We start from the raw sequence: 55,107 nt of genomic DNA on the forward strand, positions 1-55,107 counted from the left end.
ATCCATCACCGTGCGCGACAACGGGCGCGGCATCCCCACAGGCAACCACCCCACCGAACATCTGCCCGTGGTAGAACTCGTGTTCACCCAACTGCACGCAGGCGGCAAATTCAACAAAACCGAAGCAGGCGGCGCATACGCCTTTTCAGGCGGCTTGCACGGCGTAGGCGTATCCGTAACTAACGCCCTTTCCAAACGGTTAGACGTAACCGTGAAACGCGACGGCAAAATCCAACACATCGCCTTCGCCGGCGGCAGCGTGGTTGAACCCCTGCACCAAATCGCCACCTGCGCCCAAAAAGACACCGGCACCGAAGTGCGCGTGTACCCCGATGCCCGCTATTTTGAAAACCCCAGCTACAACCTAGCCGAGCTAGAACGCCTGCTGCGCGCCAAAGCCGTGTTGCTCAAAGGCGTAGAAGTCAGCCTCACCCGCCCCAGCAAAGGGCTGCCTGAAAACGCCACCACCACCCAAACATGGCACTACCCGCAAGGCTTGCCCAGCTATTTGGAAGACCTGCTTGCCAACGCCCAAGAAGCCGTGCCCATTTTCGCCAGCGAAAACTATCTAGCCCAAAGCAACGACGACTTCCACGCAGGCGAAGGCGCAGCGTTTGCCCTCACATGGCTGGAAGAAGGCACTTGCGCCAACGAAAGCTATGTCAACCTCATCCCCACTCCGCTAGGCGGCACGCACGAAGCAGGGCTCAAACAAGCCATGTTCACCGCCGTAAACAACTTTATCAACCACCACAACCTGCTGCCGCGCGGCGTAAAACTCAACAGCGATGATGTATTTAGCCGCGCCGCCTTTGTGTTGTCCGCCCGCATCCTAGACCCGCAATTTCAAGGGCAAACCAAAGACAAGCTCACCAACCGCGACGCGCTCAAACTCGTTGCCAGCGTGTGCAGCGACCCCTTGGAACTCTGGCTCAACCAAAACATTGAACACGGCAAAAAAATTGCCGAACTCGCCATCAAACAAGCCCAAGCCCGCCTACGCAGCACCAAAAAAATTGAAAAGAAAAAAGGCAGCGGCGTTGCCGTGCTCCCTGGCAAACTTACCGACTGCGAAAGCGAAGACATCCGCGAAAACGAGCTGTTTCTCGTGGAAGGCGACAGCGCAGGCGGCTCCGCCAAGCTCGCGCGCGACAAAAACACCCAAGCCATCCTGCCCCTGCGCGGCAAAGTGCTCAACAGCTTTGAAATCCACCGCGACCAACTGTTCGGCAACGCCGAAATCCACGACATCTCCGTCGCCATCGGCATAGACCCCCACAGCGCACACGACCAGCCCGATTTAAGCACCCTGCGCTACGGCAAAATCGCCATCCTTTCCGATGCCGACGTGGACGGCTCGCACATCCAAGTGCTGCTGCTCACCCTGTTTTACAAACACTTCCCCAAGCTCATAGAACACGGGCATATCTACGTTGCCCAGCCGCCGCTGTTTCGTGTGGACATCAACGCCCAAGGCAAAAACAAACCCGCTCGCAAACTCTACGCCCTAGACCAAACCGAGCTAGACAGCATCTTGGAGCGGCTGCACAAAGAAAACATCAAACCCAGCGCCTATTCCATCAGCCGCTTCAAAGGCTTGGGCGAAATGAACCCCGACCAACTCAAAGACACCACCCTCCACCCCGACACCCGCCGCCTGCTGCAAGTAACCATCCCCGATTTAGAACGCCACGACACCGAAAACATCTTTATCAAACTGATGGGCAAAGGCGAAGCCGCCAGCCGCCGCGCATGGATGGAACGCGAAGGCGACCAAGCCGAGCTGGATATTTAGGCAGCCTGAAACAGCCTACGCCCATTTTCAGGCTGCCTCATCCAGCACAATAGGCAGCCTGAAAAAACAAAACCATTTGGATTGAGCCAAACGGGTTTTTACTGGATAGATTGGCTTTCAGGCTGCCTAACGCTTCACAACTGTTTACTACTGCCACCCTCTCCCCTACGTTCAGCCGAACGGAGCATCCTTTTTTCGGGAAAAAGCGTGCGCTTGTCCGACGGCGCACGAAGTGCGACTAGTTCGCACGCGCCGAAAAAAGGATGCGCAGTGAGGGTAGTTCGCGCAGCGAACCTGCACGTCGGGGTCGCCTTTCTTTTGCTTACTTTTCTTTGGCGAAGCAAAGAAAAGTAAGTGCCCCGTCGGCACGAGACGCATGGTTAAAACTACACCCCAAACCAACCACAAAGCACCAATCCATTTTCAAGCTGCCCCCATTTACCAACCACCCACAAGGAAACCCCCATGCACCACAAACTCCTCCCCCTCGCCCTGATACTCGCCGCCCTAACCGCCTGCGACAGCGCATCCAAAACCGCCGACCAAGCCAGCAGCCAAGCCGCCAGCCAAGTATTAGACATGAACAACAAAAGCAAACAAGCCGCCCAAGACATCCAAAAGCAGCTTAACCAAGAAGCCGACAAAATCAACCAAGCCACGCAATAAACGTTTTCAGGCTGCCTCAATACCCAGAGGCAGCCTGAAAATCATGTAGGAAACAAATAAAGAAACGTCCCGCATTCAATCGGCGGTGCCGTCCCCAAAAGCATGCTGACTTGATTATTGTTACAGACAAGTAGCGTTGATTAAAAATTCCGCAATCTGTTCCTTCCCCCGCCAGCGGGAGAGGGAATAGCAGTACAGCATACTTTTCAGGACACCACCGATAAATAAAAAGGCAGCCTGAAAACGCATCATCCCGTTTTCAGGCTGCCTCACTCAAAAGCATTCCCAATCTCACTCCCCCGCAATCGCAAACACCTTCCCTTTCCCTTCCGCCCACATCGCGTTGCCCGCATCAATCCTGTGGCGAATCTGCGCCAATTTCGCCGCCATCTCGGGGCGGTAAAACAAATTGTAGCTTTCAAACGGGATAAGCCTGCCATCGGGCGTGGCAAAGTGGATGCAAGATTTTTTCAGGCTGCGTAAATCCAAATTTTCGGCATCCATAAATTGCACCACCAAAATGCGGAACACGTTTTCATAGCCCAAGTTGGCGGGCGCGGAAATTTCGGGCAGGCAGCACATCAGTTCGCTCAAACAGTTGGCTTGCGATTCGGGGCTGTGATTGGTGGAAAACAGCTTGAACACGTGTTCTTTTAGGCTGGCATCGTGTTCAAACACAATAGTGTTGCCCGCGCTTTCCACCAAGGTTTGCGGGTCCAAATAGCGGGTGAGCGGGGTGATACTTGCGCCGTCTTTAAAGGCGTAGCCCATCGCCAGCGTGTCGGGATTGCAGGGGACGGGCATGATGTCGGCTTCGCTAAACAAGCCGCTTTGTTCCACGATTTTGCGGCGGATTTCGCTCACGGTGAGGCGGTTTTTGCCGCCCACGTTGTCGGTGCGCCCGGCGAACTGAACGGGCTGCAAGGTTACGCCGCGCACGCAGGGTTGGCTGGCGGCAAAGCGGATGATGTCGCCGATTTCGTGGTCATTTACGCCTTTGGCAACGGTTACCACCAGCGTGGTGGATAGACCTGCGCGGTTCAGGTTGGCAAGGGCTTGCTGGCGGATGCGGCTTAAATCGGCACCGCGCAGGGTTTGGGTTACGGCGTTGTTGAGCGAATCAAATTGCAAGTAGATTTCCAAGCCGTGTTTGCCTGTGGCGGCAAGTTGCTGGGCAAATTCGGGTTCTTGCGCAAGGCGGATGCCGTTGGTGTTTATCATCAGATGCTTGATGGGGCGGCGGCGGGCGGCGGCAAGGATGTCAAAAAATTGGGGGTGGATGGTGGGCTCGCCGCCTGAAATTTGCACCACATCGGGCTCGCCTTCGTTGGCAACAATGGCATCCAGCATGGTTTCCACGGTTGCCAGCGGGTAGTGTTCGCTGCGGTGCGTGCCGCTGTCGGCAAAGCACACGGGGCAGTTGAGGTTGCAGGCGCGGTTGATTTCTACGATAGACAGGCAGGAATGCTGCATGTGGTCGGGGCAAAGCCCGCAGTCGTAGGGGCAGCCGTAGTGCATTTCGCTGTTGAAGCGTTGCGGCATTTCGGGTTTTTTCACGAACACTTCGCGCCCGAGGCGGTAATATTCGGCATCGTCGCTGATGAGCACGCGCTGCATGCCATGGTTGGGACACCATTTGTCCATATAAACGTGGTTGTTTTTAAACACGATTTTGGCTTCTATTTGCTTGAAGCAGGTGCTGCACACGGAGGCGGTGGTGTTGTAGAAATGGTAGGGGCGGTTTTTGCGCGACATGGGATGTTCCTTTTGGTAGGGGTTGGGTTTGTTTTTGTACTGCGATATGGTTTTCAGGCTGCCTCTGCGGGCGAGTGGGCTGTTTGGGGTTTCAGGCTGCAATCTTTGCAAAACCTGCAATCTGTGGCGCGTCGGCGGCTCGCCGACATTTTGCTAACCAATATAGCTCTGTTGAATAAACCATTTTAGCTTTCAGGCTGCCTCGGGTTAAGGCGTAAAAGGCAGCCTGAAAATGAATACAGGTTGTTACTCTTGGTTTTCGTTGTTGTTGGATTTACGTTGTTGGGCACGGTTGCGGTAGTAATGCGGTGGCACGGGTGGCTTGCCCTGCTCGCCGTTTGAGTGCGAGGATTTATCTAATGATTTGAATACGCTCACAAACACCCAGACGCTAAACACCAATGCGCCGATAATACCCACAACCACGCCTTTTTTAATATCTGAGCCACCGCCCCCAACACATACACCGACCGCCGCTACCAACAGCACGCCCGAGCCAAGAGAAATAGCCACCAGCAAAGCGATGATGGCGCTGATAAATGTTCTCATGATTGGTTCCTTGTTATGCCGTTTATATTTGGTTTCTTGTTTTCAGGCTGCCTATTGTATTCGCGCAAAGGCAGCCTGCGAAGCGTCGTGGCGTGGCGCAGCTAAAATCAATTTGCGTTGTCGTGGTTTTCTTGTTCACGTTGTTTACGCCGCTGGGCGCGGTCGCGGTAGTAATGCGGCGGCACGGGCGTGGGGCTGTTCTCTTCGCTGTTTGGCTGAGGCTTATCGCCCAATGCGTTGAACACGCTAATAAACACCCGAATGCCAAATGCTAACGTGGCAATAATGCCCACCACCACGCCCGCTTCAAACACACCCATGCTGACCGTGGTCGCCGCCAATGCGCATACGCCAACCCCCACCAGCAGCAGCGCGCCCAAGCCGAGAAAAATAGCCGCTATCAAAGCAATGATGGCGCGAAAGAATGTTCCCATAGTTGTTCCTTGTTATGCAGTTTATATTTTTTGCTTTTCAGGCTGCCTTATGCCCGCGCAGAGACAGCCTGAAACTATTTCACGCGCCGATAGGTTGCCGCCATCACCAGCAGCGCAAACAGGCACACCCATTGGATGCCGCTCATCCCCAGCCACCAGCCCGCGGGCACGGGTTTGATGCTGTCGATGATTAACCGCCAAAGCAAGTAGCCAAACATCAACACGCGAAACGACAAGCCTTGCTCGTGGGCAAAATACTGCCGCCATTTGGGCAGCGTAATAAGCGCAATCAGCGCGGCAAGCCATTCGTAGAGCTGGGTGGGGTGGCGCGCGCCGTCGCCAAAATCCACGCCCCAAGGCAGCGCGGTGTGCACGCCATAAGTGCCGTCATACAGCCCCGCCACAAAGCAGCCAGTGCGCCCAATCACCAGCCCAAGCAAAATCGGCGCAACAAAATCATCGCCCGTGCGCGAAGTGATGCCGCCGATTTTCTTGCCGATTTCCACCCCCAGCCAGCCGCCTAGCAAACCGCCCACCACGCTTTGCCCCGACACCGCCGCCAGCCAAAACCGCTTGGGGTCGCTGTGCGCCCAAGCCCAGTATTCGGGGAACTGCAAAATAGACACCAGCTTGTTGCCGATGCCCGCGCCCAGCAGGCAAAAAGCCAGCACCCAAATGCCGCCCTTGCTGGCGAGCGCGGAGGGATGCCCGCGGCGTTTGCGGATGTGGTTATACAGCATAAAGCCGCCGCTTAACGCCAGCCATTCGGTGGTGGCGTGGAACAGCAGCGCGGTTTGTTGGTTATGGAGGATAAGGGATTCAAGCATGGCAATGAGTGGATAAGGTTTTCAGGCTGCCGATGGCTTCACCCGTCGGCAATGCGTTATATAGATTTCAGGCTGCCTACGTTACCCATAGGCAGCCTGAAAATCATGATTACGCTTTATCCAAGCCAAACTCTTTGTGCAGCACGCGCGTTGCCAGCTCCAAATATTTCTCGTCAATCAGCACCGAAACTTTGATTTCAGAAGTGGAAATCATCTGGATGTTGATGTTTTCCGATGCCAGCGCATGGAACATTCGCGCCGCGATGCCCACGTGCGAACGCATGCCCAAGCCCACGATGGAGACTTTGCACACCGCATCATCGCCGCTCACTTCCGCCGCGCCGATGCTGTCTTTCAGGCTGCCGAGCAGTTCCAAAGTGGGCTTGTAGTCGCCGCGCGGCACGGTGAACGAGAAATCGGTCGTACCCTCGTTGCCCATGTTTTGGATAATCATGTCCACGTCCACATTAGCATCGGCAACCGCGCCCAAGATTTGGTAGGCGATGCCGGGTTTGTCGGGAACGCCGCGCACGTTGATGCGGGCTTGGTTTTTGTCGAAGGCGATGCCTGAAACGACTGCTTTTTCCATGTTTTCATCTTCCTCAAAAGTAATCAATGTGCCGTTGCCGCCGTCTTTCAGGCTGCTTAATACGCGCAGGCGCACTTGGTATTTGCCGGCAAATTCCACCGAGCGGATTTGCAAAACCTTGCTGCCCAAGCTCGCCAGCTCCAGCATTTCTTCAAACGTGATGGTATCCATGCGGCGCGCTTCGGGCACCACGCGCGGGTCGGTGGTGTAAACGCCGTCCACATCGGTGTAGATTTGGCATTCGTCGGCTTTGAGCGCGGCGGCAAGCGCCACCGCCGATGTGTCCGAGCCGCCGCGCCCCAGCGTGGAAATATCGCCCGCGCTGCTGATGCCCTGAAAGCCCGCCACAATCACCACCGTGCCTTGCGCCAAATCGGCGCGCATTCTGTCGCTGTCAATGTCTTCAATGCGGGCTTTGGTGTGGGCGGTGTCGGTTTTCACGGCAACCTGCCAGCCCGTGTAGCTTTTGGCTTCCACGCCGATGTTTTTCAACGCCATCGCCAATAAGCCGATGGTAACTTGCTCGCCCGTTGCCAACACCACGTCTAATTCGCGCGGGTCGGGAAATTCCTGCATTTCGTGGGCAAGGGCGACAAGGCGGTTGGTTTCGCCGCTCATGGCGGACACCACCACCACCACGTCATGCCCTTCTTGGCGCGCGGCGGCAACGCGCTTGGCAACGTTTTTGATGCGCTCGGGCGAGCCGACTGAGGTGCCGCCGTATTTTTGTACGATAAGTGCCATTGGGTGTGTTCCTATGGGGTAAAGGGTGGGATTATAAACTTTGTGGGGATGCTGTAAAGGTTTGTAAACCGGAATTTAGTCGGCAGTCTGAAAACGGCGGGGCGGGTTTCAGGCTGCCTTTGCCGTTCCAAATCAGCCGCGATTTATCTTTCAGGCTGAAACCTTGGCAAAAGCCAAAGGCAGCCTGAAAGATAAAATGGAGCGGCGACGGCTCGTCGCCAAATAGCGCATTCAACGGGGCTTACGGGTTGGCAAGGTGTCGGCGAGCCGCCAACGCGGCATGGGTTGCAGGTTGTGCAAAAGTTTCAGGCTGCCTATCCGCAAAATAGGCAGCCTGAAATTCAATCCAAGCGCGTTTTGCCGCCCTGCCATTTTTGCCATGCCCACATCACATAGCCCGACAGGCTGTATGCAAAAAAGGCGAGAAACAGAATCAGCGCGGGCTGCAACACCAGCAGCACAATCAGCATCAGCATGCCAATCATGCGGGGGAACGAAATGCGGTGGCGCAGCTTGATTTCTTTGAAGCTCCAAAACGGAATTTGCACCACCATAGAAAAGCCTGCAAACAAGGTAAGCAGCAGCACCCAAATGCTGGATTGGTCAAAGATGCCGTCGTAGCTGCGGTCCAGCCATATCATGCCCACCATCAGCGCGGCGGCGGTGGGGCTGGGGATGCCGATAAACCATTTTTTGCTCACTTTGCCGATGAGCGTGTTAAACAGGGCAAGGCGCAGGGCGGCGCAGGCGCAATAGATAAACGCCACGCAATAGCCCAGCTTGCCGAATTCGTAAAGCTGCCAGTTATACACAATCAGCGCGGGGGCAACGCCAAAGCTCACCATGTCGGCAAGGCTGTCCAGCTGTTCGCCAAACGCGCTTTGGCTGTTGGTGAAGCGGGCGATGCGCCCGTCCATGCCGTCCAGCAGCATGGCAATGAACACGCTGATTGCCGCGCTTTCGTAACGCCCGTGCATGGATTGGGTGATGGCGAAAAAGGCGGCGAACAGCGCGGCAAGGGTGAACGAATTGGGCAGCGCGTAGATGCTGCGTTGGCGGATGAGTTCGCGCTTGCTGGTTTTTTTGTGCTTGGCGCTGTGCGCGTGGTTTTCAGGCTGCATTTGTTGCGGAGTTTCGGTTTCGGGATGATTCATGACGGGGTTTCCTTTTTTGTTGTAACGGCAGGCGCGTTTTGATTTTCAGGCTGCCTATTTGGCAAACGTGCGCCTGATATGACCAAAGGCAGCCTGAAAACGGTTCAACATACTGTTCAGGCTGCCTTATGGCATGGCAATCAGTTTTTCAAGCCCAACACATCCTGCATGTCAAACAAGCCGGTCGGATGGTTTTGCAGCCACACGGCGGCGCGCACTGCGCCCGAGGCAAACGTCATACGGCTGCTGGCTTTGTGGGTGATTTCCACGCGCTCGCCATCGGTGGCAAACAGCGCCGTATGCTCGCCCACAATATCGCCCGCGCGAATGGTAGAAAAGCCGATGGTTTTCGGGTCGCGCGCGCCCGTGTGCCCTTCGCGCCCATACACCGCGCACGATTTCAAATCGCGCCCCACCGCGTTGGCGATGACTTCGCCCATGCGCAACGCCGTACCGCTGGGCGCGTCCACCTTGTGGTGATGGTGCGCTTCAATGATTTCAATGTCGTAGCCTTCGTTTAGCACGCGCGACACGGTGTCTAAAATGTGAAAAGTCAGGTTCACGCCCACGCTAAAATTGGCGGCGAACACAATGGCGTTTTTCTGCGCGGCGGCAGCGATGGCGGCTTTGCCCGCATCGTCAAAACCCGTGGTGCCGATGACCATTTTGATGCCTTTGGCGGCGCATTTTTCAATCAGCGGCAAAGACGCGCTGGGGCGAGTGAAATCAATCAACACATCCGCGTCGTCCAAGGCGATGTCTGCATTGTCGGTTACTTTCACGCCGGTTTTGATGCCCAGCGCAAAGCCCGCATCCAAGCCCAATACGCCCGAGCCTGCGCGGTCCAGCGCGCCCACCAAGATGGTGTTGGGATTGGCTTCCACGGCTTGAACCAGCGTTCTGCCCATGCGCCCGTTTGCGCCCGCAATGGCGATTTTCAGTTGTGCCATGATTACTCCTTATTTTGCAGTTTGTTGAGACGCAGCGATTTGCTCACGCGCGTAGTCCAAAGCGTTGCCTTCAATGCGGCTGACTGCGCCGTTGGCATCAAAGTAAACGCTTAAATTGCGATGTTCTTTAACTTTGTTGCCGCGCACCACTTCGTAAACATAATCCCAGCGGTCGGTGCGAAAAGCGTTGTTAAGCAGGGGCGTGCCGATTTCCATGGCGACTTGCTGGCGCGTCATGCCCGCGCGCAGGGCGAGCACGGCGTTGGCATCCAGCGGGATGCCTTGCACCACGGAAAGTTTGTAATAAGGCAGTTTTTCAACCAGTTTGGGCGTGCACGCGCTGAGCGCGGCGATGGCGGCGATGGCGAGAAGATGGGTTTTCAAGGGCTTTGCCTTTCGTAAACAAAATGAAAATGGGAAAGATACCACAGCCGCCCCATGCGAAAAAGTTTATTGAAAACTTTTATTATTTAGGCTGGGGCTTGTGGGCGAAAAATGCTATTATACGGCATCTGTTTTTATCGCATTATAAGGAATTTGCATGGATAACATCGCGCAGTTAAAGGGAAATGGTTTGAAGGTTACCGGGCCGCGTTTGAAAATTTTGGATTTGTTTGAATCGCACGCGGACGAGCATTTGAGCGCGGAAGATGTGTACCGCATTTTGTTGGATGACGGCACTGAAGTGGGCGTGGCGACGATTTACCGCGTGCTCACGCAGTTTGAACAGGCAGGCATTTTGCTGCGCCATCATTTTGAAACGGGCAAAGCGGTTTACGAGCTGAACAAGGGCGAGCACCACGACCATTTGGTGTGCGTGAAATGCGGCGATGTTACCGAGTTTCATAACGAAGAGATTGAACGCTTGCAGGATAAAATCGCGCAGGACAACGGCTACCGCATTGTGGACCATGCGTTGTATATGTATGGCGTGTGCGGCAAGTGCCAGAAAAAAGAGAAGCGGTAATTTTGAACGATTGAGGCAGCCTGAAAACGGGAAACGGTTTTCAGGCTGCCTTTTTTGTTTTGCGTGATGCGCCTGCGCAGGATGGGCGGGCGGATGATTGCATTCAATCCGCTCCGTGCGCGGCAGGCGATTGCGCCCATTCCGCCAACGCAAAGGCAGCCTGAAAACGGGCGCGGCGCGTTTCAGCGGAGCTAAAACGGCATAAAATGTTTTCAGGCTGCCTTTGGCTGTGGCGATGGGGGATTACGCGCGTTTGCGGAATTCGCCGGTGCGGGTGTCGATTTCCACTTTGTCGCCGTTTTCAATGTAGGACATCACTTGGATTTCTGTGCCGCCAACCAAGCGTGCGGTTTTCATCACTTTGCCTGATGTATCGCCTTTAACAGCGGGCTCAGTGTATTCTACTTCGCGCACGATGATGGTGGGCAGTTCCACGGAGATGGGATTGCCTTCGTAGAAGGTTACTTCGCAGTCGTCGTCCATGCCGTCCACGATAAATTTGAGCGCGTCACCGATGTTGTCGGCTTCGATTTCGTATTGGTTGAATTCGTCGTCCATAAACACATACATGGGGTCGGCGAAATAGCTGTATTTGCAGTTTTTGCGGCTCAATACCACCACGTCAAATTTGTCGTCTGCTTTCACGATGGTTTCGCTGTTTGCGCCTGTGAGCAGGTTTTTCAGCTTCATGGATACTTTGGCTGACGAGCGTCCGCCTTTGATGTATTCGGTTTTTTGCACGACCATGGGGTCGTTGCCAATCATGAATACGTTGCCTGCGCGGAGTTCTTGTGCTGTTTTCATTGGTTTTTTTCCTAGTTCGGTTGTAAACAAAGGGCGCGATTCTAGCTTATTTTGGCTTGTTAATAAAGGGGTTTGGCTGTGTTTGGGTGGCGTTAATGGGGTAGAATCGCGCTTTTGTCGATTGGATTTCAGGCTGCCGTTATGAGATTGTTTTGGGTTGTTTTGTTGCTGGTCGGGCTTTCGGGCTGCGCGGGGACTTATGCGCGGGGCTATGGCAATGAGCATGGTGCGGCGGGGATGGTGGGGCGTTCGTTTAGCTGGTGAGCATGATGCGGATTTTGAGTTACAACATTCAGGCGGCGATTGCGTCCACCAGCTATTTGAGCTACGCGCTGCGGCTGCATCGGCAGGTGTTGCCCAGCCCTGCGAAGCGGCAGGTGTTGGCGGATATTGCGCGGTTTATCAGCGATTTTGATGTGGTGTGTTTGCAGGAGATTGATTTTGGCGGGCTGCGCAATGGTTTTTTGAGCCAAGCGCAGCAGTTGTTGGCGCAAACGCCGTTTTCGCATTCGGTGTGGCAGGTGAATCGCGTGGTGGGCAAGCTGTCGCGGCATGGCAATTTGATTTTGAGCAAATCGCCGATGCGCGAGGTAGTGAACGAGCCGTTGCCGAGCAAGATTAAGGGGCGCGGGATGCTGGCGGCGGAAGTGGAAACGGCGCGGGGGCGGCTGGTGGTGGCGAATGTGCATTTGAGCTTGGGGGCGGTGGATCAGTTTCGCCAGATTCGCTTTGTGCGGCAGAAGTTGGCGGCGTTTGAGAATGTTTGCCTGATGGGGGATTTTAATTGCCCGCCCGATGCGGAGCAGCTTTGTTTGCTTACCGACCATGATTATGCGCGGCTGGCTTTGGATTCGCCTACATACCCAAGCTGGAAGCCGAAGCAGTCGCTGGACCATATTTTTGTGAAAGGCAGCCTGAAAGGGGCGTGCCATGTGAGCCAGTTTGCGGCATCCGACCATTTGCCTGTGGTGTTGGAGGTGGATGGGTAGGCGGGGATGGGATAATTAAAGGCAGCCTGAAAACAGGGGTAGGGTTTTCAGGCTGCCTTTGGCATGGGGTAATTAGCTCGATTACAACGTTACTCTGTTTTCAGGCTGCCTTTGTTCACAACAACAGAGGCAGCCTGAAACGCATCAAACAGCTTATTTCACCAACGCAATCAAATCATTCGCCAACACATCGGCGGCTTGTTGATAGCCCAGTTTGGAAAAATGCACGCCATCCTTAGCCGCCAAGCCTTGTTCCGACCACGCTTTCATGCTGCACGCGCCGCCCATTGCGTCTTGCCACGACCAATACAGCGTTTGCTCTTCTTGGGCAACGCGCATCTGCATGGATTGCACGGCATCCAGATACTCGGGGCGGGTGCCGCAGTCGCCTACTTTGGTTTTCAGCGATTCGGGTGCGCCGATGACCAAAATGCCTGCGTTGGGCAGCGTTTGTTTGATGAGCTGGATGTAGTTGCGCCATGTTTGCTCGGTTTCGCGCACATCCAGTTTTTCGTTAAAGGCTTCGTTGGTGCCGTAGGCAAGGATAACCAAATCGGCTTGGGTTTGCGCTAAATCGCCCAGCCAGTTTTGCCGCCATTTGGATAATTGGCTCATTTGCGCGCCGTTGATGCCCATGGCGGAAAGCGTGATGCCTGCGCGTTGATTTTCAATGTTTACTAAGCCAACTGTCCACGGCATTGCGTCGTTGCTGATGGATAGCGGCAGCGTGGCTTGGGTGTAGAGCACTTGCCAGCCTGCGTTTTCAATCGGGATGTGCTGCCCGTTGATGTTGAGCGTTTGGTTGGGCGCGGCGGGTTTGATAAACAGGGCAACGTCTTGCGTGCCTTCGCTGCCTTGCGCGGTGGAGTTGATGGTGAGGTCGCCGCCTGTGGTGGATTGGGCAATCACGCCGCCGAGCGGGAAGTCGGCTTGCGCGCCGCGGCTGGTGAGCGTTGCCCAGCCGTTGCTGTTGTAGCGCGGCAGCGCTTGGCGTTGCCCTTTGACTGCGCTGGGGTAAATCCAGCCGATGCCGCCGTTGCCCCAGCGGCTTTGCAGGCGTTGGCGCAGTTGGTCGGTGAAATAATCACCTGCGGTGTGGGAATCGCCAATTTGCACGATGCGGAATTTGCGGTTGTCTTTTGCGCCTGAAATGCTGCGCAATTTTTTTACCCATTGCGGTTTGGCGTTGCCGTAGTTTTGCAGCAAGCCTGCGCTGCTTACGGCGGTGATGTTGTCGGCTTGGGCAGCTTGGGGGATGGCGCTGTTGAGGCTTAGCCCGCCAAACACGAGAATTACTTTTGCTATATCCATGTTGTTTAATCCTTATGGTTGCGCAAACTCAATTTTTTGCATGATGGCTTGCGCGAGTAGTTTTTGTCCTTCTATGGAGAAATGGATGCCGTCTTTGCTGCGATAGCGGACGATTTTGCCGCCCACTTCTACCGAGTCGCTGTATTCTGCGCCGCCGTTGCTCAATAGCCCTGCGGTTGGTATCCAAAATACTTTGTCTTTGAGATGCGCGGCAAATAGTTTGTCTAAATAGCGCATTTGGTCATCTAGCTTTTTCTTTTTCATATAGGGCATACCGAGCCAAATGACTTGGGCGTTGTGTTGCTTGGCGGCATCCAAAATGCGATTGACGCGGTTTAGGTATTCGGCTTCCCATTCGGGCGTTTGGAATTTTAAATACGCGCCGCCTTTGGGGTTGGGGAAATCCCACGGGTCGTTCGCGCCGAGAAACATCACCATCAGCCGTATATTGGGGTTTTCTTTGAAGGTTTGCTCTATGGTGAGCGGCCAGTCAAAAAAGTTGGGGTAAGACAAGCCTGTGCTTTGTTTGCTGAGGTTGATGGAGGCGATGCCGTATTGTTGTTTGAGGCTTTGTTGCACAAAGGGGGCAACGCCTTGCATCAGCGAATCGCCTGTAAAGAATACCACATCTCCTTGTCGTAAAACAGCTTTTTGTGGCGCGATGGGCTTTTCAGGCTGCCTCTGCTTGGCTTGGGCTGCGGCAGCGCGGGCTTGCTCGGCTTGACGTTGGGCGGCTAAACGGGCGGCTTCGCGTTGCGCGGCGGCTTGGGCTTCCGCTTCTAGGCGGGCGGCTTCTTGGGCGGCGGCGATGTTGACGGGCAGTTGCTCGTTTTGGGTGGCAATCCAGTTTTTCAGGCTGCCCAATTGCTCGTTGGCAACCTGTTGCCATTTTGCACCGGCCGTCCACTCAGCATAGGGGGCAAGGGCTTCAAGCGGGCTGGTTTGGTGGTAGGTTTGTTGCCAATAGGCGTTGATGGAATCTTGGCTGAACCAGGTTGCGCCCGCGGCGGCAAGCGTGAACGAGAAAATGAGTGAGAGCTGGGTTTTCATGCTACTGCCTTAGAAATTGGCGTAAATAAAGTTGGGCAGCCCTGATGGGGCGAAGGTGATGATGAGCATCAGGGCAAGGGTGATGGGGATAAACCAAAGCCAGAGCGGGATTTTTTCTAAGGCGGATACGGCGTATTGGAATAGCTTACTAAGCAGCGGGTAGGCGGCAAGCATCAGGGCAAATGCGGCGATAAGCCCGATGTTGTACCAATTGGAGATTGCCCAGCCTTTGCCGTTATACAGCAGGGCTTGGAACATCAGGCGCGCGCTGTCTAAATCGCGGGCGTTGAAAACCACAAACGTGAAGCACACAAAGTGAAACGTAATCAAAATGGCGAGCGCTTTGCCGATGGGGATTTTGCCGATTTTGAGGTTGCTGAGTTTTCTATTTTTAAACAGCTTTTTGCCAATATTGAGCCACACGAGGGCGATGCCGTGCAACGTGCCCCAAATCAGGAAGTTCCAGCCATATCCATGCCAAATGCCTGAAAACATCATGGCGAGCAGCAGATTGATTTGGGTGCGGGTGAAATTTCGGCGGCTGCCGCCCAGCGGGATGTAGACATAATCGCGTATCCATGTGGACAGGCTGATGTGCCAGCGGTTCCAAAAATCCACCAGATTAAACGCGCGCAGCGGGGCGGCAAAGTTTTCAGGCAGCCTGAAACCAAGCAGCATGGCGATGCCGATTACAAGGTCGCTGTATCCCGCGAAATCAAAAAAAAGCTGAAAGGTGTAGCCATAGATGGCGGCGAGAACGCTGATGCCGTCAAATTGCGCGGGGTTTTCAAACACGGGCGATACCCAGCCTTCGTCCAAGCTGCCTGCAAACCACCACTTTTGCGCGATACCCGCCACAATCAGGCACACCGCCAGCGCGGGGCGCAGAATGCTGCGCGGGGCGGTGGTTTGGATTTGGGCTTGCGCGCCTTGGGCGATGCCGACGACTTTGTTTTGATACGGCACGGCACGGATAATCGGACCTGATGTGATGGTGGGGAAAAAGCTGAGGTGCAGCAGCAGATTTGCCCATGTGAACGGCTTAACCAGCGGGGCGCGGTGGGTTTCCACCAAATAGGCGATGGATTGGAAGGTGTAATACGACACGCCGATGGGCATCAGGATGTCGATGATTTCGCTTTGCCCAAGAGCGTTTTGCAGATAGGGGCGGAAGAAGTCGTAGTATTTGAACACGCCGAGAAACAAGAGGCAGCTTGAAACGCCGAGCGCGAGCCAGCCCTTGCCGTGTTTTTGCTGCGGGCGCACCAGTTGGCAGGCGATAAGGTGCACCCAAACGGACAGCACGGCAACGGCGGCAAGAAAGGCGGGGTTGGCGTGATACAGCCAGCCTGCGCCGGCGGCGAGCAACAGCGCGTTTTGCCATTTGGGGCGGCGGGCAAACGCCCAATAAAGCGGGAGAAACAGCAGCAAGAAAACGGCAAATTCAATGGAAAGAAGGGGCATGGGGTGAAGCTTTGCGGGACGGGTTTAATGGCAGGATTTTTTTGAAAAAAGAGCCGAATTATAGCGGAAAACAGCCGATGATGGCGGGGGATTGAACGGGATTGGATGCGCCAAAGGCAGCCTGAAAACGGGGAAAACTGCTTTCAGGCTGCCTTTATTCATAATCCGGGCGGCTAGGGCTTTAATCCGCCCTACTCTGCGGAGTGGTTGCCTTCTTTGGCGCAATCGGGCAGCGGCACTTTGTGCTGTATGGCAAACACGGCAGCCTGAACGCGGCTGTCCAGTTTCAGCTTGCGCAGGATGTTTTGCACGTGCACTTTGATGGTGGATTCGGCAAGGTTCAGGTTTTTGGCGATGGCTTTGTTGCTGTATCCCGCCGCCAGATGCCCCAGTGTTTCCAATTCGCGCGGGGTGAGCTGGCTTAACGCGCTTTCGGCTTGGGCGGGGCGAATCAGCGATTGCACCAGCCGCGCGGTCATTTCGGGCGAATAGGCGTTGTCGCCGTTTACCACTTTTTTGATGGATTCAATCAGATAGTTGGCGTTGATGTTTTTCAGCAAAAAGCCGCTGGCGCCCAAGCGGATGCATTCGGTTAAGTCTTCGCTGTCTTCGGACACGGTGAGCATGATGACTTTTTGCTCGGGGCGGCTGGACAGGATTTGGGCGAGCGCGTCGCGCCCGTTCATTTGCGGCATGTTCAAATCCAGCAAAACGACATCGGGTCGGATTTGCTCCACCAGTTTCACGCCGCTGAATCCGTCTGACGCTTCGCCTACGATGCTGAATTCGGTTTGGCGGCTTAATAGGGCTTTGATGCCGCTGCGAAACAGGGTGTGGTCGTCGATAAGGGCTATGTTGATGGTCATGTTTGGTTTCTCTCTTTTTTGGGCAGTGTGAGTTGGATTCGGGTGTGGTTTTGTTGGGATTGGATGCTGAGCCTGGCTCTGATGCGTTGGGCACGCTCTTGCATGATGTTTAGCCCGATGTGGTCGTCGGTGCGTTCGGTGTGCGGGTTAAAGCCGATACCGTCGTCGGTGATGGTGAGGGTGTAGTCTTGTTGGTTGTCTATGCGGATGGTTACGTTTTGCGCTTGGGCGTGTTTGCGGATGTTGGACAGGATTTCTTGCAAAATAAAGATGAATTGCAGCTGCTGGCTGGGGGTGAGCGGCGCGCCGTTGCCGTGCCATTCGGTGTGCACTCGGATGTGGCTTTGCTCGGCAAGGCGTTGGGCAAGGGTTTCTATGGCTTCGTTGATGTTTTTCTGCGTGATTTTGGTGCGGAAATTTTGCAGCAGCTCGCGCACGTCGTCGTAGCATTCTTGGATGCCGGTTTTGATGGATTGCAGGTTTTCTTGCGCGGCTTGGGTTTCTTGGTTTGCCCATGCGTTTTCCAGCATTTGGGTTTGCAGGTTCAGATAGCTGAGCGATTGGGCGATGCTGTCGTGCAGGCCTTGGGCGATGGTGTTGCGCTCTTGCAATACGGCGTATTGGCGGCTTTCTTCGGCAAGCTGGTTGTTGTGGATGGCTAGGGCAAGCTGGTGCACAAGGGTTTGCACCAATCCGCCATCGGGGTTTTCAGGCTGCCTTTGGTTGTAGTATAGAACAAGTGTGCCCAGTGTGGTTTCATTGGCGCGAATTTTAAAGCTTTGTGTGAACGGCGGCAGGCTGGGCGGGGTTTCAGGCTGCCTTTTGCTTTGGCGGGCGATAAGGTTGTTGTGGACGGACACATCGGCGGCTTCGGCGGGGGTGAGCGCGAGGATGTGCGGCAGGAAGGTTTGCGCGGCCTGCCGGATGGTTTGGGTTTGGTTGAGCTCTTGGGCGACGGTGTATAGGGTGTTGAGGGTGTGGTTTTTGCGCACGAGGTCTTGGGTTTTTTCGGCAACCTGCTGTTCCAGCTTGCCGTAGAGACGGGCGAGATGGCTGCTCATGCGGTTGAAGCCGTTGTCCACGATGGCGAATTCAGTGGAATTGTCTTCGGGGATGTGTTCGCCGAATTGGCTGTTTTGGATGGCGGCCACGCCGGTTTCCAAATTTTTGAGCGGGCGGATAATCCAGATTTTGAGCAGGACGATGGTGATGCCCGACACCACGAAAATCAGCACCATCAGCGCGGTTTGGAACACGCGCAGCCATTGGACGTAATAGGCGTTGTTGTGTTCTATGGTGCGGGTGAGGCTGTCGATACTGGCGACGAAGTTGGGAATCAGGTGGTTGTCCAACAGGGCGAGATTGGGGTTGGGCGATTGGTATTGGGGTTTGATTTGGGTTTCCCAATATTGTTGCAGCAATTTGAGGTGCTGCTGGATGCTGCGGTCTTGCGGCAGGTTCAGCGGGCGGGTGGGGTCGCTGTGGTGCAGGCGGGCAAGGGTTTGGTCGAAGGTTTGGATAAGGCTTTGCACTTTGCTGGTGTCGTTCAGATACAGGCGCAGGCGGTAGGTTTGGTAGCGCAGGCCGCCCGTGTCGTTCACGGCTGCCGCGCCGCCTTCCAGCCGCAAGGAAAGCAGCATGGTGATGCTGATGGCGATAAAGGCGGAGATGAGCCATGTGGTTACCAGCAGGGTTAGGCGGGAAACAAGGCTTTTGGGGATAAGGCGGGGCATGGTTTCTGGCTTTGCTAAACGGCGTTTCAGGCTGCATCGGGGATAGGCAGCCTGAAATCGGAAATAAAACGGCAACGACCCGCCGCCCGATGGCGCATTCGGGGTTTGGCGGGTTGGCAACATCGGCATGATGCCGATGCTCCGTTGCTTGCAGGCTGCGCAAAGGTTTCAGGCTGCATTGTAATGGGCAGCCTGAAAACCAACCGCTGCGCATTGCGTGCGGCAATGAGTTTTCAGGCTGCCTATTGCTTGAACAAATAGGCAGCCTGAAAACGGTTATCGCGCGGGTAAGGGCGCGGATGACGGCGCGGGATTAGCCCGCTAGGGTTTCATAAACCATGGGGCGGCTTTCAGGCTGCGTTTGCCCGATGTCCACCGCATTGCGGTATGCCTGTGCGGCGGCTTGCCATGCGGCTTCGTCTTTCGCATGCACCATGGCAAGCGGTGTATCGGCTTCCACGCGCGCGCCGATGGGCAGGATTTCGTCAAAGCCCACGCTGTGGTCAATCGCATCGCTGGCAACGCGCCGCCCGCCGCCCAAGTTGATGACGGCAACGCCGATGTCGCGCGTGTTCATGCTTTGGATATAGCCCGCCGCCTGCGCCAACACGGGTTTTACCACCGCCGCTTTGGGCAACTGGTCAAACGCGGTGCTGCCGCCTTGCGCCACCACCATTTTTTCAAACAGTTCATACGCTTTGCCGTTGTCCAACACCGCTTGCAGTTTAGCGCGCGCGTCTTCGCGGTTGGCGGCGAGTTTGCCATTTACCAAGGCTTCCGCGCCCAGCGCGAGCGTGATTTCGTGCAAACGCGGGTTGCGGCTGCCTTCGCCGCGCAAATAACGCACCGCTTCGCGCACTTCCACCGCGTTGCCCGCGCTGGAAGCCAGCACTTCGTTCATGTCGGTGAGCAGGGCGGTGGTTTGGCAGCCCGCGTGGGTCGCCACTTGGGCGATGCTTTGCGCCAGTTCGCGCGAAAGTTCGTAAGTGGGCATAAACGCGCCGTTGCCCACTTTCACATCCATCACCAAGCTGGTTAAGCCTTCGGCGAGCTTTTTAGACAAGATGGACGCGGTAATCAGCGACAGGTTTTCCACCGTGGCGGTTACATCGCGTGTGGCGTAGATTTTGCGGTCGGCGGGGGCAAGATTGCCTGTTTGCCCCACAATCACGCAGCCGATTTGTTTCACCATCTCCTGCATTTTTTGCGGGCTGGGGAAAATATCAAAGCCTTTGATGCTTTCCAGCTTGTCTAATGTGCCGCCTGTGTGCCCCAAGCCGCGCCCCGCAATCATCGGCACAAAGCCGCCGCAGGCTGCCAGCATGGGCGCAAGCATCAGCGACACCACATCGCCCACGCCGCCTGTGGAATGTTTGTCCAGCGTGGGGGCGTTTAGGTTGTATTTATCCCAGTTTAAACTGTCGCCGCTATCGCGCATGGCAAGGGTTAAGGCGGTGCGCTCATCTAGGTTTAAATCGTTGAAATAAATCGCCATGCACATCGCGGCAATTTGCCCTTCGCTGATGCTGCCATCGGTTACGCCTTGGATGTAGAACTGGATTTCTTCTTTGGACAACACTTGTTTGTCGCGTTTTTTACGGATAATTTCTTGGATTAGCATGAGATAAGCTCCTTCAATAATGATGATGCGCCGATGCGGAAGTTTTCAGGCTGCACCCAGTCTTCGCCCATTTTGGCGGCGGCTTGGGCAATATAGGCTTGCGCGGTGGCGATGTCGCGCACGCCGCCCGAAATTTTCAGCCCAACAGGTTGCTTGGCTTGGGCGATTTGTTCCAACAAAATTGCGCTGGCTTCCAAACTTGCACCGTGGGCGATTTTGCCGGTGGAGGTTTTCAAAAAGTCTGCGCCTGCGGCGATGGCGATTTGCGCGGCTTGGGCGATTTCAGCGGGCGAAAGCGCGCCTGTTTCCAAAATCACTTTCAGGCTGCCTGAATGCCGGTGCACCAGTGTGGCGATTTGGCTGCACATGGCTTCGCCAGCGGCGGCGTTGCCTTGCTGCAAGGCTTTGTAGGGGAACACGAGGTCGATTTCGTTCGCGCCCTCTGCCAAGGCTTTTTGCGTTTGGGCTAGCACGTCTGCCAGCGGCTCATTGCCCGTGGGGAAATTGACCACGGTGGCAACGTTGATGCCGCTGCTCTCGGGCAGTCTTGCGCGGCTTTGCGCCACAAACGGCGGATACACACACACCGCCGCCACTTTGCCGATGGCTTGCGTGGCGTTGCTGCATAGCGCGTCAATCACGGCGGGAGTGTCATCATCGTTGAGCGAGGTTAAATCTAAAAGCGAAAGAATTTTGGCTTTGCTGATATTCATGGTGTTTCCTTTGTTGTAATGGCGTTTCAGGCTGCCTATTGCGTTCGCCTAAGGCAGCCTGAAACGCAGTTCAGCGTAGCTAAAACCGTTTTACGACAAATTCAACCCAATAAACAAGCCCGCAATGGTGGCGCTCATCAGGTTGGATAACGTGCCAGCAATCAGCGCGCGCACGCCCAGCTTGGCAATATCGCCACGGCGATTAGGTGCCATGATAGACAAGCCGCCCACCAAAATCGCAATAGAGCTCAAATTGGCAAAGCCACACAGTGCAAACGAAATAATCGCTTTGGTTTTGTCGTTTAAAACAGGGTTTGCCGCGTCTTTGATGTAGTTGGTGAACTCGGAATACGCCACAAATTCGTTAATCACCAATTTTTGCCCGATAAACGAGCCTGCGGTTTGCGCGTCCGCCCACGATGCGCCAATCAACCAAGCTAAGGGCGAGAACAGCCAGCCCAAGATTTTTTGCAGCGACAAATCAGGCATGCCCATCAAGCCGCCCACGCCGCCCACGATGCCGTTGAGCAGCGCAATAATCGCCACAAACGCAATCAACATCGCGCCCACGTTCAGCGCCACTTGCAAGCCTGTGGATGCGCCCGCTGCGGCTGCGTCAATCGCGTTGCTGGGCGGCGTTTCGCCTTCGCCCACAAAGCTCAATTTATCGTCGGTAACGGTTTCGGGCGTTTCGGTTTCGGGGTGCATCAATTTGGCAAACAGCAAGCCCCCAGGGGCAGCCATAAACGAAGCGGCAATCAAATAAGTAAGCGGCACGCCCATAGACGCATAGCCGCCCAACACCGAGCCGGCAATGGAAGCTAAACCACCCGTCATCACGGCAAACAATTCAGATTGCGTCATGCGCGCGATAAACGGTTTCACCACCAGCGGTGCTTCGGTTTGTCCCACGAATACGTTTGCCGCTGCCGACAAACTTTCGGTGCGCGATGTGCCCAACGCTTTTTGCAACGCGCCGCCCAACACTTTCACCACAAAGCCCATCACGCCCAAGTAATACAGCACAGAAATCAGCGATGAAAAGAAAATAATCATTGGCAACACGCGGAAGGCAAAAATAAAACCGCCGCCGCCAAACACTTCAAACATTTTGTCGCTCACCAAGCCGCCAAACACAAATTCTGTGCCCTTTTGCCCGAAGTTCAACACGCTTTGCACGCCGTTGGAAAACCATTCCAACGCAGCGCGCCCCCAAGGCACATACAACACAAACGCGCCCAGCGCAAACTGAATGGCAAACGCCACGCTCACCGTGCGCTTATTGATTTTGCTACGATGCTTGGACAACGCAATGGCAATAACAATCAGCACCGCCATGCCCAGCAAGCTATGTAAAATTTCCATTTTTCTTCCCTTAAATAAAATGTGGTTGTACACAGGCGGTTATAATACAACACTCTTAACCAAATTTTTTACAATTTTACTTAATGGAGCGCAAAAAAAATGTTGAGTTTTATCCCTAATCATGAAGTTCAAGCCCACGCAGCCGCCTTTAACGGCGATAAAATTGCGCTTGCCCTATCGCTGCTGCCCGAAGCGGCAAAGTTAGCCGTTGTGCCCGTGTCGCAGTTTCATGTGGGCGCGATTGCCATCGACAGCGAGGGCAATTTCTATTTCGGCGCGAACCAAGAATGCGCCACCTCCAGCATGGGGCAAACCGTGCACGCCGAGCAAAGCGCGGTGTCGCACGCATGGCAGCGCGGCGCAACGCGCATCACCGATATTGTGGTGAACTACACGCCATGCGGGCATTGCCGCCAGTTTCTCAACGAGCTGCCCGATGCAGGCAGCCTGAAAATCCACCTGCCGCACAGCCGCGACAACACGCTCGCCAGCTATCTGCCCGACAGCTTCTCGCCCCAAGATTTAAACATCCCCGACCGCCTGCTCACCCCCGTGCAACACGCCATCAGGCAGCCTGAAAACCTAGATGCCGCCCAGCAAGCCGCTTTTGCCGCCGCGCAAACCTGCCACGCGCCCTATTCCCATGCCTACGCAGGCATCGCCCTTGTGGTGGACGATGCAATCTACACAGGACGCTACGCCGAAAACGCCGCCTACAACCCCACGCTGCCGCCCTTGCAAGTGGCGGTTAACCTGCTGCGCATGAGCGGACACGACACCGGCGAAGTAACCCGCGCCGTGCTTTGCTGCACCCGCCACGGCGGACACGAAGCCATGACCCGCGCGCTGTGGAACGAAATCGGCACGGGTGAATTGGAAATTGTTTGGCTGGATTAAAGCGGATAGGCAGCCTGAAAACCAAACGCCGCCATTCCCGCACAGGCAGGAATGACGGCATGGCTCTTTTCAGGCTGAAACTTTTTGCAAAACAACAGGTCAGGTATTGATGCCCGACGTTTTTCGTTGTGGCGTATTGATAAATAGGGCATGGCTTGTCGGGCATCAATGCCCGACCTACGGATTTTCAGATTCGCTACGCAGACCGCCCCAAGGCTTTTGCCAAGGTTTCAGGCTGCCTTATCCCAACCACGCTTTTTACAAAAAACTTGTTCAATCTCTTATTAGAAATTGATAAAAATCATTTATAATCTGGCGCATTATTTTTTGTCTGAGCGCCCACCCGTTCCCCGCCGCGCGCACGAAAATTTATTCCCTCTTTTATTCAGGATTTCTTATGACTGGACATCTCGGTTTCCCCATAGAAACGGTTGCCGTTTTCATCATTTTATCGGTCGGCGCGATTGCGATTGACCTGTTCGCCCACAGAGACGACAAACCCATGTCGCTCAAAAGCGCCGCGATGTGGTCTTTGTTTTGGGTATGTGTGTCGGTTTTGTTTGGCGTTTATTTGTGGATACACCACGGCGGCGAAGCAGCGAGCCTGTTCTTCACGGGCTATGCGCTGGAAAAAGTGTTATCCGTGGACAATCTGTTCCTGATGATGGCGGTGTTCGCATGGTTTAAAGTGCCCGAGGGGCTGCGCCATCGCGTGTTGTACTGGGGCATCATCGGCGCGATTATTTTCCGCATGATTTTCGTGGCAATTGGCGCGGGCCTGCTGGCTTTAAGCGCTTGGGTGGAGCTGCTTTTCGCGGCGGCGGTGGGCTATTCCGCCGTGATGATGCTGAAACAGCAAAACGAAGAAGAAAAAAAGGAAAGCGAGGATTATTCCGACCACTTGGCATACCGCTGGGTGCATAAATTCTTCCCCGTGTTCCCGCGCCTTTATGGGCACAATTTCTTTTTGAACGCGGAAGAATTGGCAAAAGCGCAAGCCAGCCATCCCGAAACGCATTTGGAATTGGCGGGCGAAGATGCGAAGCATCCTGAAAACAACCATCCGCAGGCGATGAAAAAGGGGCAATGGGTGGCGACGCCGCTGTTTTTGTGTTTGGCGGTGATTGAGTTGTCGGACGTGATGTTTGCGTTTGACAGCGTGCCTGCGGTGATTGCGGTGTCCAAAGAGCCGCTGATTGTGTACAGCGCGATGATGTTCGCCATTTTGGGCTTGCGAACGCTGTATTTTGTGCTGGAAGCGTTGAAGGGCTATTTGGTGCATTTGGAAAAAGCGGTGATTGTGTTGCTGTTTTTTATCGCGTTTAAGCTGGTGTTGTCGGCGACCAATCATATGTTCCACCACGGCTGGGATATTTCGCCCGCAGCTTCGTTGGCGGTGGTGCTGGCGGTGTTGGCGGCGGGCGTGTTGGCTTCGCTGCTGTTCCCCGAAAAGGCGGAAGCCGCTGCCCAAGAAGGCGGAAACCCAAACGCTGATTAGTCCGCCCCGTTTTCAGGCTGCCTGCGCAGCGAAGCGGAGCGGCGAAGCTAAAACGTAGCTGAAATGGTGTCAGCGCTGCTGAAACTTATTTCGCCCGTTTTAACTTCGCCGCTCCGCTTCGCTGCGCAGGCAGCCTTTCATTGCGCCGCGCCGCCGCTAATCCAACGCTTTTTCCAGCGCAAACCGCGCCATGCTGCCGTTGGCAGTGTCCACGCTTTCGGTGAACATCGCCAGCGGACGCACCCACACGCCGTAATCGCCGTACAGCGCGCGGTACACGGCGAGCGGCTCTTCGGTTTCGCTGTGGCGGGCGATGTGGAGCAGTTGATAGAGATTGCCTTTGTAGTGGCGGTAGATGCCAAGCGGTGGAGTGGTCATAAGGGGCTTTCGGTTGGTGAGGATAGGAACACGACGGCAGCCTGAAAAACCCTTTCAGGCTGCCTTTGGCGTGGCGTAAGCGTTTGCGTAAACGGGTGGCTATCGTAGCACATAGGCAGCCTGAAAACCCTGTTTCGCGTTAAAATCCGCGCTTCTTTGTTTACCGTTCAGATACACGTTTTCAGGCTGCCTTTTCATGCAAAAACACCTCCAAAAAGCCCAAGACACCCTCGCCCCCAGCACGCTCTACATCGTTGCCACGCCGATTGGCAACCTTGCCGACATCACGCTGCGCGCCCTTGCCGTGCTGCAACGCGCCGATTTAATCTGCGCCGAAGACACGCGCGTTTCCGCCCAGCTCCTATCCGCCTACGGCATCCAAGCCAAGCTCGTTTCCGTGCGCGAACACAACGAACAGCAAATGGCGGGCAAAATCATAGCCGCGCTCGGGAGCGGGCAAATCGTCGCCCAAATTTCCGACGCCGGCACGCCCGCCGTGTGCGACCCCGGGGCAAAACTGGTGGCGCGGGTGCGCGAAGCGGGCTACCCGACCGTGCCCGTGGTGGGCGCGTCTGCCGTGATGGGCGCGTTGAGCGTGGCGGGCATCGCCGAGCCAAACTTCTATTTCCACGGCTTTTTGCCGCCCAAATCCAGCGAGCGCGCCAAACTGTTCGCCGCGTGGCAAACCGCCGCTTACCCCATCATCGCCTTTGAAACGCCGCACCGCATCGCCGACACCTTAAACGACATGGCCGCCGTCCTGCCCCAACGCCATATCATGCTGGCGCGCGAAATCAGCAAAACCTTTGAAACCTTTTTAACTGGCAGCGTAAGCGAAATTCAGGCTGCCTTAGCCGCCGACAGCAACCAATCGCGCGGCGAAATGGTGCTGGTTATCCACCCCGCGCCGCCGCAAAAACGCGACGCGCTGCCCGAAGCAGCGCAAAACGTGATGCGGATTTTGGCAAGCGAACTGCCCACCAAACAAGCCGCCGAACTCGCCGCCCGAATCACGGGCGAAAACAAAAAAGCGTTGTATAACTTGGCATTGGAATGGAAAGCGTAGCGCGCCGCGCTGTCTTTCAGGTTTAAGCTTCGCTGAAACTTGCTTTGCGCGTTTTCAGGCTGCCTCTATTCCATCTCCCCTACTCCGCCTTCAACCTGCTCAAAAAACTCTTGGTGCGCTCATGCTGCGGGTTGGCAAACAGGGTTTCGGGCGAGCCTTGTTCCACAATCACGCCGCCGTCCATCACCACCACCACGTCGGCGACATCCAGCGCGAACTTGATTTCGTGGGTGACCACTATCATCGTCCAGCCTTCGGTGGCGAGGGCTTTCATGGTGTTGAGCACGTCTTGCACCAGCTCGGGGTCTAGCGCGGAGGTGGGTTCGTCAAACAGCATCAATTCGGGTTGCAGGGCAAGGGCGCGGGCGATGCCCACGCGCTGTTGCTGCCCGCCCGACAGCTGGTAGGGGTATAAATCGGCTTTGTCTGCCAAGCCCACTTTGGCGAGCAGGGCAAGGGCTTCTTCGCGCGCTTGGGCTTTGGGCTTGCCTTGCACTTGCACGGGCGCTTCCATAATGTTTTCCAGCGCGGTTTTGTGCGGGAACAGGTTGTATTGCTGGAACACCATGCCCGATTTGCGGCGCAGGGCGAGAATGTCTTTTTTGCTGTGCTGCGTGGCGAAATCGATGCTGACGATGGGTTCGCGCTCAAAGCAGATGCTGCCTTGCTCGGGGATTTCTAGCGCGTTGAGGCAGCGCAAAAAGGTGGTTTTGCCCGAGCCGGAGGGCCCAAGGATGACGACCACTTGCCCTTTGGCAACGTCTAAATCGACGCCGCGCAGGATGGTGTTGCTGCCGAAGGTTTTGTGGATATTGCGGATTTGTATCATGGTGTTGCTTTCGCCGCCGCGCTAACAATAGGCAGCCTGAAAAGGTTGATAGGATGATGTGGCGCGCTGCCAACGTGCTTTTTATGGTTTTCAGGCTGCCTATGTGTGTTTAGGCAGCCTGAAAAGGTAAACCAGCCTGTGTGGATAGGCAGCCTGAAAACGCTTTTACCTTGCCACATGGCGGTCAAAATGTTTTTCCAGCCGCGCTTGGATAACGAATAACACCCAACAAAACAGCCAATACACCAAGCCCACTTCAATGTAAACGGGCAAAAAGTCGTAGGACAGATTGGCGTATTGCTGGGCAACGCGAAACAGCTCGGTTACGGTTACAAACGATGCCAGCGAGGTTTCTTTAAACAAGCCGATAAACGAATTGCTCAACGGCGGCACGGCAACGCGCAAGGCTTGCGGCGCAATGATACGGCGAAACGTTTGCATATAAGTCATGCCGATGGAGAAACCCGCTTCCCATTGCCCTTTGGGCACGGACAATATCGCCGCGCGCACGGTTTCCGAGCCATACGCGCCCACGTTAAGCGAAAAGCCAATCACAGCGGCGGGGATGGGGTCAATAAACACGTTCATCGCGGGCAAGCCGTAGAACACGATAGCAAGCTGCACCACCATCGGCGTGCCGCGGATAATGGAGATATACACCTTCAATATCGCCAACACGATGCGGTGCAGCCAACCACCTTGCGGCATCACACGCACCAATGCCACGGCGGTGGCAATCAACATGCCAAACACAAACGATGCCAACGTGAGCGGCACGGAAACCATAAAGCCCGATTTCACCAACGGCACAAACGCGTCCATAACCAACTGGGCGCGTTGTGGGGTCATAAAGGGCAGATTTTGTAGGAAATTATTTAACACTGATGTCTTTTCCGAAGAATTGTTCGCCCAATTTTTTCAATGTGCCATCGGCTTGCAGCTCTTTCATTGCACCGCTGAATTTGGCGATGGCTTCGTCGTTGCCCTTGTTGGTAATCAAACCTGAGCCAACGCGTTCTTCTTTGGGCGCGTGCCACACGATTTTCACATTGGCATTGGCGTTTTTCTTCAAATAATCCAACACAGCAAGCTCGTCGTTGAGTGTGGCATCGGCGCGTTTTTGTTCAATCAGCGTGAGCGATTGCGCCAAACCGTCCACGGGCACCAGTTCCGCGCCGGCTTCTTTGGCTTTTTCGCCAAAATTACTGGTGAGCGATTGCGCGGTTTTCACGCCTTTGATGTCGGCGGGGCTTTTGATTTTGTCGTCGTCTTTGCGCACCACCAACACCGCGCCGCTCCAACTATACGGCTCGGATTTGTCAAACGTGGCTTGGCGTTCGGGCGAAGTTAAGCCCACTTGGTTGGCGACTACGTCAAAGCGTCCTGCTTTTAAGCCTGCCATCATGCTGTCCCATTGGGTTTCTTTAAATTCTACTTTGATGCCGAGTTTATCTGCCACGGCACGGGTTACTTCTACATCGTAGCCTGTGAGTTTGCCGTCTTTATCGTGGTAGGAGAAGGGTGCGTATGTGCCTTCGGTGCCAACGGTAATTGTGCCTTTGTTGTTAATGCGCTCAATCAGGCTGCCTTGCGGATTGGCGGCAGGGGCGGCATCGGATACGGCTTGCGCGGCGCTGGCGGCTTGGCTGGCGGCGGGGGCGTTGCTTGGGGCAGCGGTTTGGGCTTGTTCGCCACCGCAGGCGGCAAGCAGCAACATGGTGGCGGCGGAAAGGAGGGTTTTGGTCATGATGGGTGTCCTTGTGTTAATTAAAGTAAAGAGCGCATTCTACTGGAAAAACGGGTTTTGCCAAAGAATTGCGGGTTATATCTTATATAGTCGCGCGGTCGGGGTTTTCAGGCTGCCTTGGCGGGTTCTATTTTAGGCAGCCTGAAACCTTGTTATCATTGCGTTTTTTGTTTACGGGACAACTGATGATGCAAGAACCTGCCACCAATGCGCTAAAAGGCAAGCGCGGTTTGCAACGGATTATCAACGCTGCGGGCTATTCCAAAGACGGCTTAATCGCGGCATATCGCCATGAAGCGGCGTTTCGGCAGCTGGTGTGGCTGCACGCGGTGTTGCTGGTTGCGGTGTGGTTTGTGGATGCGGAGCCTGCGGTGCGCATGATTTTGGTTGCGGCTTCGTTTGGTTCGCTGATTGTGGAATTGTTCAATTCGGGCATTGAGGCGGTGGTGGACGATATTTCGCTGGAAATCCGCCCGCTGGCAAAACGCGCGAAAGACGTGGGTTCGGCGGCGCAAATGCTGGCTTTAACGATGCTGGCGATTTTGTGGACGATGGCGTTATGCGCGTGAACACGGCATTGAAAACGACCGCGCTGCCGCCGTTTCGCGTGATGGGCTTGACCGCGCCCGTGCGCTTTCGGCATGAGGCGGAGGATGTGGCGGCGGCGTGGCAACGCTGGCTTTCAGGCAGCCTGAAAGATGCGCTGCCTGCGTTTGCCCCAAGCGTGTATGCGCTGCCTGCGTTTGCCCCAAGCGTGTATGCGCTGCGCCATTCGTATCACGACGCGGGCTATACTTTGATGATTGGGCATTTGGTGAGCAACGATGCGCCGTTGCCTGCGGGCGCGGGCGAATGGATGGTGCCGCCGCAGGTGTATCGGGTGGCGATCTTGCCCGAGGCTTCGCGCCACGCGGCGGCTGAGGCGTGGCAGCGGCTGGCGGCATTGCCGAGCGGCGGTTTGCGGTGGATTTTGAAAGCCATCCGAGTTGGGGCGCGAGCAAGGTTTATGTGGGCGTGGCGGGGGAGGTGGCGATAGCGGAGGAGGCGTTGGATGATTAGTTTGCCGCCGTTTTCAACCTTGCGCGTTGCGCTGCGGCATACCCCTTTATACCCAAATCAAAGATTTGGACAAAGGGGCAAGGCTGCCTTACAACAGCAGCGTAGTAGGCAGCCTGAAAAACATCCAATCAACCCGTTTACAGCGATACACAGCCATAATCCGTTTCAGGCTGTTTCTATCCGTTAATCATGATTAGGCAGCCTGAAAAAACACACAATCAAACCAAACCGCCCGCGCCCACATTCGCACCCCAACCCATTTTCAGGCTGCCTTTATCCCCACACTATCAGGCAGCCTGAAACCCAACCCTAAGGACAAGGACACCCCATGCCAAGCCTATCCCCCCTCTTCACCCCCGCCCGCATCGCCGTTGTCGGCGCATCCGACCGCATCGGCAGCATCGGGCGCAAAGTCTACACCCAGCTTACCGCCCTGCCCCAATTCCAAAGCGTTATCCCCGTCAACCCCAACCACAAAACCATCGGCGGGCAAAAATCCTATGCCAACCTCAGCGAAGCCGCCAGCGAACACACCATCGATTTAGCCATCATCGTGCTATCCGCCGACAAACTCGCCGCCATCATCCGCGAAGCCGCCAAAATCCACCTGCGCCATCTTATCCTGATTAACGAGCTAGACTCCGCCCCCAGCGCATGGCGCAACAAACTCAACCGCGCCGCCGAAGCCGCCCGCAAAGCCCGCATCAACCTGATTTCCCTGCCCAGCAACAGCCTGCCCGAACTCTTCAAGCAGCCTGAAAACACCCCCAAAGCCTGCGCCTACATCGGGCAATCCACCAGCATCGCCGACTGCGTTGCCCGCTACGCCCAAGAGCGCGACATCACATTCAGCCGCTTTCTCACCCTCAACACACAAAACTACCCCGTGAGCACAGGGCAAATCATCGACCACATCGCCGCCGAAACCAGCAGCACCGCCTTGCTCGTGCACATCAGCACGCTCAACGACAACCTGCGCGAACTCATCAGCGCGCTCACCGCCGCCGCTCGCCGCAAGCCTGTGGTCGTACTCATCACGCTACACGACGCCAATCCCCAAGCCGAAGCCATGCTGCTGCAAGCGCTGGAACGCCAACACATCCTCATCGCCCACACCCTAGAACAATTTTTCAGTGCCGCCAAACTCATCCACACAGGCATCATCAGCCGCGGCAAACACATCGCCATCATCAGCAACAGCCCCCAAATCAGCACGCTCACCCTCAAAACCCTGCGCCGCAAAACCGACCTGCAACTCACCGAACCCCAAGCCCACACCATCCGCAGCATCACCAAATACCTGCCCTACAAACCCAGCCACCACAACCCCCTATACCTCCCCACCGACACCCTGCCCGCCATTTTTCAGGCTGCCGCATCCCAATACCTGCAAGACGACCACATCGACGCCATCTTCATCATCTACACAGGGCAAAACACCGCCGAAAGCCAACAAGTTGCCCAAATGGTCTCCGCCCTACAAAAAAACAGCCGAAAACCCCTGCTGCTGGTATGGCTCGGCAGCGCAGACACCCCTCAAGTGCGCGCCCTATTCAACCAACGCAAAACCCTGCACTTCAAACAGCCCGAAAGCGCCATCCAAGCCCTCGCCCAGCTCAACCTCTACCACCACCACAACCAACAACGCCACCAAATCCAACCCCCGCACAACTACACCCCCGCCGCCCACACCGCCGACGAACTGCACAAACACATCCGCCCCCTCATCCCCGTTGCCATCCTGCCCGCCACCCGCATGGGCAGCAACGCCCTACTCGCCGCTCTCAACCTCAGCCACAGCCACGACACCCCCGTGCTACAACTTACCTGGGCGCGGCAAGAACCCATCGGGCAAACCCTCACCCTCACCACCGCCCACCACAGCATCAGCCTACTCCCCCCCATTCAACCCACCACCCTAGCCCACGCCCTAGCCCAACTGCAACTCCCACCCGAGCCATGGCAAGACTGGCTACTCACCACCAGCGAAATCCTCGCCCGCCTGCCCGAAATCCACGACCTCACCCTCCACCTCGCCAGCCCCAGCCACCACCACAGCATCAAACTCAACCTACAAGACCCCAACAGCTTTTCAGGCTGCCCCAACATCCTCGCCCCCATCCCCACCGCCCAACACACCCTCGCCCTGCGCAACGGCGAAACCGCCATCCTACGCAGCGTGCGCAGCGAAGATGCCGCCCTTATCCAACAGCTTATCCAAGCCCAAAGCGAACACAGCCGCTACACCCGCTTTATGAGCAAAGCCAGCGAAGTACCCCCCGCCCTGCTCGCCCAACTCGCCAGCCCCGACTACCACCGCGACTACGCCCTAATTCTCCACACCAACAGCCCCACCCCCACACCGCTCGCGCACGCCAACTACATCGCCGACCCCATCCCAACAAGCTGCGAATTCGGCATCATCATCGACGACAAACTACAAGGGCAAGGCATCGGCCACCAACTCATGACCCAGCTCATCGCCCACGCCAAAACCCAAGGGCACACCCTGATGCGCGCCGAAATCCTCGCCGACAACCACCCCATGCAAAAACTCACCCTCAAACTCGGCTTCACCCTCAACAAACACCCGCGCGACAACGGACTGGTGGAAGCCAAGCTGCATCTGTTGTGAACCATCTTGCGAACTGCAAACTGCGAACAAGATTGCAGACAAGGTTTCGCCCAACCATTTCCCCAACCGCTGCGCCAAGCGCAGATAACAAGGCAGCCTGAAAACGAAGATACCGTTTTCAGGCTGCCTTTTATCGCAGACAGGTTAAACCAATGCACAGCGGCAAACCGCAACCAACGCCAACCGCCCCGCAAAACAAACCCACGCCGCAATCGCCCCCAAGCGTTTTCAAGCTGCCGATGGCGGCGGCAATCCACCCCAAGGCAGCCTGAAACGGGTTACAACGGATGCCTGAACGGATTGCCGCGGCGGCAGACAAATTCCACGCCCTCATCCATGCAAGCGCCGACAAGATAAGTTTCGCCGATGTCGTCGCAATAGCCGTACATCCGCCCGCTCTCGGCGACAATCAGGAAAACGGCAGGCGTGGAGCCGACCACCAGCCCGTTTTCGCCAATCATATTGGCGATTTCCAAAAACCATTCGCGGGAGCAGTATTCGGAGCGGGCGCGAAATTCAAACAAAAAATTCCCATTGGGATAACCCACGGATAAGCCGTCAAATTCCCGCACAAAAGCGCGGACGTTTTCGCCGATTTCATAACCGCAGGCGGCGGCTCAGGCGGCGATGGCGGCAATATCGGTGCGGCGGTTGGGATGCCAGCCCGCTTGGCGCAAGACTTGCAGGGTTTTGGCGTTGAATCCGGACATATTTTCTTTCGCTTAATCGGTTTTCAGGCTGCCTACTTCTTCCCCCGCCGCGCCCTTGGATGCGCCTCATCATACACCGCCGCCAAATGGTCAAAATCCAGCTTGGTATAAATCTGCGTGCTGGACAAGCTCGCATGCCCCAGCAAATCCTGCACCGCGCGAATATCGCGCGAGGCTTGCAGCAGATGCCCCGCGAAACTGTGGCGCAGCATGTGCGGCGAAATATGCTGCGGGCTGCCGTGTTGCTGCGCCCAATTATCCAGCCGTTTGGCGATTTGGCGGCTGCCCAAGCGCGTGCCGTGTTGCGTGGTAAACAGCGCGGTTTCGTGCGGCTGGGCGGGGCGTTGCGCCAACCATTGTTGCAGCAGTGCCACGCTGCTTTGCGTAAGCGGCACTTGCCGTTGCTTGCTGCCCTTGCCGTGCACATTCAGCCAGCCCGCGTCCAAATACACATCCGCCAAGTTCAAACCCGCCAGCTCCGCCAGCCGCAAGCCGCTGCCGTAAAGCAGCTCGGCGATGGCTTGGTCGCGCAGGGCAAGCGTGTCGTCCGGCTCGGCGGGCTGGTCCAGCAAGGCGTTGAGGGTGTCGCGCTCAATGGCGCGGGGCAGCCGTTGCGGTTTTTTTGGCGGCTTGATGTCGCGCACGGGATTGGTTTTCAGGCTGCCTTGGCGCATCAAATAATCGCAATATTGCCGCCATGCGGATAACGCGCGGGCAAGGCTAGCGGGATGCAAGCCGCGCTGCGAAAGCTGGCGAAAGGCAGCCTGAAAATCGCGGCGCGTGGGCGCGGGCGTGTCGGGCAACAGGTTCGCCAGTTCGCGCAACTCGCGCTCATAGGCAATCAGCGTATGCGGCGAGCGGTTGCGTTGGCGTTGTTCGGTGAGATAGGGGGCGAGTTGGGCGAGAAAGGGGTGCATGGGATTTTGACAACAGGTAATCATGTAAACAAGAAAGGCAGCCTGAAAGCGGAAAACTCGTTTTCAGGCTGCCCGATTATGCGCGGCGCGTCAGTTTTTCACAAACAGATAACCCAAACCGCGCACGGTTTGAATCAGCGATGCGTCGCCCAGTTTATGGCGGATGCTGGAAATATGCACATCAATGCTGCGGTCAAACTTGGCGAGCTTGCGGTCCAACGCCTCTTGCGACAGGTTTTCCTTGCTCACCACCTGCCCCGCGTGGCGCATCAGCACTTCCAGCAGGTTGAACTCGGTGCTGGTCAGTTCCAGCATGCTGTCGCCCACCATTGCTTGCCGCTTGGAGGGGAACAGGGTTACGCCGCTGGCAACAATGCTGGCGGAGGCGGCGTTGGCATCGGGATTTTGCTGCGAGCGGCGCAAAATGGCGTTGATGCGTGCCAACAATTCGCGCGGCTGGCAAGGCTTGGGCACATAATCATCCGCGCCCATTTCCAAGCCGATGATGCGGTCAATGTCGTCGCCTTTGGCGGTGAGCATAATCACAGGGATTTTGCTTTGCGCGCGCACGGTTTTAAGCACATCCAAACCGTTCATTTTCGGCATCATGGAATCCAGCACCACCACGTCGTAATGGTTGCCGCCCAAGATTTCCTGCACGCCGCTTTCGCCGTCGGGCATGCGGGTTACATCCAAGCCTTCTGCGGTGAGGTATTCGGTCAGCAGTTCGGTGAGGAGGTCGTCATCATCGACTAATAATACTTTGCTGCTCATGATTTCTATCCTTTGCTTATTGTTGGGAAAATGCAACGGCATCTTAACAGTTATGCTTTTACATTCATAGCTGTTTGTTTAAGGTTTTTGCGATTTTTTTCAAACGAGACAAGCGTCTTTACAATTTTTCAGGCTGCCCGAAGGGGGCGGACGGCTTGATAACGGGGGCGCGATGTAGTCGGATGTTGTTTTGCCGGCGGGCGCGGTCTTTACACATTGGGCGCGCGGTTTTCAGGCTGCCTTTGTCGGAAACGGGCGAACGCCCGAGGCAGCCTGAAAATCATGCCAGCACTTTGCCCGCGTTCATCAGCCCCAGCGGGTCTAGCTGCGCTTTAATCGCGCGCATCAGCGCCAGTTCGTCCGCGCTGCGCACATGGGGCAGCCAATGCTTTTTCAGGCTGCCTATGCCATGCTCCGCTGCAATTGTGCCACCCTGCGCCAACACGTTGCGATACACCACGGCGTTGATATCCGCTTCAAATTGATACACCTCGTTGCTGCGGATGGGCAAAAAGGTGTTGTAGTGCAAACTGCCGTCGCCCAAGTGCCCAAACATAACGATTTGCATCTCGGGATAGGCGGCGAGTAGCTCGGCATCGCAAGCGGCGGTGAACGCGGCCACGCGCTCAATCGGCATGGCGATGTCGTGTTTGATATTGGCGCCTAGGCTGCGTTGCGCGGCAGAAATGTTTTCGCGCAGCGTCCATAAATCGGCGCGTTCTCGCTGCGATTGCGCCAGTACGGCGTTTTCGTAGCCCAAGTTGAATAAATATTCCGCCAGCAAATCGCCCAAATCGTCGCGCGACAGGCTGTCGGTAAGCTCCACAAGGATGTGCCACGGCGCGGCAAGCGGCGCGGTGATGCGGCTGAATTGGGCGGATAAACCCAGCGCAAATTCGCTGATGAGTTCAAAGCTGCACAGCCGTTCGGCAAAATGGTTTTTGATGTGCGACAACAGGGTTACGGCAGCCTGAATATTGTCCACGCCCACCCATGCGGTTGCCACGGCTTGCGGCGGGGCGAAGAGTTTGAGCGTTGCGCCTGTGATGATGCCAAGCGTGCCCTCGCTGCCGATAAACAGATGGCGCGTTTCGTAGCCCGTGGTGTTTTTGTGCAACGGCATCAGGTGGTTGAGCAGCTCGCCGTTGGGCAGCACCACTTCCAGCCCCAGCACCAAATCGCGCATCGTGCCGTAGCGCAGCACGTTTAAGCCACCTGCGTTGGTGGCGATGTTGCCACCGATTTGGCAACTGCCTTCGCTGGCGAGTGAGAGCGGAAAGAAGCGTTGGTGTGCGGCGGCGGCGGTTTGCACGTCTTGCAAGATGCAGCCTGAATCCACCGTTATCGTGTTGTCGGCGAGATTGACGCGGCGGATGCGGTTGAGCTTGCTTAAATTGAGCAGCACGCCGCTTTGGGCAATGCTGCCGCCGACTGTGCCTGTGTTGCCACCTTGCGGCGTGATGGGGATGCGGTTTGCCGCGCAAAAGCGCACGATTTTTTGCACGCTCTCCACGCTCATCGGTTGTACCACAAGGCAGTTGGCGCTGGTGTAGCGTTTGCGCTGGTCTAGCAGAAAGGGGGCGGGGTCGGCGGGGAATTCGGCAGAGGAAAGGAAGCGGGCAAGCTGTCGGCGTAGGGGGGTTTCGGAGGGCATTTTCAGGCTGCCTTGGGGGTGTTTACGGGATGGGCGATGGGGCTGCGGCGATGTAGTCTTGTCTTCCATGTGAACAAGGATAATGCGGCGGGTGGGCGTTTGGGACTGCGCTGGGATGCGTTGCGCTTGTTTTCAGGCTGCCTTTAAGGTGGTTTGCAGGGTTAAACGGTGCGTGGCAAAGCCACATACCCTACTTTTAGATTGTTTGCCATAGGCAGCCTGAAAACAAATTTATGGACTTCTACAAGACTAAAATCATTCAAACGATTGGACAACAATCCACCGTCTTTATTGTGCATCTTGTTTTCAGGCTGCCCTTGATTACTTGCCATAGGCAGCCTGAAAACAAAAATGGAACGGTTCATCGCCAACCGCCTAACCCGTATTCCGCAACCCCTGCGCCACGCCGTTAATCGTTTGATGCACCATTTGCAACACGCGCTCGTTGTTCGGTTCTTGCCGCAGCTTGCGCAACAGGGCAACTTGCAAGCCACCCAGCGCGTTCAAATACGGGATGCGCAGCGCAAGGCTACGGGCGAGTGGTCGGTTGTCGGCGAGCAGGGTTTCGGTTTGCAAAATATCCAGCAGGGCTTTCAGGCTGCGTTGGTATTCGGCTTTGATGGTGGCGAAAATGTCTGCGCCGTGTTCGTTGTCTTGGCTGAGCGCGGCATAGTGTTCGGCGAGCGTGAGATCGGTTTTCGCCATCACCTGCTCCATATTGGAGAGCATGGCGCGGAAAAAGCGGTTTTCCTGCGCGTGCTGTTGTAGCATTTTCAGGCTGCCTGAATCTTGTTCGCACAACTCTTGCACCGCGCTGCCAAAACCATACCACGCGGGCAGCATCAAGCGGTTTTGCGTCCAAGAAAATACCCACGGAATCGCGCGCAAATCTTGTATCCGCGCCAAAGTTTTGCGGCTGGCGGGGCGACTGCCAAGATTTAGGCTGGCGATTTGCTCAATCGGGCTGGTTTGCAAGAAATAATCAATAAAGCCTTGCCGCGTAATCAAGGCGCGATAGTGGGCAAACGAGCTTTCGGACAACGCATTCATCAGCTTAACATCGGGATCGGGCGCGGCGGGCAGCAGCGTGGCTTCCAGCGTGGCGGCAACGAGCGCGGCAAGGTTGTGCTGGGCGTTGCTGTCGTCGCCATATTTGGCGGTGAGCACTTCGCCTTGCTCGGTGATGCGGATTTGCCCACCCACGCTGCCCGCAGGTTGCGCCAAAATGGCTTGGTAAGATGGCCCGCCGCCACGCCCCACACTGCCGCCGCGCCCGTGGAACAAGCGGATGCGGATGTTGTGTTGCCGAAACAGGCGCACCAAGCCAATCTCGGCTTGGTATAAGCCCCAAGTGCTGCTGATGTAGCCGCCGTCTTTATTGCTATCCGAATAGCCAAGCATGATTTCTTGGATATTGTCGCGGCTGGCAACCAAGGCGCGATACCAATCGTTGCTAAACAGCGTTTGCATCACGGGCACGGCGTTGGCAAGCGCTTCAATCGTTTCAAACAGGGGAACGATATTGATGCGGCTTTCAGGCTGCCCATCGCGCAGCGCGAGCAAGCCCGTTTCTTTTAAGATTAACGCCAGCGCGAGCAAATCGCTGGGCTGCTCGCAGTTGGAAATAATGCTTTGCGTGATGGCGTCTTCGCCAAAGGCATCCTTGATTTTGCGCGCTTCGTGGAAAATCGCCAGCTCGCGCTGCGTTTCTTCGCTGTATGCGATAAACGGCGTGTACAGCGGGCGTTGGTGCTGCAATTCGCGCAGCAAAACTGCTTGTTTTTCGTTTTCAGGCAGCCGCAGATAATCTTCCAAATCGGCAGCCTGAAACAGCTCGGCGACCACGTTGGCGTGTTTTTCCGCGTGCTGACGCAAATCCAACGGCATCAAATGAAAACCGCACACCGAAGCGGTGCGGATGATGTCGGCAATGCGCCCGTTTGCCAACGCTTCACTGCGGTTGTCGCGCAAAGAATTCTGCAAGGTGCGCAAATCGCGCAAAAATTCCGCCGCGTCAGCATACGGCTCGCCCACGCCAAAACGGCAGCCCAACGGCGCGCCCAATTCATGCGCCTTGCCCACCATGCGCGCCATCACATAAGCCACCGCGCGGCGATACGGCTCTTCCTGCCGCGCCACTTCGGTATCAGGCGTTTTGGCAGACAACACCAACACCCCATCGCTCACATTCACCCGCCGAATGGATAGCGGCAACTCCTGATACAGCGCGTCCAACTCACGGCGGTAATAATGAAACGCCGTGTTCGCGTGATGGCGAAACGCATCGCGCAAAGTCTGCGCCGACACAAACGGATTACCGTCTCTGTCGCCGCCAATCCAGCCGCCGATTTTCAACACATCGGGAATGCGAATCTGCGGATAGGCAGCCTGAAAATGCTTTTCCATGTCGCGGTACACGCGCGGCAGCGCGCTAAAAAAGCTGCGCGGAAAAATGTTTACCCCGTTTTGGATTTCACTTTGCACGCTCAATTTGAAATGCCGCGTCTCGCTGGTTTGCCACAAAGTCAGCAACACAATATTCATCTCGCGCTGCAACTCGCTCATCTCGTCCGCGCTGCGACACAACTCGCGCCGCGGCAACAATTCACGAATCTTGCGATGCGACACCAGCACCGCCTGCCGTTGCACCTCGGTGGGATGCGCGGTCAAAACAGGGCTCACCAGCGTGTGGTTCAACACATCCTGCACCACCTCCTGCGCGATTTGCTCCGCTTGCAGCTTGCGCACCGTTTCCGCAATGCTGCCATCCTGCGCCGCGCTGCCCTGTTGCTCGTGCACCAAGCGGCGGCGTTCATGATGCACATCCTCGGCAATGTTTAAAATCTGCGCAAAAATGCCCACCGCCGTGATTAAATTTTCCGTTTGCTCATCCGACAAACTGGGCAGCAGCTCGGTAATAATCTTGCTGCTGTCTTGCGCGTTCGCCAAAATTTTCAGCGCATTGACCACAATTTCATCGGCATGATTGTCTAACACGGCATACAGCGACGCGGTCATAAACTCCGCATCGGCAAGCAATTCGGCATCTTTGGGATTGTTTAACAGAGAAAGTTGCATGGCGGGCTTTCGTTGAGTGCAATAAAGATGAGGGATTGTAGCGCGGAATGGCGGGGGCGTTAAGGTGCGTTAAGCAATTTGCCGCGCAAGGCAGCCTGAAACCGCCCTTTCGCAACGCAAAAATATTCGCCCAATATTCATGGCGTTATTTTGCCCGCCGCAAAAACCGCTTGCGCCAAAACGCAGTTTTTGGTTTAATGCCGTCTTTCGCTGAACGGCGGAAACAATGGGTGATTAGCTCAGTTGGTAGAGCGTCTGCCTTACAAGCAGAATGTCGGCGGTTCGACTCCGTCATCACCCACCATTTTTTTATCGGTTGCTTTTGTAATTATTAGCAATTGATTGCGCGGTGGTAGCTCAGTTGGTTAGAGTACCGGCCTGTCACGCCGGTGGTCGCGGGTTCGAGCCCCGTCCACCGCGCCAAAATTTGAACCGCATCCGATACATAATGGATGCGGTTTTTTTGCGGCCGGCGGTCTTGCCTATTGCCCATGTTGCCAAAAAGGCAGCCTGAAAACGTTTTCTGTTTTCAGGCTGCCTTTTGTTGTTTATGTGTGTGTTTCGGTTTTTGTTATGCAATAGATGCGTTCAAGAAGGCTTCAAGCTGCGGTTTGGCCAATGCGCCCACTTTGTTGGCAACGTTTTTGCCGTCTTTGAAGACAATCATGGTGGGGATGCCGCGGATGCCGAACTGGGCGGGCACGCCTTGGTTTTCGTCCACATTCATTTTGGCGATTTTCACTTTGCCGTCGTATTCTTCGGCAAGCTGGTCCAGAATGGGGGCAATCATTTTGCAAGGCCCGCACCATGGTGCCCAAAAATCCAGCAGCACGGGAACGGAAGATTGCAGCACTTCGGCTTCAAATGTGGCATCGGTTACATGGATGATTTTGTCGCTCATTTTGTTTTCCTTAAATAGGGTTGGTGGGTTTGGACGGCTAAGATAAGGCTTTGCGGGCGGGATTGCAAGGGGAATTGTTTTTGATTATTTGCGAAATAGTGTTTTGTGGTTTTCAGGCTGCCTTGGCGGGGTTGGGTTTTTCAAAGTGTGGATAAGTGTTAAAATACGTTATTGTTTGTTTACAAATGGAGCTGATTATGTTGTTCGCGATTCAATTTGCGATTGTTTTGTTGTGTATTTTGGTGGGGGCGCAAGTGGGCGGCATCGGCTTGGGCGTGTTCGGCGGCTTGGGCTTGGCGGTGCTGACCTTCGGTTTCGGTTTGCAGCCCACCAGCCCGCCGATTGATGTGATGCTGATGATTATGGCGGTGGTGTCTGCGGCGGCGGCGATGCAGGCATCGGGCGGTTTGGATTATATGATTAAGGTGGCAACGCGCATTTTGCGCCGTAATCCGAAGCACATTACCTTTATCGCGCCGATGGTTACTTATTTGTTTACGGTGATGGCGGGCACGGGTCACGTGGCGTATTCGGTGCTGCCTGTGATTGCGGAAGTGAGCCGCCGCAACGGCATCCGCCCCGAGCGTCCGCTGTCGATGGCGGTGATTGCGTCGCAATTTGCGATTATCGCCAGCCCGATTGCGGCGGCGGTGGTAGCAACGGTGGCGTATTTGGAGCCGCAGGGGATTCATTTGGGCGATGTGTTGATGGTTACTGTGCCTTCTACCATTTTGGGGATTGGCTTGGCGTGCGTGATTGTGAACAAGCTGGGCAAGGAGTTGAAAGACGACCCCGAATACCAACGCCGTTTGCAAGACCCTGAATACGCGGCGGAATTTGCAGCAGCGGAAACGGATACGGACGACAAGATTGTGGTGGGCAAAAATGCCAAGCTGTCGCTGGGCATTTTCTTGGCGGCTTCGTTCTTGGTGGTGGTGATGGGCATGATGCCGTCGTTGCGCCCCGCTTTTGCGGATGATTCCGGCGCGATGAAGCCGCTGGGCATGGCGCATACGATTGAGATTGTGATGCTCTCGGCGGGTGCGTTGATTTTGTGGTTTTGCAAACCTGATAACCATGCGGTTACCAAAGGCTCGGTGTTCCATGCGGGGATGCGCGCGGTGATTGCGATTTTGGGCATTGCTTGGCTGGGCGACACGCTGATGCACGCGCACATGCCGATGCTGAAAGACACGGTGTCCGGCTTGGTGAACACTGCACCGTGGACGTTTGCTTTGGCGTTGTTTGTGTTTTCAGTGTTGGTGAACAGCCAAGGGGCAACGGTGGCGACGCTGTTTCCCATCGCGATTAAGCTGGGCGTGCCTGCGCCGATTATTATTGGCACGTTTGTGGCAGTGAATGGTTATTTCTTTGTGCCCAACTATGGCCCGATTATTGCGGCGATTGACTTTGATACCACGGGCACAACCAAAATTGGTAAGTTTATTTTCAATCACAGCTTTATGATTCCAGGCTTGCTGAGCTTGGCGTTTAGCTTGGTGTTTGAGCTGGCGTTGGCGAAGATGCTGTTATGATGGATTGACTGGATGGTTTTCAGGCTGCCTGTTGCGTGATAGGCAGCCTGAAAGTTTATTTTGGATGAACTGTTACTGCTCCATTTTGCTTTTCAGGCTGCCTCTATGCGGTGAGGCAGTCTGAAAATATTTTGTGGATGATTGTTAGATTGGTTTGGGCGGCGTAAGGCAGCCTGAAAGTAAGTGAAGCGTGTTTCAATGATGCCAAACCCGTTTTCAGGCTGCCTTGAAGCATTGAAGCATTGTTTTTGGCGATGAACCGTTGTCATTTTATATTGGCTTTTCAGGCTGCCTACTACTTGCGATAGGCAGCCTGAAAACCTATTTAGGATGGCTGTTGGCATAACCCATATCGGCAGCCTGAAAATAAATTCCTCCGTTTTCAGGCTGCCTTACTCGTCTTTCACATCAAACACTTGGCGCAAATAGGCAAGAAATGTGTTGTTTTGCGTAAGCGTTTTGCCCGGGCTGTCGGAGAGCTTGGCAACCGATTGTCCATTGCATTCAACCAGTTTCAACACGATGTTGAGCGGCTCGTGTCCCATGTCGTTGGTGAGATTGGTGCCAATGCCGAAGCTGGTTTTGAAGCGCCCTTTGAAATATTGGTGCAAATCCCATGCGCGTTCCAAATCCAGCCCATCGCTGAATGTGAGCATTTTGGTGCGGCTGTCAATTTTCAGCTTTTGGTAGTGCGCGTAGGCTTTGTCGCCCCAAACATAAGGGTCGCCGCTGTCGTGGCGCAGTCCGTCAAACAGCTTGGCAAAATAAAGGTCAAAATCGCGCAAAAAGGCATCCATACCGACTACATCGGTGAGCGCGATGCCCAAATCGCCACGGTATTCGTGCACCCAAGCATCCAGCGCGGCTTTTTGGAAATCGCGCAGGCGCACATCCAGCGCTTGAAAGGCTTGCAAGAATTCGTGCGCCATCGTGCCGATGGGGGTGATGCCGAGTTCTTTGGCAAGGAGCACGTTGCTGGTGCCGCGCACTATATTGGGGGCAGCCTGAACGAAGGTTTGGATGACATGGCGCTGCCAGGCAAGGTTGTAGCGGCGGCGTGTGCCGAAATCAGACACCAGAAACGGCGGTGCGTCGGGCTCTTGCAGGGCGTCGTATTTTTTGAGCAATTGGACTTTCTCTTGCAAACGGCGCTCGCCTTCTTCCAGCACGGCAGGCGTTTCCAAGCGGCGGAAATACAGCTCGTTCACAATCGCGAGAATGTAAATCTCAAAAAACATGGCTTGGATAATCGGGCCTTCAATGCGGATGTTAAGCCGCCCTTGCTCGTCGCCCCAGATTTTCACGAAGCGGCGTTTGAGCTGGAAGAGTTCTAGATAATCCAGAAAATCGGATTTGATAAACCGTAAGCCGCGCAAATAGCCCAGCTCGTCTTGGCTTAGGCGCAGTTCGCACAGGGCGTTGAGCTCTTGTTCCAGCTCGGGGATGATGCTGGCAAGCGGGTAAACGGTTTCTTTGTTGCGGCAGCGGAATTCATACACGCCGTGCGCTTGGGGGAAACGGTGCAACACCACTTGCAACATGGTGAATTTGTATAAATCGGTATCCAGCAGGGATTGGATAATAGGCATGATAACGCCTCTTATTTGGGGAAAACGCGGATTGTAATGGATATGACGGCGATGGTGGGGATTTTAGCCCTGCGGCCGGGTTTTGCTTTTCAGGCTGCCGATTGCCGCCGCAAAGGCAGCCTGAAACCGGCGCGGCGCGTTTCAGCCCAGCCCACACGCCTGCCCTTTCCCCCGCTTGGCAAACAATGATAAAGTTACGCCCTTTCAACCAACCCGCATGCCGCCGCAAGCCATTCACCCACATCCCAACAAGAGACCCGCTATGCAACGCACCACCCAAACCCTTATCGCCCTCGCACTCTCCCTCGCTTTCGCAGGCAGCCTGAACGCCGCGCCCACCTCCGGCAGCCGCATCTACCGCCCCGCGCCCAAATACAAACTCACCCAAGCGGAGCGCGCCCAAGAAGACCAACGCCTCAGCCAAATCAGCAAACGCAGCCAAAGCCTGTTTGCCCTATCCTCCGCCGAAATGGCGCTCACCAAAGGCGACGTAAAATCCGCCCTCGGTTTATACATTTACACGCTTAATCAAACCAAAAGCTCCGATGTCGCCGAACGCGCCATGGACATCGCCATAGAAACGCATAACTATCCCATCGCCGAAGCCATCTACCAAGAATGGCGCAAAATCGAGCCCAACCCCAGCGCCGCGCAAAAACGCCTTGCATGGGTGCGCGCCCTTGCGCTGGGCGACACCGCCACCATCGTTGGCACGCTCAAAGAAACCCTTGCCAGCGCCGACGAAGCCCAACGCAGCCGCGCCTTTCTGCTGCTTGCCCAAGCCGCGCTGTCCAAAAACGACCTGCTGGTGCAAGGCAAAACCGTTGTGCACGAAGCCGCCCAACAATATCCCGACCTGCCCGAAGCCGCCGTTGCCGACATCTTCTTCAACAGCGGCGACGAAGCCATTGTGATTGCCGCGCTGCAACGCCTTGCCAAACACGATGCCGAAATCTCCCCGCCCACCCAGCTCACGCTGCAAGTCATCGTGCAAAACCATCCCAAAATCCTGACCAAATTCTTTGAAAAAACCGACCTCAGCACGCTGTCGCCCGTGTGGCAGCAGCTTGAAATAGAAAGCCTTATCCACAACGGCGACTACCGCAAAGCCCAACGCAAACTAGACAAACTGATTGCCAAAGACCCCAAAGCCGAACTCTATTTTCAGGCTGCCAAACTGGCGAACAAACGCAATCCCAAAAACATCAGCGACACCGCCCTGAACTACACCCGAGCCTACCAAATCGGCACATCCGAACAAAAATACCAAGCCGCCCTATCGCTTGCCCTGCTCTACGCCGGCAACCGAGACTACGACCAAGCCACCCAATGGGCGCAAAAAATTGATTCCGCCGACAACATCACCGACCGCGAAACCCTGCTCGCCAGCCTAGCCAGCGAACAAAAAAACTGGACGGTTGCCCTGCAACACGCCAAAACCGCGCTCGACAGCCAAATCACCAGCAAAAACCCCGTTTTCACCCGCCAAGAAATCAGCAGCCTATACGCCTACATCCTCACCCAATCGCAGCCGCCCGAACAAGCCCTTGCCGAAATCAACCGACAGCTCGCGCAACTGGACACGCAAAAATCCAGCCCCACCTACGCCATAGAACGCTCATCGCTCGTCTACCAACGCGGGCTGCTGTATTCCGACAAACTGGGGCAGCCTGAAAAAGCCGCCGCCGATTTCCGCACCTATCTCATCCACAACCCCGACAGCGCGCAAGGGCAAAACGCCCTCGGCTACAACCTGCTGGACATGGGCAAAGCCCATCTGCCCGAAGCCATAGCGCTCATCAGCGCCGCCTACCAAAAAGAACCCAACAACCCCCAAATCGCCGACAGCATGGGCTGGGCATACTACCAAAACGGCGAATACCAAAAAGCCCAAACCCTCCTCGCCCAAGCCTACGAGCAAGACAAAAACGCCGAAATCGGCGCGCACCTCGGCGCGGCGCTCTGGCAACTGGGCAAACACCGCCAAGCCAAAAAAATCTGGCAAGCCAGCTGGCAAAAAGAAGCCGGCAACCCCGCGCTGCAAAAAATCCTCAAAGAATTCAATATCAGCTTTGAGCAATAGTTTTCAGGCTGCCTACCGGAATGCGGTACATCATTCCAAAGGCAGCCTGAAAAGCCGTTCAACCACATTCAACCCCCAAAGGCAGCCTGAAAAACGAAATCCAGCGTAGCCAAACCCCGTTTCAGGCTGAAACCTTTGCAAAACCTACAACCAATGGAGCGTCGGCGGCTCGCCGACATCTCTTGGCAAACCAGTCAGTCATGCTCTGCTTAATCAGCCATTTGGCGGCGAGCCGCCGCCGTTCCATTCTAGATTTCAGGCTGCCGTTGGAGTTTTGCAAAAATTTCAGACTGCCTCATCCCAAAAAACCCCACCATGAAAAACACCATCAAAACCCTCGCCCCCCTCGCCCTCGCCCTCCTGCTCACCGCCTGCCCCAGCCACACCCCCCCCTCCCAATGGCAAGCCGCCAAACAAACCCAAACCTTCACCGCCACAGGACGGCTCAGCGTCAAACAAAACGACAAAGGCAGCTACGGCAACTTCGACTGGACGCGCACCCCCGCCGTAGAAACCATCAACATCAACACCCCGCTGGGCAACACCATCGGGCAGCTCTGCCAAGACCCCCAAGGCGTCATCGCCACCGACGCCAACGGCAAGACCTACCAAGCCGCCACCCCCGAGCAACTGAGCCAACAACTGCTCGGCTACCAAATCCCCATCCAATACCTGCACACATGGGCAACCGGCGGCTACCTACCCAACCACCCCCACAGCACCGAAGCCGACGGCAGCCTGAACCAGCTCGGCTGGAACATCAGCCGCACCACAAACCCCAACGGCAGCCCCCGCACCCTGCAACTGAAAAACAACCAACTCACCATCCGCATGGTCATCAGCGACATCGCCCCCACCAGCGACACCCCCGCCCATTGCACCGCCCGCCAAATCTAATCCCCCATCCCAAAAGCAGCCTGAAAACCATTGTCCACCCATTTTCAGGCTGCCCTTGGGTTTTATCGTGGAATCAATCCGCGTAGGATGTGTCGTTTTGCCACGCACCGTCCAGTTTGCACGCCCATTTTCACTTCGCCGAACATCGTTTCAGGCTGCCTATTTGCCCCACCCAGAAAGCCCGCCATGCTCCCCCCATCTCCCCACTACCCCGCCCCCGCCAAACTCAACCTAGACCTCCGCATCATCCGCCAACGCCCCGACGGCTACCACGACATAGAAAGCCTCTTCACCCTCATCAACCTTGCCGACACCCTCGCCATCGCCCCCCGCCACGACCACCAAATCATCCTCCACACCCCCCCCCCAACGTCCCCCCCGCCCAAGACCTTACCGTCCGCGCCGCCCAAGCCCTGCGTCAAGCCGTCCAAGGCAGCCTGAAAACAAGCGAAGCCCAAACCGCCCCACTCGGCGCAGACATCTGGCTGCACAAAACCATCCCCATGGGCGGCGGGCTCGGCGGCGGCAGCTCCAACGCCGCCACCGTACTCATCGTGCTCAACCAACTCTGGCAGCTCAACCTCAGCCCCGAACAACTCATCCAAATCGCCACCCCACTCGGCGCCGACGTTCCCTTTTTTGTTTACGGGCAAACCGCCTTCGCATGCGGCATCGGTGAGCAACTGCAACCCATCGCCATCCCCGAGCAACACTACGTCCTCGTCCGCCCCAACGTCCACATCCCTACCGCCCAAATCTTTCAACACCCCGACCTCCCACGCAACAGCCCCGGCACGCCCAACCCCAGCTACGCCGCCCTGCAACCCCTACGCAACGACATGCAAAACATCGTCCTGCAAAACTACCCCGCCGTTGCCGCCGCCTACCGCCAACTCCAAGCCCACGGCACCCCCCAGCTCACCGGCTCGGGCGCCTGCCTATTCCTGCCCACCGCCAGCCTGGAAGCCGCCGAATACATCCGAAGCCAACTCGCACCCAATCTGGAAAGCTGGGCCGTCAGCCCCCTGCCCGCCCACCCGCTCAAAACATATTTCCAAAAATAAACAAGTCCCTACCCGCAACATCTCACCCCCGTCTTGACAAAACCACACAAAACAACCATAATCCGCACTTTCATTTTTTCATCATAAATGAAAACCGTTGGGGAGTCGTCAAGCGGTTAAGACACTGGATTTTGATTCCAGCATGCGAAGGTTCGAATCCTTCCTCCCCAGCCAAACATCTCCTTAGATTTAAAACAAAACCATTGGGGAGTCGTCAAGCGGTTAAGACACTGGATTTTGATTCCAGCATGCGAAGGTTCGAATCCTTCCTCCCCAGCCAAAATTAAGCGCGTATAGGCAACTATATGCGCTTAACCCATTTTAAGGCAGCCTGAAACAACAAAGCGTTTACGGAAAATTAACAAACCTAACAAAGCCTAACCCAATTCACGTATAATACCCGCGCTCGTTTGAGCAAGTAGCCCAACTGTAAAAGGAAGCACCATGTTTCCTACTTCAATCCAAACCCAAACCGCAGGTGAAGAAATGGCTTTTGACAGTTTAATGGTATTCACAGGCAACGCGAATCCCGAGTTAGCACACCGCGTCGCCAAACACTTGGATACACCCCTAGGCAACGCATCCGTAACCAAATTTTCCGACGGCGAAATCGCCATTGAGCTGCTGGAAAACGTGCGCGGGCGAGACGTATTTATCTTGCAGCCCACTTGCGCCCCCACCAACGACAACCTGATGGAAATTCTCACCATGGCCGATGCCCTCAAACGCGCATCCGCCGCGCGGATTACCGCCGCCATCCCCTATTTCGGCTATGCCCGCCAAGACCGCCGCCCGCGCAGCGCGCGCGTGCCCATTTCCGCCAAATTGGTTGCCAACATGCTCGCCACCGCAGGCATAGACCGCGTTTTGACCGTTGATTTGCACGCAGACCAAATCCAAGGCTTTTTTGATATTCCTGTGGACAACATCTACGCCACCCCCATTTTGACGCACGATGCCTCCAAGCAACACTTTGAAAACCTGATTGTGGTCAGCCCCGATATTGGCGGCGTGGTGCGGGCGCGCGCCGTTGCCAAAATACTCAACTGCGATTTGGCGATTATTGACAAACGCCGCCCCAAAGCCAATGTTGCCGAAGTGATGAACATCATCGGCGATGTATCAGGCAAAACCTGCCTGATGGTGGACGACATGATTGATACGGCGAACACTTTGTGCAAAGCCGCATCCGCGCTCAAAGAACGCGGCGCGGAGCGCGTGCTGGCTTATGCCACCCACCCCGTGTTCTCGGGCGCGGCGATTGAGCGTTTAAACTCGTCCGATATCGACCAAGTGGTCGTAACCGACTCCATTCCGCTTTCCGATGCGGCGCGCGTGAGCAGCAAAATCCGCCAAGTCAGCATCGCAGGCTTGCTGGCGGAAACTATCCGCCGCATCAGCAACGAAGAATCGGTTTCGTATCTCTTTAATGAAGAATTGGTTCAACCGGGGTCATTGTTTTTACCCAGTTGAGCAAACTATTGAGGCAGCCTGAAAACGAGTGAGGCGCGTTTCAGCCAAGCGAAAACAGCATCTAAACCCGTTTTCAGGCTGCCTTAATCTGTTAAACCAGAACCTGTATTCACTATTTGCATAGGTAGATTTGATGACATAAAAGCGTGGATACAAGGCAAAAAGCGCAACAAGGTTGAACACACCTTGCGAGCATTTTTAACGCAGTAGCCACGTTTTTAGGGCATTAAAGATGCCTATGAAAAGAGTAAATACAGGTTCGTAGGTTTAACCCACCGCAGAGTTGGTCGCAGCTCGGTAGCGGTTTTTCTTTTTAACTTTATTTTTAAAGGACTTACTATGTCTATTCAAATTCAAGCAACTGTTCGCGAAACGCAAGGTACGGGTGCGAGCCGCCGTCTGCGTAAAGAAGGTCTGGTGCCCGCCGTGGTTTACGGCGTGGGCGAAGCGCAAGCGATTGCGGTGGACCACAAACAAATGTTCTACGCGTTGGAAAAAGAATCGTTCTTCACCCAACTGTTGAAACTGAACATCAACGGCAAAGAGCAAGATGTCATCGTGCGCGATTACCAAATGCACCCTGTTAAACGCCAAGTGCAACACATTGACTTCCAAGCGGTAAACGTAAACGAGCCTTTGCGCATGCGCATTCCTGTTCACGTTGTGAACGCAGAAAAATCCAAAGCGGTTAAATTACAAAGCGGCCGCGTGGCTTTGCTGACAACCGTGGTGGATGTGATTGTTGATCCGAAAAACATCCCTGCGGCGATTGAGCTGGACTGCGAAAACGTGGAGGCGGGCGACATTTTGCACTTGTCTGATTTGAAACTGCCCGAGGGCGTGCAAAGCGTGGCTTTGAAACGCGGCAGCAATTTGGCAATTGCCAATGTGAGCGGCAAAAAAGGCGCGTAATCTAACGCTTTAAAACAAAAAAGGCAGTCTGAAAACGAGAAATACCGTTTTCGGCTGCCTTTTCGTTTGCGTTTAACCATCCGTGTGCAGGATGGTTTGGGCGGGGTTTTCAGGCTGCCGGTTGTGCGGCGGCACGGCAAAGGCAACCCGTTTGCGCAGCCGCCGCTGTTGCCGCCAAACGTTCCATGCCAGCAACACAAGAAAAGGCTGGCAGGCGGCAACAATCAGATAGCGCAGCGGGTCGGCGGCGATGTGGAGCCTGCCTTGCAGCGCGTTGGCGATTGCCCAGCCCCACAGCCACACCGACGGCAGCGAAAAAGCAAGCACCACGAGCATGGCGCTCACGCGCGGGATGGTGGGGGCGAGCAGGTAGCCGTGGCTGCCGAGCCTGTGCATTTTGAACAGCGACAAAATGGACAGGATAACGAGCAGCGCCATGCCGCCGTTCACCAGCACCTGTATCCAGCCAAACGCGAATTCGGGCGAAACGGGCAAGCCGTCGTTGGGCGCGGGCGTGGCGGCGGGCAGCAGCGCGTTTTTCACGTTGAGCGCGACATTCCACGCCAAATCAAGCATCACAATCCATGCGGCCAAGCGTTTTATCATGTGTGTTTCCTGTTTTCAGGCTGCCAAAAGGAGGGGCATTCTAGCATTGTTGCGGATGCGGAAACAGGGTTCGCCCGCCCTGCCCCGCCGATTGGCTGATGCAGGCAGCCTGAAACATCATTACAATAGCGTTTTTTTCATTTTTTAAGGAATCGCATCATGCCCTTTCGCCGCCGCAACCCCGAACAATCTTTGCCCGTTGATGATGAAAAATGGGCGCAAACCACGTTGAAAGACGTGCTGTTTGCCGCGTATCAAGAGCAGCGGCGGGCGCGTTTGTGGCGCAATATTTGGCGCGGCATCGGCGTGTTGGTTTTCTTGGCAATTGTGGCGGGTTCGCGCACGGGCAACGGCAACCACCCGAATGTGTCGGCGGGCAAGTTTACCAATATGCAGAAACCGCACACGGCGGTGGTGAACCTGAAAGGCGTGATTGGCGGCAACGACGAGCACGACCAAGTGAAGATTCTGCGCGAGGGCATGGAAGCGGCGTATAAAAACAATAACGTGAAAGCGATTTTGCTGCGCGCCAACAGCCCCGGCGGCTCGCCCGTGGTGTCCAATATCGCGTTTGAGGAGATTCGCCGCATGAAACGCGAACACGCGGATATTCCGGTTTATGTGGTGGCGGAGGATGTGTGCGCTTCGGGCTGCTACTACATCGCGGCGGCGGCGGATAAGATTTACGCCGACCCGTCCAGCCTGATGGGCAGCATCGGCGTGATTGGCAGCAGTTTTGACGTAACCGAGCTGATGCAGAAAATCGGCGTGAAGCGCCGCGTGCGCATTGCGGGCGACAACAAAGGCATGGGCGACCCGTTCACGCCCGAATCGCCCGAGCAGCAAGCGATTTTCCAGCAAATGCTTGACCAAGTGCACGCCGAATTCATCAAATCGGTGCGCGAGGGGCGCAACGGCAAGTTGAACGAAAAAGCGTATCCCGATTTGTTTAGCGGGCGCGTGTTCACCGGCATCGAGGCGAAAAAAGCAGGCTTGGTGGACGATTTGGGCAATATTTACAGCGTGGCGCGCGATGTGGTGAAAGCGCCCGACTTGGTGGACTACACGCCCGAAAACAACGATTTGGCATCGCTGTTGCAACGCGGCTTGGGCGCGCGGGTGCAGTTGAAATTGGAGGAATGGCTGCAACAGGGTTGGTAATATGTTTTCAGGCTGCCTTGGGATGGCAAAGGCAGCCTGAAAATAGGGTTTTTCACATGGCTAAAACGGCTTATAGTGCAATCTTCTGCGTTGCACCATAAGCCGTTTTTAGCGCGGGACAACAGTTTTTGTTTATCACTATCGCGATATTTAAAAATAAAAACTATAACTATGCCGATAGTGTGTAAAAATTTTCATGTCGTAATTAGATGTTTTGCCGCTATAAAATGCATCAATGCGGCATGTTTTTAGTTTTTAATTTCTGCAAAGGACCTCGTTATGAAACATAAACTTCTCCCGCTTTCTTTATTGTGCACGCTGGCGCTAGCCGCCTGCAACCCGCCGCAGCCCGCAGCCAACGCGTCTGAAACAGCGGCTTCGTCTGCCATGACTAGCCAGCCGATGGCGGCAAGCAGCGCGTCCATGAGCGGCAACGCCACGCAAGGCGCGGGCAACTGGGTTTCTAACGACAACCAAGTGCGCTTCACCAGCAGCAAAACCAACAAGCAAAACAAAACCATTGACGAAGAATCGTCTTTTGCCACATCTGCCGCCCAATTGTCTGCCGATGGCGCGTTTAGCATGAGCGTGGACCTTGCCAGCGTGAAAACCAATATTGACCTGCGCGACGAACGCCTGCGCGATTGGGTATTTGAAGTCGCCCAGTTTCCCAAAGCCGAAATCAGCGGCAAGATTGACATGAACGCCATCGGCAGCCTGAAAACGGGCGACAGCCTGCAACTGAAACAGCCGCTCACGCTGGATTTGCACGGCAGCAAACAAGACATTGAAGCCGAGCTGACGCTCAAACGCGGCGCCGACAACAGCATCAGCGTGGCAACCGCACAGCCTGTTGTGGTGGACGCGAAAAAATTGGGCATGAGCGGGGGCGTGGCGAAACTGGTGGAAGTGATGGGGCTGGCATCGATTAACGAGCAGATTCCCGTTACCTTCAACGGCACGTTTACGCGCCAGTAAGCATCAACCCGCACGCGCCATGCAAAAGACCGTTTGAACGCTCAACATTCAAATGGTCTTTTTGCTTGCGGCAGCCTGAAAACAGGCTGCGGGCGTTTTCAGGCTGCCTGAGCGGTTTTGGCATTCAAGGCAGCCTGAAAACCCATCCATTCAGCAAAAAAACCGTTTGGCACGACACCAAACGGTTTTATTTTCAGGCTGCCTCACATCGCAAAGGCAGCCTGAAACCGTATCTGCATCACATCCGCGACACCATCACGCCCGCGCCCAACGCGGCGGCTTCGCGGTAAAACGCGCGCAGTTCGGCAAAACATGCTTGGCAACGCGCGCGCAGACCGGCGGTATCGTCTTGGCGGTCGTAGCCTTGCAACGCGGCGGCGTGTTGCGTGATGAGCGCGTTTATATCGGCGCGGTCTAACGCGGCGGCGATTTCGGCAACCTGCGCGGCGGGCGTGGCGAAAATGGACGCGTCAAACGCATCGTCTTCATCGTCCGCGCCCAAGAGCACGCTGCCGATAACGGCTTCGCTGAGCGGGTCGCCGTCGATGAAATCATCTGCGCCGGTTAAGGCAAGGTGCAGCAGCAGGCTGTCTTTTTCCAAGCCGTATTCGGCAAGTTCGGTGTCGTTTTCGCCGTCGCCGTCGTGGATAACGGCATCAATATAGTCAGCGGGATAGGCGGTGTAGTTGGCGATGATGCCCATGGGGTTTCCTTTCTGTTGGGATTGGGATTTCAGGCTGCCTGATGATAACGATAAGGCAGCCTGAAAGCGAGTTTTCGAGCTTCTGCGAAGCTAAAACCGACTTTCAGGCTGCCTCAACCGTGTTTTACAACACCTTCACAATACACTCGCACAGATAGCGGATATTCGCCTCGGTAATCCCCGCCACGTTAATCCGCCCACTGCGCACGGCATAGATGGCGAATTCGTCGCGCAATCTGTCCACCTGTTCGGCGGTCAAGCCACTGAACGAGAACATGCCGTTTTGGCGCACGATAAAGCCGAAATCTTGTTTCGCGCCATATTCTTGCAGCAAATCCGCAAATTTTTGCCGCATGGCTTTGATGCGCGCGCGCATTTCGTCCAGCTCGGCAATCCATTGCGCTTTGAGTTCTGCGTCTTGCAACACCATGGCTACGGTTGTGCCGCCGTGCGATGCGGGGTTGGAATACAGCGTGCGGATGATGGTTTTCACTTGGCTGAACGCCCGCGCGGCGGTTTCTTCGTTGTCCGCCACCAGCGTGAACGCGCCCACGCGCTCGTTATACATGCCGAAATTTTTGGAATACGAGCTGGCAATCAGCACTTCGCGGTTGTGTTGCAAAAAGACGCGCAAGCCGTAGGCATCTTGTTCCAAGCCGTTGGCAAAGCCTTGATAGGCAAAGTCAAACAGCGGCAGCCAGCCTTGCTTGGCAGACATTTCCGCCAGCGCCGCCCATTGCTCGGGCGTGGGGTCGATGCCGGTGGGGTTGTGGCAGCAGCCGTGCAGCAGCACCACGTCGCCCGCCTGCGCTTGCGCCAAATCGGCAAGCATGCCGTCCCAATCCAGCCCGTGCGCGGCGGGGTCGTAGTAGCGGTAATCGCGGATGTTGATGCCGACGGCTTTGAAAATGGCGTTGTGGTTGGGCCATGTGGGCGCGGAAATCCACACGTTTTGCGCGGCGGTGTGGCGTTTGATAAATTCGGCGGCGATGCGCAATGCGCCTGTGCCGCCTAGGCTTTGCGCGGTTTTGGCGCGGCGGCTGGCGATGATTTCGTGGTCTGCGCCAAATAGCAGCTCTTGCGTGGCGGCGTTGTAGGCGGCTACGCCGTCGATGCCGAGGTAGTTTTTGCTGTTTTCGCTGGCGAGCAGGCGGGTTTCGGCGGCTTTGACGGCGCGGAGAATGGGGGTTTGCCCGTTGGCATCTTTGTACACGCCGATGCCGAGATTGACTTTTTCGGCACGGGTTTCGGCTTTGAAGGCTTCGCCTAAGCCTAGAATGGGGTCGGCGGGGGCGGCGGAGATTGAGTCAAAAAACATGGGATTTCCTTTGTTTACGGGGTTGAGACGGGAAAATTATACGCTGGATTGTGGGGGCGGTGGGGGCGATGAGGCAGCCTGAAAACCGCGGGCTGCAATGGCAATGGCAATGAAGCCCAAACGAATTTGAACAAAGCGGGGATGGAATGTGAACGGTGCACCGTTGCTGCTTTGTTTGGGTGGTTTGCGGAAGGGGGGAAATGTGTTTTCAGGCTGCCTCTGCGGATGGGTATATCTAGGGCAGCCTGAAAATGGATGGGCGCGTGAACGCGGGCGCAGATGTTGGGCAGCCTGAAACG

At 55.6% G+C, this 55,107-nt stretch carries 58 protein-coding genes, 4 tRNA genes and 1 pseudogene (2 of these 63 running past the window's edge); 26 read left to right on the top strand and 37 right to left on the bottom strand.

The annotated features are described in order from the left end of the window. Together parE and JDW22_RS11120 are read left to right on the top strand one after the other, a co-directional pair. A protein-coding gene (gene parE / locus JDW22_RS11115) for a DNA topoisomerase IV subunit B (protein ID WP_200523112.1) crosses the window boundary here: on the top strand, positions 1-1,795 show its 3' portion. 194 nt of this gene lie to the left of the window's left edge; the window shows 1,795 of its 1,989 coding nt (coding positions 195-1,989); the start codon falls outside the window, past its left edge; it ends in the stop codon at positions 1,793-1,795. Positions 1,796-2,260: 465 nt separating this feature from the next. After that, positions 2,261-2,461 carry a hypothetical protein gene (locus JDW22_RS11120; protein ID WP_200523113.1) on the top strand — a complete coding sequence of 67 codons (201 nt, stop codon included), beginning with the start codon at positions 2,261-2,263 and terminating at the stop codon, positions 2,459-2,461. Between the two features lie 291 nt (positions 2,462-2,752). Here JDW22_RS11120 and JDW22_RS11125 read toward each other — a convergent pair whose 3' ends face one another. The 9 genes from JDW22_RS11125 to JDW22_RS11165 all read right to left on the bottom strand — a co-directional run bounded on the left by JDW22_RS11125 (position 2,753) and on the right by JDW22_RS11165 (position 9,847). Next, complete coding sequence (locus JDW22_RS11125; RefSeq protein WP_200523114.1) at positions 2,753-4,216, bottom strand: radical SAM protein; 1,464 nt, start codon at positions 4,214-4,216, stop codon at positions 2,753-2,755. A 246-nt stretch (positions 4,217-4,462) separates the two neighbouring features. After that, entirely contained in the window at positions 4,463-4,765 is a 303-nt protein-coding gene (locus JDW22_RS11130) for a hypothetical protein (RefSeq protein ID WP_200523115.1), read from the bottom strand. 107 nt (positions 4,766-4,872) lie between these two features. Next, positions 4,873-5,199, bottom strand: coding sequence for a hypothetical protein (locus JDW22_RS11135; protein WP_200523116.1), 327 nt, complete (start codon positions 5,197-5,199; stop codon positions 4,873-4,875). A 74-nt stretch (positions 5,200-5,273) separates the two neighbouring features. Further along, a complete protein-coding gene (locus JDW22_RS11140) occupies positions 5,274-6,026 on the bottom strand; it encodes a prolipoprotein diacylglyceryl transferase family protein (protein ID WP_200523117.1) in 753 nt (250 codons plus the stop codon). Positions 6,027-6,135: 109 nt separating this feature from the next. Next, positions 6,136-7,359: an aspartate kinase gene (locus JDW22_RS11145; protein ID WP_200523118.1), complete on the bottom strand. Its 1,224-nt coding sequence runs from the start codon at positions 7,357-7,359 to the stop codon at positions 6,136-6,138. A 31-nt stretch (positions 7,360-7,390) separates the two neighbouring features. Then, complete coding sequence (locus tag JDW22_RS11150) at positions 7,391-7,594, bottom strand: hypothetical protein (RefSeq protein ID WP_200523119.1); 204 nt, start codon at positions 7,592-7,594, stop codon at positions 7,391-7,393. Positions 7,595-7,700: 106 nt separating this feature from the next. After that, the gene (pssA, locus tag JDW22_RS11155) at positions 7,701-8,513 is read right to left on the bottom strand and encodes a CDP-diacylglycerol--serine O-phosphatidyltransferase (RefSeq protein ID WP_407929586.1); all 813 of its coding nucleotides are present in this window, start codon (positions 8,511-8,513) and stop codon (positions 7,701-7,703) included. Between the two features lie 140 nt (positions 8,514-8,653). Beyond that, positions 8,654-9,463, bottom strand: coding sequence for a 4-hydroxy-tetrahydrodipicolinate reductase (gene dapB, locus JDW22_RS11160; RefSeq protein WP_200523120.1), 810 nt, complete (start codon positions 9,461-9,463; stop codon positions 8,654-8,656). 9 nt (positions 9,464-9,472) lie between these two features. After that, positions 9,473-9,847 (bottom strand): outer membrane protein assembly factor BamE, encoded by a 375-nt coding sequence (locus JDW22_RS11165; RefSeq protein ID WP_200523121.1) that lies wholly within the window; start codon positions 9,845-9,847, stop codon positions 9,473-9,475. A gap of 157 nt (positions 9,848-10,004) precedes the next feature. Here JDW22_RS11165 and fur point away from each other — a divergent pair, with 157 nt between their 5' ends. Then, a complete protein-coding gene (gene fur / locus JDW22_RS11170) occupies positions 10,005-10,430 on the top strand; it encodes a ferric iron uptake transcriptional regulator (protein WP_200523122.1) in 426 nt (141 codons plus the stop codon). 243 nt (positions 10,431-10,673) lie between these two features. Here fur and efp read toward each other — a convergent pair whose 3' ends face one another. Continuing rightward, positions 10,674-11,234: an elongation factor P gene (efp, locus tag JDW22_RS11175; protein ID WP_200523123.1), complete on the bottom strand. Its 561-nt coding sequence runs from the start codon at positions 11,232-11,234 to the stop codon at positions 10,674-10,676. A gap of 141 nt (positions 11,235-11,375) precedes the next feature. On the opposite strand from efp, the gene JDW22_RS14015 reads away from it, so the two are divergent. Further along, complete coding sequence (locus tag JDW22_RS14015) at positions 11,376-11,498, top strand: hypothetical protein (RefSeq protein WP_268884243.1); 123 nt, start codon at positions 11,376-11,378, stop codon at positions 11,496-11,498. Positions 11,499-11,500: 2 nt separating this feature from the next. Next, positions 11,501-12,223 carry an endonuclease/exonuclease/phosphatase family protein gene (locus tag JDW22_RS11180; RefSeq protein WP_200523124.1) on the top strand — a complete coding sequence of 241 codons (723 nt, stop codon included), beginning with the start codon at positions 11,501-11,503 and terminating at the stop codon, positions 12,221-12,223. Between the two features lie 153 nt (positions 12,224-12,376). Here JDW22_RS11180 and JDW22_RS11185 read toward each other — a convergent pair whose 3' ends face one another. The 8 genes from JDW22_RS11185 to JDW22_RS11220 all read right to left on the bottom strand — a co-directional run bounded on the left by JDW22_RS11185 (position 12,377) and on the right by JDW22_RS11220 (position 22,346). Continuing rightward, positions 12,377-13,534 (bottom strand): SGNH/GDSL hydrolase family protein, encoded by a 1,158-nt coding sequence (locus JDW22_RS11185; RefSeq protein WP_200523125.1) that lies wholly within the window; start codon positions 13,532-13,534, stop codon positions 12,377-12,379. A 12-nt stretch (positions 13,535-13,546) separates the two neighbouring features. After that, a complete protein-coding gene (locus JDW22_RS11190) occupies positions 13,547-14,584 on the bottom strand; it encodes an SGNH/GDSL hydrolase family protein (RefSeq protein WP_200523126.1) in 1,038 nt (345 codons plus the stop codon). Positions 14,585-14,593: 9 nt separating this feature from the next. Further along, the gene (locus JDW22_RS11195) at positions 14,594-16,048 is read right to left on the bottom strand and encodes an MBOAT family O-acyltransferase (protein ID WP_200523127.1); all 1,455 of its coding nucleotides are present in this window, start codon (positions 16,046-16,048) and stop codon (positions 14,594-14,596) included. A gap of 191 nt (positions 16,049-16,239) precedes the next feature. Continuing rightward, on the bottom strand, positions 16,240-16,914 hold the full coding sequence (locus JDW22_RS11200) for a response regulator (protein WP_200523128.1): 675 nt from the start codon (positions 16,912-16,914) through the stop codon (positions 16,240-16,242). After that, complete coding sequence (locus JDW22_RS11205) at positions 16,911-18,776, bottom strand: histidine kinase (RefSeq protein ID WP_200523129.1); 1,866 nt, start codon at positions 18,774-18,776, stop codon at positions 16,911-16,913. Before JDW22_RS11205 ends, JDW22_RS11200 begins: the two co-directional genes overlap by 4 nt. 184 nt (positions 18,777-18,960) lie before the next feature. After that, on the bottom strand, positions 18,961-20,268 hold the full coding sequence (gene deoA, locus JDW22_RS11210; RefSeq protein WP_200523130.1) for a thymidine phosphorylase: 1,308 nt from the start codon (positions 20,266-20,268) through the stop codon (positions 18,961-18,963). Further along, the gene (gene deoC, locus JDW22_RS11215; protein WP_200523131.1) at positions 20,262-20,981 is read right to left on the bottom strand and encodes a deoxyribose-phosphate aldolase; all 720 of its coding nucleotides are present in this window, start codon (positions 20,979-20,981) and stop codon (positions 20,262-20,264) included. The genes deoA and deoC overlap by 7 nt, the downstream gene beginning before the upstream one ends. Positions 20,982-21,071: 90 nt before the next feature. Beyond that, positions 21,072-22,346 carry a NupC/NupG family nucleoside CNT transporter gene (locus JDW22_RS11220; protein WP_200523132.1) on the bottom strand — a complete coding sequence of 425 codons (1,275 nt, stop codon included), beginning with the start codon at positions 22,344-22,346 and terminating at the stop codon, positions 21,072-21,074. A gap of 99 nt (positions 22,347-22,445) precedes the next feature. On the opposite strand from JDW22_RS11220, the gene cdd reads away from it, so the two are divergent. Together cdd and JDW22_RS11230 are read left to right on the top strand one after the other, a co-directional pair. After that, the gene (cdd, locus tag JDW22_RS11225; protein ID WP_200523133.1) at positions 22,446-23,243 is read left to right on the top strand and encodes a cytidine deaminase; all 798 of its coding nucleotides are present in this window, start codon (positions 22,446-22,448) and stop codon (positions 23,241-23,243) included. 397 nt (positions 23,244-23,640) lie between these two features. Beyond that, entirely contained in the window at positions 23,641-24,741 is a 1,101-nt protein-coding gene (locus tag JDW22_RS11230) for a TerC/Alx family metal homeostasis membrane protein (RefSeq protein WP_200523134.1), read from the top strand. A gap of 156 nt (positions 24,742-24,897) precedes the next feature. Here the strand turns inward: JDW22_RS11230 and JDW22_RS11235 are convergent, their stop codons facing one another. Next, positions 24,898-25,119 carry a DUF1653 domain-containing protein gene (locus JDW22_RS11235; RefSeq protein ID WP_200523135.1) on the bottom strand — a complete coding sequence of 74 codons (222 nt, stop codon included), beginning with the start codon at positions 25,117-25,119 and terminating at the stop codon, positions 24,898-24,900. A 196-nt stretch (positions 25,120-25,315) separates the two neighbouring features. Between JDW22_RS11235 and rsmI the strand changes: the two genes are divergently transcribed. Next, positions 25,316-26,185, top strand: a complete 870-nt coding sequence (gene rsmI / locus JDW22_RS11240; protein WP_200523136.1) for a 16S rRNA (cytidine(1402)-2'-O)-methyltransferase — start codon at positions 25,316-25,318, stop codon at positions 26,183-26,185. Positions 26,186-26,264: 79 nt separating this feature from the next. On the opposite strand, the gene JDW22_RS11245 is transcribed toward rsmI, so the two are convergent. Genes JDW22_RS11245 through JDW22_RS11260 form a run of 4 tightly spaced genes read right to left on the bottom strand, consistent with a single transcriptional unit; the run spans position 26,265 to position 28,761 of the window. Beyond that, the gene (locus JDW22_RS11245) at positions 26,265-27,014 is read right to left on the bottom strand and encodes an amino acid ABC transporter ATP-binding protein (protein ID WP_200523137.1); all 750 of its coding nucleotides are present in this window, start codon (positions 27,012-27,014) and stop codon (positions 26,265-26,267) included. After that, a complete protein-coding gene (locus JDW22_RS11250) occupies positions 27,011-27,202 on the bottom strand; it encodes a hypothetical protein (RefSeq protein ID WP_200523138.1) in 192 nt (63 codons plus the stop codon). Before JDW22_RS11250 ends, JDW22_RS11245 begins: the two co-directional genes overlap by 4 nt. Then, on the bottom strand, positions 27,180-27,896 hold the full coding sequence (locus tag JDW22_RS11255; RefSeq protein ID WP_200523139.1) for an amino acid ABC transporter permease: 717 nt from the start codon (positions 27,894-27,896) through the stop codon (positions 27,180-27,182). Before JDW22_RS11255 ends, JDW22_RS11250 begins: the two co-directional genes overlap by 23 nt. Continuing rightward, positions 27,886-28,761 carry an amino acid ABC transporter substrate-binding protein gene (locus tag JDW22_RS11260; RefSeq protein ID WP_200523140.1) on the bottom strand — a complete coding sequence of 292 codons (876 nt, stop codon included), beginning with the start codon at positions 28,759-28,761 and terminating at the stop codon, positions 27,886-27,888. Before JDW22_RS11260 ends, JDW22_RS11255 begins: the two co-directional genes overlap by 11 nt. A 185-nt stretch (positions 28,762-28,946) precedes the next feature. On the opposite strand from JDW22_RS11260, the gene JDW22_RS11265 reads away from it, so the two are divergent. From JDW22_RS11265 to JDW22_RS11275, 3 genes are all read left to right on the top strand, one after another. Continuing rightward, positions 28,947-29,330, top strand: a complete 384-nt coding sequence (locus JDW22_RS11265; RefSeq protein WP_003793791.1) for a diacylglycerol kinase — start codon at positions 28,947-28,949, stop codon at positions 29,328-29,330. Beyond that, complete coding sequence (locus tag JDW22_RS11270) at positions 29,306-29,797, top strand: GyrI-like domain-containing protein (RefSeq protein WP_200523141.1); 492 nt, start codon at positions 29,306-29,308, stop codon at positions 29,795-29,797. Before JDW22_RS11265 ends, JDW22_RS11270 begins: the two co-directional genes overlap by 25 nt. A gap of 351 nt (positions 29,798-30,148) precedes the next feature. Further along, entirely contained in the window at positions 30,149-32,455 is a 2,307-nt protein-coding gene (locus JDW22_RS11275; protein ID WP_200523142.1) for a bifunctional acetate--CoA ligase family protein/GNAT family N-acetyltransferase, read from the top strand. A gap of 278 nt (positions 32,456-32,733) precedes the next feature. Here the strand turns inward: JDW22_RS11275 and JDW22_RS11280 are convergent, their stop codons facing one another. From JDW22_RS11280 to ppc, 6 genes are all read right to left on the bottom strand, one after another. Beyond that, positions 32,734-33,051, bottom strand: coding sequence for a hypothetical protein (locus JDW22_RS11280; protein WP_407929588.1), 318 nt, complete (start codon positions 33,049-33,051; stop codon positions 32,734-32,736). A 146-nt stretch (positions 33,052-33,197) separates the two neighbouring features. After that, complete coding sequence (locus JDW22_RS11285) at positions 33,198-34,082, bottom strand: tyrosine-type recombinase/integrase (protein ID WP_200523143.1); 885 nt, start codon at positions 34,080-34,082, stop codon at positions 33,198-33,200. A 90-nt stretch (positions 34,083-34,172) separates the two neighbouring features. Further along, positions 34,173-34,856 carry a response regulator transcription factor gene (locus JDW22_RS11290; RefSeq protein WP_200523144.1) on the bottom strand — a complete coding sequence of 228 codons (684 nt, stop codon included), beginning with the start codon at positions 34,854-34,856 and terminating at the stop codon, positions 34,173-34,175. Between the two features lie 280 nt (positions 34,857-35,136). Then, positions 35,137-36,510 (bottom strand): FAD-binding oxidoreductase, encoded by a 1,374-nt coding sequence (locus tag JDW22_RS11295; protein ID WP_200523214.1) that lies wholly within the window; start codon positions 36,508-36,510, stop codon positions 35,137-35,139. Between the two features lie 161 nt (positions 36,511-36,671). Further along, complete coding sequence (locus JDW22_RS11300) at positions 36,672-36,875, bottom strand: hypothetical protein (RefSeq protein WP_003793767.1); 204 nt, start codon at positions 36,873-36,875, stop codon at positions 36,672-36,674. Positions 36,876-36,885: 10 nt separating this feature from the next. After that, the gene (gene ppc, locus JDW22_RS11305; RefSeq protein WP_003793765.1) at positions 36,886-39,588 is read right to left on the bottom strand and encodes a phosphoenolpyruvate carboxylase; all 2,703 of its coding nucleotides are present in this window, start codon (positions 39,586-39,588) and stop codon (positions 36,886-36,888) included. Positions 39,589-39,816: 228 nt separating this feature from the next. Here ppc and JDW22_RS11310 point away from each other — a divergent pair. Further along, positions 39,817-39,892: transfer RNA gene (locus JDW22_RS11310), tRNA-Val, on the top strand. Positions 39,893-39,934: 42 nt separating this feature from the next. Next, positions 39,935-40,011: transfer RNA gene (locus tag JDW22_RS11315), tRNA-Asp, on the top strand. A 148-nt stretch (positions 40,012-40,159) separates the two neighbouring features. On the opposite strand, the gene trxA is transcribed toward JDW22_RS11315, so the two are convergent. Continuing rightward, positions 40,160-40,489 carry a thioredoxin TrxA gene (gene trxA / locus JDW22_RS11320; protein ID WP_003793764.1) on the bottom strand — a complete coding sequence of 110 codons (330 nt, stop codon included), beginning with the start codon at positions 40,487-40,489 and terminating at the stop codon, positions 40,160-40,162. A 197-nt stretch (positions 40,490-40,686) separates the two neighbouring features. On the opposite strand from trxA, the gene JDW22_RS11325 reads away from it, so the two are divergent. Further along, positions 40,687-42,024: an anaerobic C4-dicarboxylate transporter gene (locus JDW22_RS11325; RefSeq protein WP_200523145.1), complete on the top strand. Its 1,338-nt coding sequence runs from the start codon at positions 40,687-40,689 to the stop codon at positions 42,022-42,024. A gap of 92 nt (positions 42,025-42,116) precedes the next feature. Here the strand turns inward: JDW22_RS11325 and JDW22_RS11330 are convergent, their stop codons facing one another. Next, positions 42,117-42,368: a hypothetical protein gene (locus tag JDW22_RS11330; RefSeq protein WP_200523146.1), complete on the bottom strand. Its 252-nt coding sequence runs from the start codon at positions 42,366-42,368 to the stop codon at positions 42,117-42,119. Positions 42,369-42,416: 48 nt separating this feature from the next. After that, entirely contained in the window at positions 42,417-43,616 is a 1,200-nt protein-coding gene (gene pncB, locus JDW22_RS11335; protein WP_200523215.1) for a nicotinate phosphoribosyltransferase, read from the bottom strand. 12 nt (positions 43,617-43,628) lie between these two features. On the opposite strand from pncB, the gene JDW22_RS11340 reads away from it, so the two are divergent. Further along, entirely contained in the window at positions 43,629-43,802 is a 174-nt protein-coding gene (locus tag JDW22_RS11340) for a hypothetical protein (protein ID WP_200523147.1), read from the top strand. Between the two features lie 73 nt (positions 43,803-43,875). Next, entirely contained in the window at positions 43,876-45,696 is a 1,821-nt protein-coding gene (locus JDW22_RS11345) for a tetratricopeptide repeat protein (RefSeq protein WP_200523148.1), read from the top strand. A 121-nt stretch (positions 45,697-45,817) separates the two neighbouring features. On the opposite strand, the gene JDW22_RS11350 is transcribed toward JDW22_RS11345, so the two are convergent. Continuing rightward, positions 45,818-45,976, bottom strand: coding sequence for a hypothetical protein (locus JDW22_RS11350; protein ID WP_003793752.1), 159 nt, complete (start codon positions 45,974-45,976; stop codon positions 45,818-45,820). Between the two features lie 35 nt (positions 45,977-46,011). Between JDW22_RS11350 and JDW22_RS11355 the strand changes: the two genes are divergently transcribed. Further along, positions 46,012-46,593 carry an outer membrane lipoprotein LolB gene (locus JDW22_RS11355; protein WP_200523149.1) on the top strand — a complete coding sequence of 194 codons (582 nt, stop codon included), beginning with the start codon at positions 46,012-46,014 and terminating at the stop codon, positions 46,591-46,593. Positions 46,594-46,655: 62 nt separating this feature from the next. Here the strand turns inward: JDW22_RS11355 and JDW22_RS14020 are convergent, their stop codons facing one another. Next, entirely contained in the window at positions 46,656-46,781 is a 126-nt protein-coding gene (locus tag JDW22_RS14020) for a hypothetical protein (protein ID WP_268884244.1), read from the bottom strand. Between JDW22_RS14020 and ispE the strand changes: the two are divergent. The 5 genes and pseudogenes from ispE (at position 46,780) to JDW22_RS11380 (ending at position 50,042) form a co-directional block, all read left to right on the top strand. Continuing rightward, positions 46,780-47,657 (top strand): annotated as a pseudogene (gene ispE / locus JDW22_RS11360) (4-(cytidine 5'-diphospho)-2-C-methyl-D-erythritol kinase). The gene JDW22_RS14020 and the pseudogene ispE overlap by 2 nt on opposite strands. Before the next feature lie 98 nt (positions 47,658-47,755). Continuing rightward, positions 47,756-47,831: transfer RNA gene (locus JDW22_RS11365), tRNA-Gln, on the top strand. A gap of 30 nt (positions 47,832-47,861) precedes the next feature. Further along, a tRNA-Gln gene (locus JDW22_RS11370) sits at positions 47,862-47,937 on the top strand. A 206-nt stretch (positions 47,938-48,143) separates the two neighbouring features. Beyond that, entirely contained in the window at positions 48,144-49,130 is a 987-nt protein-coding gene (locus JDW22_RS11375) for a ribose-phosphate pyrophosphokinase (protein WP_200523216.1), read from the top strand. 339 nt (positions 49,131-49,469) lie between these two features. Next, on the top strand, positions 49,470-50,042 hold the full coding sequence (locus tag JDW22_RS11380; protein WP_200523150.1) for a 50S ribosomal protein L25/general stress protein Ctc: 573 nt from the start codon (positions 49,470-49,472) through the stop codon (positions 50,040-50,042). Between the two features lie 72 nt (positions 50,043-50,114). On the opposite strand, the gene JDW22_RS11385 is transcribed toward JDW22_RS11380, so the two are convergent. Next, positions 50,115-50,648 (bottom strand): hypothetical protein, encoded by a 534-nt coding sequence (locus JDW22_RS11385; RefSeq protein ID WP_003793743.1) that lies wholly within the window; start codon positions 50,646-50,648, stop codon positions 50,115-50,117. 159 nt (positions 50,649-50,807) lie between these two features. On the opposite strand from JDW22_RS11385, the gene sppA reads away from it, so the two are divergent. From sppA to JDW22_RS11400, 3 genes are all read left to right on the top strand, one after another. Then, positions 50,808-51,809, top strand: coding sequence for a signal peptide peptidase SppA (gene sppA / locus JDW22_RS11390; protein ID WP_200523151.1), 1,002 nt, complete (start codon positions 50,808-50,810; stop codon positions 51,807-51,809). 279 nt (positions 51,810-52,088) lie between these two features. After that, positions 52,089-52,787 carry a YceI family protein gene (locus JDW22_RS11395; protein WP_040558094.1) on the top strand — a complete coding sequence of 233 codons (699 nt, stop codon included), beginning with the start codon at positions 52,089-52,091 and terminating at the stop codon, positions 52,785-52,787. A gap of 65 nt (positions 52,788-52,852) precedes the next feature. After that, positions 52,853-53,077, top strand: coding sequence for a hypothetical protein (locus JDW22_RS11400; RefSeq protein ID WP_200523152.1), 225 nt, complete (start codon positions 52,853-52,855; stop codon positions 53,075-53,077). On the opposite strand, the gene JDW22_RS11405 is transcribed toward JDW22_RS11400, so the two are convergent. Both JDW22_RS11405 and JDW22_RS11410 read right to left on the bottom strand, forming a co-directional pair. Beyond that, positions 53,026-53,490, bottom strand: a complete 465-nt coding sequence (locus JDW22_RS11405; RefSeq protein ID WP_200523153.1) for a DUF1877 family protein — start codon at positions 53,488-53,490, stop codon at positions 53,026-53,028. The genes JDW22_RS11400 and JDW22_RS11405 overlap by 52 nt on opposite strands. Positions 53,491-53,614: 124 nt before the next feature. After that, complete coding sequence (locus JDW22_RS11410; RefSeq protein WP_200523154.1) at positions 53,615-54,808, bottom strand: amino acid aminotransferase; 1,194 nt, start codon at positions 54,806-54,808, stop codon at positions 53,615-53,617. A gap of 251 nt (positions 54,809-55,059) precedes the next feature. Between JDW22_RS11410 and JDW22_RS11415 the strand changes: the two genes are divergently transcribed. After that, positions 55,060-55,107 carry the start of a hypothetical protein gene (locus tag JDW22_RS11415; RefSeq protein ID WP_200523155.1) on the top strand. It continues 93 nt past the right edge of the window, so the window shows 48 of its 141 coding nt (coding positions 1-48); its start codon is at positions 55,060-55,062; its stop codon lies off the right edge, out of view.

The sequence above is a fragment of the Kingella bonacorsii genome, from assembly GCF_016623605.1.
GTDB classification, from domain to species: domain Bacteria; phylum Pseudomonadota; class Gammaproteobacteria; order Burkholderiales; family Neisseriaceae; genus Kingella_B; species Kingella_B oralis.

Excerpts from the sequence above, each read along its gene's own strand:
- JDW22_RS11120 (WP_200523113.1), top strand. The coding sequence starts at position 2,261 with ATGCACCACAAACTCCTCCCCCTCGCCCTGATACTCGCCGCCCTAACC.
- JDW22_RS11125 (WP_200523114.1), bottom strand. The coding sequence starts at position 4,216 with ATGTCGCGCAAAAACCGCCCCTACCATTTCTACAACACCACCGCCTCC.
- JDW22_RS11130 (WP_200523115.1), bottom strand. The coding sequence starts at position 4,765 with ATGAGAACATTTATCAGCGCCATCATCGCTTTGCTGGTGGCTATTTCT.
- JDW22_RS11135 (WP_200523116.1), bottom strand. The coding sequence starts at position 5,199 with ATGGGAACATTCTTTCGCGCCATCATTGCTTTGATAGCGGCTATTTTT.
- JDW22_RS11140 (WP_200523117.1), bottom strand. The coding sequence starts at position 6,026 with ATGCTTGAATCCCTTATCCTCCATAACCAACAAACCGCGCTGCTGTTC.
- JDW22_RS11145 (WP_200523118.1), bottom strand. The coding sequence starts at position 7,359 with ATGGCACTTATCGTACAAAAATACGGCGGCACCTCAGTCGGCTCGCCC.
- pssA (WP_407929586.1), bottom strand. The coding sequence starts at position 8,513 with ATGAATCATCCCGAAACCGAAACTCCGCAACAAATGCAGCCTGAAAAC.
- dapB (WP_200523120.1), bottom strand. The coding sequence starts at position 9,463 with ATGGCACAACTGAAAATCGCCATTGCGGGCGCAAACGGGCGCATGGGC.
- fur (WP_200523122.1), top strand. The coding sequence starts at position 10,005 with ATGGATAACATCGCGCAGTTAAAGGGAAATGGTTTGAAGGTTACCGGG.
- efp (WP_200523123.1), bottom strand. The coding sequence starts at position 11,234 with ATGAAAACAGCACAAGAACTCCGCGCAGGCAACGTATTCATGATTGGC.
- JDW22_RS14015 (WP_268884243.1), top strand. The coding sequence starts at position 11,376 with ATGAGATTGTTTTGGGTTGTTTTGTTGCTGGTCGGGCTTTCGGGCTGC.
- JDW22_RS11180 (WP_200523124.1), top strand. The coding sequence starts at position 11,501 with ATGATGCGGATTTTGAGTTACAACATTCAGGCGGCGATTGCGTCCACC.
- JDW22_RS11185 (WP_200523125.1), bottom strand. The coding sequence starts at position 13,534 with ATGGATATAGCAAAAGTAATTCTCGTGTTTGGCGGGCTAAGCCTCAAC.
- JDW22_RS11190 (WP_200523126.1), bottom strand. The coding sequence starts at position 14,584 with ATGAAAACCCAGCTCTCACTCATTTTCTCGTTCACGCTTGCCGCCGCG.
- JDW22_RS11195 (WP_200523127.1), bottom strand. The coding sequence starts at position 16,048 with ATGCCCCTTCTTTCCATTGAATTTGCCGTTTTCTTGCTGCTGTTTCTC.
- JDW22_RS11200 (WP_200523128.1), bottom strand. The coding sequence starts at position 16,914 with ATGACCATCAACATAGCCCTTATCGACGACCACACCCTGTTTCGCAGC.
- JDW22_RS11205 (WP_200523129.1), bottom strand. The coding sequence starts at position 18,776 with ATGCCGATGTTGCCAACCCGCCAAACCCCGAATGCGCCATCGGGCGGC.
- deoA (WP_200523130.1), bottom strand. The coding sequence starts at position 20,268 with ATGCTAATCCAAGAAATTATCCGTAAAAAACGCGACAAACAAGTGTTG.
- deoC (WP_200523131.1), bottom strand. The coding sequence starts at position 20,981 with ATGAATATCAGCAAAGCCAAAATTCTTTCGCTTTTAGATTTAACCTCG.
- JDW22_RS11220 (WP_200523132.1), bottom strand. The coding sequence starts at position 22,346 with ATGGAAATTTTACATAGCTTGCTGGGCATGGCGGTGCTGATTGTTATT.
- cdd (WP_200523133.1), top strand. The coding sequence starts at position 22,446 with ATGTTGAGTTTTATCCCTAATCATGAAGTTCAAGCCCACGCAGCCGCC.
- JDW22_RS11230 (WP_200523134.1), top strand. The coding sequence starts at position 23,641 with ATGACTGGACATCTCGGTTTCCCCATAGAAACGGTTGCCGTTTTCATC.
- JDW22_RS11235 (WP_200523135.1), bottom strand. The coding sequence starts at position 25,119 with ATGACCACTCCACCGCTTGGCATCTACCGCCACTACAAAGGCAATCTC.
- rsmI (WP_200523136.1), top strand. The coding sequence starts at position 25,316 with ATGCAAAAACACCTCCAAAAAGCCCAAGACACCCTCGCCCCCAGCACG.
- JDW22_RS11245 (WP_200523137.1), bottom strand. The coding sequence starts at position 27,014 with ATGATACAAATCCGCAATATCCACAAAACCTTCGGCAGCAACACCATC.
- JDW22_RS11260 (WP_200523140.1), bottom strand. The coding sequence starts at position 28,761 with ATGACCAAAACCCTCCTTTCCGCCGCCACCATGTTGCTGCTTGCCGCC.
- JDW22_RS11265 (WP_003793791.1), top strand. The coding sequence starts at position 28,947 with ATGATGCAAGAACCTGCCACCAATGCGCTAAAAGGCAAGCGCGGTTTG.
- JDW22_RS11275 (WP_200523142.1), top strand. The coding sequence starts at position 30,149 with ATGCCAAGCCTATCCCCCCTCTTCACCCCCGCCCGCATCGCCGTTGTC.
- JDW22_RS11285 (WP_200523143.1), bottom strand. The coding sequence starts at position 34,082 with ATGCACCCCTTTCTCGCCCAACTCGCCCCCTATCTCACCGAACAACGC.
- JDW22_RS11290 (WP_200523144.1), bottom strand. The coding sequence starts at position 34,856 with ATGAGCAGCAAAGTATTATTAGTCGATGATGACGACCTCCTCACCGAA.
- JDW22_RS11295 (WP_200523214.1), bottom strand. The coding sequence starts at position 36,510 with ATGCCCTCCGAAACCCCCCTACGCCGACAGCTTGCCCGCTTCCTTTCC.
- JDW22_RS11300 (WP_003793767.1), bottom strand. The coding sequence starts at position 36,875 with ATGAACCGTTCCATTTTTGTTTTCAGGCTGCCTATGGCAAGTAATCAA.
- ppc (WP_003793765.1), bottom strand. The coding sequence starts at position 39,588 with ATGCAACTTTCTCTGTTAAACAATCCCAAAGATGCCGAATTGCTTGCC.
- trxA (WP_003793764.1), bottom strand. The coding sequence starts at position 40,489 with ATGAGCGACAAAATCATCCATGTAACCGATGCCACATTTGAAGCCGAA.
- JDW22_RS11325 (WP_200523145.1), top strand. The coding sequence starts at position 40,687 with ATGTTGTTCGCGATTCAATTTGCGATTGTTTTGTTGTGTATTTTGGTG.
- JDW22_RS11330 (WP_200523146.1), bottom strand. The coding sequence starts at position 42,368 with ATGCCAACAGCCATCCTAAATAGGTTTTCAGGCTGCCTATCGCAAGTA.
- JDW22_RS11345 (WP_200523148.1), top strand. The coding sequence starts at position 43,876 with ATGCAACGCACCACCCAAACCCTTATCGCCCTCGCACTCTCCCTCGCT.
- JDW22_RS11355 (WP_200523149.1), top strand. The coding sequence starts at position 46,012 with ATGAAAAACACCATCAAAACCCTCGCCCCCCTCGCCCTCGCCCTCCTG.
- JDW22_RS14020 (WP_268884244.1), bottom strand. The coding sequence starts at position 46,781 with ATGGCGGGCTTTCTGGGTGGGGCAAATAGGCAGCCTGAAACGATGTTC.
- JDW22_RS11375 (WP_200523216.1), top strand. The coding sequence starts at position 48,144 with ATGGCTTTTGACAGTTTAATGGTATTCACAGGCAACGCGAATCCCGAG.
- JDW22_RS11380 (WP_200523150.1), top strand. The coding sequence starts at position 49,470 with ATGTCTATTCAAATTCAAGCAACTGTTCGCGAAACGCAAGGTACGGGT.
- JDW22_RS11385 (WP_003793743.1), bottom strand. The coding sequence starts at position 50,648 with ATGATAAAACGCTTGGCCGCATGGATTGTGATGCTTGATTTGGCGTGG.
- sppA (WP_200523151.1), top strand. The coding sequence starts at position 50,808 with ATGCCCTTTCGCCGCCGCAACCCCGAACAATCTTTGCCCGTTGATGAT.
- JDW22_RS11395 (WP_040558094.1), top strand. The coding sequence starts at position 52,089 with ATGAAACATAAACTTCTCCCGCTTTCTTTATTGTGCACGCTGGCGCTA.
- JDW22_RS11405 (WP_200523153.1), bottom strand. The coding sequence starts at position 53,490 with ATGGGCATCATCGCCAACTACACCGCCTATCCCGCTGACTATATTGAT.
- JDW22_RS11410 (WP_200523154.1), bottom strand. The coding sequence starts at position 54,808 with ATGTTTTTTGACTCAATCTCCGCCGCCCCCGCCGACCCCATTCTAGGC.